This window comes from Pseudomonas sp. AK106 (assembly GCF_053903055.1).
The window spans coordinates 3,870,001-3,926,719 of the sequence record NZ_CP096426.1 but is presented as its reverse complement, the minus strand read 5'-3'; the positions used below and the strand labels follow the sequence as shown (position 1 = coordinate 3,926,719).

The following is a 56,719-nucleotide window of genomic DNA, read 5'->3' as shown; positions in this document are numbered from 1 at the left end:
CCAGGGCTTTGGTCGCGGCACCACCGGCGTGGTGGCGAAAGTGTCGCGGGGAATCAAAAAACTCGCCGACGAACTTCAGATGTTTGAAAGCGATAATCCGGGTTGTGTCATCGGTGCGGTGGAACTGGACGTGTTTGGCTTCAGTCGGGGTGCGGCCTCGGCCCGGCATCTGGCCAACGAAGTGCTGAAAAAATCCCGGGGCGCGCTGGACCCGGTTCTGGACCCGCGCAAACTGCCGCTGTCGGACAGCTTCTCATGGGCCAGCGGCAGCGTACGGTTGAAGGTTATCGGGCTGTTCGACACCGTGGCCGCCGTCGGTGGGATCGCCGATCTGGGCAGCGTTCGGGATGCGGTCAATAAACGGGTCAATCTGTTTCTGCCGCCCGGGTGCGCGCAGCAGGTGCTGCATCTGGTGGCCGGCGATGAGCATCGGCGCAACTTCGTCCTAAACAGCGTCAAGCCCGACTGGCCCCGGGAAATCGTGCTGCCCGGCAGCCATTCGGACATCGGCGGCGGTTACCAGCCTCAGGAGGTGGAGAAGGTGTCGCTGTTCCGGCCACGCCGCAGCCTGGTTTGCGTCAACACGCCCTACGACGAAACGGACGCCTGGCTGCAGGCCCATGCCGAGCTTTCCACCCTCGACGCCAGGCGTCTGCTAGACCCCACCGATGAGAGCGCTTCGCTGGGTGTTGAATGTTTCGAGCGGTTTGCCAGCAGCTCACGCGGGGTCAAAACGGTGGTCGCGACGGTGACGCTGGAACGCCGCGTCTACAACCACCTTGCCCACGTTTACCTGCGGCTCATGCACACCCTGGCGAGTGACGAAGGTGTGCCGTTTTTGCCGATCCGTGATTCCGCAGAAATCACCCTGCCACCAGAATTGCGTCCCATCGCCGCCAAGCTGATCAGCCATGCAAAAGGAGAGGGCGGGGTGCTGAACGACGCCGAGCTGACGCTGTTGCATCAGCGCTACATCCATCGCTCGGCGCACTGGAACAACGCCCGACGCGATGCGCTGGTGGATGGTCTTTTTGTGCACGCGCCCGCGCGGAATGGGCGGCAGATGTTTTCCAATGTCGGCCAGCCCGGTTACCCACAGTGACCGGGCTGCCTTGAGGGGGTTGGGGCACGATAATGGCGGATCAGGCAAAAAAATGGCGGCCTCGAAGGGCCGCCTTTTTCACACGTGCGCCGGGTCAGGTCGGCGTGTGCAGCAACACATTCAGCTCGTCAACGATGGGCGCCCAATCGTCATCCAGCTGAATCTTCTCCTTGAGCAGTCCGGCTTGATTCTCCGTCCAGAAATCGGCTTCGGAGACCTTCTGACCTTCCGGCAGTTGGTGCGCGGCGACAAATGCATCGATGCTGGCCTGATCGGACTCCAAACCCAGTTGTTCGAACAACATTTCAAGCGACGGCGTCATGATTTCCATTTTTTCTCCCGAACGGGTCAAGGACCCGGGTTGGCGTGTCAGTGAGTAACCTTCTGCTGCATGGGAGTACGCGCGGCAGGCAAGAGTTCTAATTGATTGCCTGAAGAGCCGCCGACACACCACGCGCTTTTAGTAGGACTGGCTTTAGCCGGGAAAGCGTCAGGTGTCACACCGCGAAAATGAGGTTGCCCGATCAGGCCTTTTCCCGGCTGAAGCCGGTCCCACGCAGACTGTGTGAAAACCTAGCCAACCTGCCTCAGATCTAAGAAAATGCCCCGCATCGAAAGATGCGGGGCATTTTCTTATGGCGTACATCCAGGGCGAATCGCGCAACCAGACCAGCCTGTTTCCGGTTTCCATCGACGAAGTCATTCCCGAAGACCATCTTGTCCGAGTCATTGACGCCTATGTTTCGCGCCTGGATCTCAGGGTTCTGGGGTTCGATAAAGCTATTCCCAAGGGCAACGGACGTCCGCCCTACAACCCCGCCGACCTGCTCAAACTCTACATCTACGGCTACTTCCAGCGCATACGGTCTTCGCGCCGGCTTGAGGCTGAGTGCCAACGCAACATCGAAGTCATGTGGCTGCTCAACCGCCTCGCGCCGGACTTCAAAACCATCGCCGACTTCCGCAAAGATAACGCCACTGCGTTCTCCGCAACGTGCCGCGCGTTTGTTCAGTTCTGCCGTTCGGCAGGCCTGGTAAAAGGTGATCTGGTTGCTATTGATGGCAGCAAATTCAAGGCCGTAGCCTCGGCCCGTCGTCACATCAGCACCAAGCACCTCAAGCGCGATCAGGAAAAACTTGATCGCCGGATAGCGAAATATCTGGAGGATTTGGATAGCGCGGATCGCGACGAAAATGAAGAGGTTGTGGATCGAAGCGCTGTTAAAACGGTGCTGGCAAAACTGACCGCCAAGCGGGACGACAACCTGACCTGCCAGGCACTGATGGACGAGCTGCAAATCACGCAATTCATCAGCACCGAAAGCGATGCGCGGATGATGCGAGCCCCGCAGGGCATGGCCGTTGCCTACAACGTGCAGACCGCAGTCGACGCTGAAAACAGCCTGATCGTGCACCACGAAGTCACTCAGGATAGCGACGATCGCAAGCAACTGGAGCCGATGGCAAAAGCGACTCAGGAAGTGCTGGAACAGCCGAATCTGACCGTCACGGCTGATGCTGGATACTCCAGCGGCAAGCACTTCCAAGCCTGCGACGACGCGGGCATCACAGCGTATGTACCGATCAATCGAACCATCAACAGCAAGGTCGAAGAGCCCTCGTTTTTCCGTCGGGAAGACTTCACCTATGATCGGGAAAATGATCGTTATCAATGCCCGACAGGCCATTTGCTGACGCTGGTTCAGTTGAACAAGGGAAAGCGTTTCTACCGCGCCAGCGCTGGCGCTTGTGGATCCTGCGCCCTTAAAAACCAATGCACCAAGACCAAATACCGCTCGATCACACGTCATGCCTATGAAGATGCATTTGAGCGAATGGCGCTGCGAATGCAGGCCCACCCGGAAATGGTTGAGGCTCGACGAAGCATCGTTGAGCACCCGTTTGGCAATCTCAAACAATGGATTTACGGCAATGGCCGGTTCCTGCTTCGCCAGCTCAAGGGTGCGCGAACGGAAATGGCGCTGGCGGTGAACGCCTACAACCTGAAAAGGGCTATCAACGTGCTGGGCGTGCGCCGAATGATGGAGTTACTGGCCTGAGGGAGGCCTTTTTCTTCTCTGTATAAATGGAAAATGCCCCGGGTTGATCGGGGCATTTTTTTTGGTTAGCTGCTGAGTAGCTGGTTTTCACACGGTCTGCACTAAAACAAAATCGCAACTGACACACCACGCGCTATTAGTAGGACCGGCTTTAGCCGGGAAGGCGTCAGGTGTCACACCGCGAGATTGAGGGTGTCCAATCAGGCCACTTCCCTGCTGAAGCCGGTCCCACTAAAACAAAATCGCAACTGACACACCACGCGCTATTAGTAGGACTGGCTTTAGCCGGGAAGGCGTCAGGTGTCACACCGCGAAAATGAGGTTGCCCGATCAGGCCTCTTCCCGGCTGAAGCCGGTCCCGCTAAAAAAAATCGCATGGCTCTTTACTGGGGTGGATCCACCCCACTCAAACATCCGATGGCGTCTTGCCGTGTCGGGCCAGTCCCACCGAAACATCGTATGGCGGCAAAAACGTCATCGCAGCGGACGAAAGGGATATAGCCCGTATAGACTGACTGCCGGTAGAATCCGTACCCACGCCAGCGTCCGGCTTCAGGACGCACCATTTCTCGTTTTTTTCTCGCCCGGTCCGCTGTCCGGGCGAGTTCCTATCTGGTTGGGAGTTTGTACATTGGCAGTAGGTAATCTGGATACCCACGCGTTATTCGTGCTCGGCGACGTGCGCGCGAAGTTGGTGAAGCTATTCCAGGCGCGATTCGTTTACGTCATCGAACAATCCCCTGAAGGCATTTACATGTCGGAGATCGACACCGACACCGCACTGGTGGTCGATGACAAACCCGGTCTGGAGCTGAAAGTGGGTGACCACTTCCGTGCCGCGGTATTGCCCAGCCGCGAAGGCGGCAAATTCGAAATCCGCTTTCGCGACATCAGGATGACCATCTATGGTCTGGGCGAATACGCGTTTGTCGAAGTGCCTGAAGGCCAGGGCATCGTGTTCAAAGAGTCCCACAGCATCTTCATGGTGTTCGCCGCCCACGAGCAGATTGAGTCCGGCCTGAGCAAAGTCCTCAAAGCCGCCACCGCCAAAGCCGCGAAATGGCGCAAGGGCGAGCTGACGTTCAAAGCCAGCGAGTAAGCACCGCGCTTCAACACACCTGCACACGGAACGCGCCCACATCCCCCCACGCCACAAGCGATGGGTGGCGGGCATGCGTGCGCCCGGCTATCGCCAACGGCACAGCATCAATGCCCTTGCTGTCTGCCGTCGCTGACTTCAGGTGGCACGTCGTCACCGGCCATGCGCTTGCGAAACAGTCCGGTGCGCGCCAGCAGCAAGGTGGTGACCGGCACGGTGATGGCGAGCAGGATCGGGATCAGCCACGCGTGCAGCACGGGACCTTCCTTCAGCGCCGAGAAGTAGACGATGGACGCCAGCGCCACGCACCACGCGCCGAGGGTCGACGCCAAGGCGGGCGGGTGCATGCGCTGAAAAAAGTCTTTCATGCGCAACAGACCCAGCGCGCCGATCAGCCCGAACAGGCTGCTCAGCACCAGCAGGACGGCGGTCAGCACTTCGACCCAGAACGGCAGAACCTGCAACGAATTCATTCGATCACCTCGCCGCGCAACAGAAATTTGGCCAGCGCAAATGAGCCGACGAAGCCGAACAGTGCGATCAGCAGCGCCGCCTCGAAGTAGGTGTCACTGGCGTAGCGAATCCCCAGCACCAGCATCATCAGCATCGCCAGGATGTACAGGTAGTCCAGCGCCAGCACCCGGTCCTGGGCCGACGGGCCTTTGAACAGGCGGATCAAGGTCAGGACCATGGCGAGGGTGAACACCGACAACGTAAACAGAATCGCGTTTGTGAGCAGGGCGCTCATTGGAAAATCTCCATCAGTGGCCGTTCGTACGTGCTCTTGAAGTGCTCGATGAAGGCCGCTTCGTCGTCCAGATCGAACACATGCATCAGCAGCACGCTGCGATCCAGCGCCAGTTCAGACCAGACCGTGCCCGGCACCACCGTGCAGATCATCGCCAGCGCCGCGAGGCCGTGGGCGTCGTGCAGGTCCAGCGGCACCTTGACGAAGGCCGAGCGCGGCGGACGGCGGCCCGCGCGCAGTACGCCCCAGGCGACGGCCAGATTGGACACCACCACATCGCGGCCCACCAGCAGGAACAAACGCAGGGCGACGCCGGGTTTGCGGATTCGCGCGGGCGAAGGGCGCAACGGCGCGAAGATGTAGGGCGCGAAAAAGCCGAGCAGGGCGCCCAGCAGCAGATTGCCCGGGCTCAGCGACAGGTTGAGCAACAGCCACAACCCCCACAGCGACAGCGACAACAGTGGCGCGGGAAACAGGCGCTTCATGGCTGCACCTCCGCCGCTGCCGAAGCGGGCCCCGGTATCGGCCTGGCTGCCTTGACTGAGAGCACGTATTGCTGCGGGTCATGCAGCGCCTGTGCGGTGTCCTGGGTGTAATGCAACAGCGCCTGGGCCTTGAACGTCAGCACGATGGCGCAGCCCACCAGCAAGGCGATCGGCAGGCATTCGTTGAGCCGCAGCAGTGGCGCCGCGTGTTCCTGGGGCGTCCAGAAGCGTTTGATGCCGACACGCACGAAGGCAAACAGCGACGTCAGTCCGGAAATAATCAGCAGTGCCACCAGCGTCCAACTGTCGCCGCGAATGGCTTCGGCCTTCGCCACATCAAGGCCCAGCGGATTGAGCAGGGCGCTGATCAGCGTCAGCTTGCCGAGAAAACCCGACAGCGGCGGCATGCCGATGATCAACAGCGCGCAGGCAATGAAACTCAAGCCCAGAAACGCCATGGTCCAGGGGATGACGTGGCCGACCACGGCTTTCTGCTCGTCATCCAGATTGGTCCCCGGCACCGGGTGCAACGACTCCAGCGCCTTGGGCAACTGGTCGGCGTCCTCGTCGAGGGCGATGTCATTGGCCGAGCGTGAGCGTTCGATCAACTCCGCCAGCAGGAACATCGCGCTGAGCGCCAGGGTCGAGCTGACCAGATAAAACAGTGCGCCTGCGGTCAGGCTCGGCTGCGCGAAACCGACCGCCGAGAGCAGGATCCCCGCCGACACCAAAATGCTCAGACTGGCCATGCGCTCCAGGCGCTGGGCGGCCACCACTGAAATCGCCGCCACGGTCACGGTGGCCATGCCCCCCCAGATCAGCCAGTCCCCGCCGAAGAACGCCGACGCGCCGGCCTGACCGGAAAACAGCAGCGTCCACAGCCGCAGCAGCGTGTAGAAACCGACCTTGGTCATGATCGCGAACAGCGCCGCCACCGGTGCGCTGGCGGCGGAATACGCCGGCACCAGCCAGAAATTCAGCGGCCACATGCCGGCCTTGGCCAGAAACGCCACTGCCAGAATGGCCGCGCCCGCGTGCAGCAAGCCCAGATCGCCCTCCGGCACCTGAGGAATTTTCACCGCCAGGTCGGCCAGGTTCAGCGTACCGGTGACGCCGTAAATCAGCGCCGCGCCAATCAGAAACAACGACGAAGCCAGCAGGTTGATGGTGATGTAATGCAGGCCCGCCGACACCCGCGCGCGGCCCGAGCCGTGCAGCATCAGGCCATAAGATGCCGCCAGCAAAACCTCGAAGAACACGAACAGGTTGAACAGGTCGGCAGTAAGAAAGGCGCCATACAACCCCATCAGTTGAATCTGAAACAGCGCGTGGAAACTGGCGCCCGCGCGGTCCCAACGGGCCAGGGCGAAGAGCAGGGCGCAGAAGGCGACGATGCCGGTCAGCACCAGCATCAGCGCCGACAGGTGATCGACCACCAGCACGATGCCGAACGGCGCCTCCCAGTTGCCCGGTAGGTACACGCCAATGGAGCCGGTGGTGCCGGTCTTCTGCACCCAGATCATCAGCGTGATGGCGATCGCCAGGCCGAGTCCGGTGGAGAACAGGTTGATCCGCGCTTTCAGCGGGCGGTGTTTCTCGCCGAGCCACAGCACCAGCGCAGCGGTGAGCACCGGCAGCAGGATCGGTGCGACGATCAGTTGATTCATCAAACTCATTCACCCAGCTCCCGGCCGTCGACGTGGTCGTTGCCGGTCAGACCGCGCGACGCCAGCAGCACCACCAGGAACAGCGCAGTCATGGCGAAGCTGATGACGATGGCCGTCAGCACCAGCGCCTGGGGCAGGGGATCGGTGTAATTGAGCAGGTCCTGGGGCACGCCGTCCTTGATGATCGGCTCCTTGCCGATGAACAGGCTGCCCATGCTGAAGATAAACAGATTGACGCCGTAGGACAGCAGGCACAGGCCCATCACGACCTGAAAGGTCCGCGGACGCAGGATCAGCCACACGCCGGACGCGGCAAGCACGCCGATGGCAATGGCGATGACTTCTTCCATCAGATGGCTCCTTGTGAAATCGGACTGTCGGCCGGGACCGGTTCAATGGGCTGCGGCAGCGAGGTCGGGCGATGGCTGCGCACCGACTGGTGAGCCAGCGCCGTGAGGATCAACAGGGTCGAGCCGACCACCACCGCGTACACGCCGATGTCGAAAAACAGCGCGCTGGCGATGTGCAGGTCACCCAGTATCGGCAGGACCACATGCGCGGTGTGGGTGGTCATGAACGGATAACCGAGGGCCATCGAGCCCAGACCCGTGGCCAGCGCGAAGAACAGCCCGGTGCCCATCCAGCGCAACGGCCGCAGGCTCATGTTGGCCTCGACCCACTGGGTGCCGGCGACCATGTATTGCAGGATGAACGCCACCGACATGACCAGCCCGGCCACGAAACCGCCGCCCGGCTGGTTATGCCCGCGCATGAACAGGTACATCGAGACCACAAAAGCCACCGGCAACAGCAGGCGCACCAGCACCGCCGGCACCATCATGAAGCCCAGTGCGGTATCGGCGGCGTGACGCGGATTGACCAGGTCGGTGACCACGTCACGGGCCAGCAAGCGCTGTTGTGCTGGCAGGGCAATGCTCTCTTTCGGCGGGCGGAAGCGCCGCAGCAGGGCAAAGACCGTCAGCGCCACCACGGCCAGCACGGTGATTTCGCCAAAGGTGTCGAAGCCACGGAAGTCCACGAGCATGACGTTGACCGCGTTGGTGCCGCCGCCCTGGGCCAGGGCACGGCTCAGGTAAAACTCGGAAATGGCGTTCGGTGTCGGCCGCGTCAGCATCGCGTAGGACAACACCGCCATGCCCCCACCCACCGCCACGGCGAGGACGAAGTCGCGGATCCGCCGCACCTTGGCCCGGCGTCGCGCCTGGGACGGTGGTGGCACGTTTTCGTTACGTCGCGGCAGCCAGCGCAGGCCGAGCAGGATCAACACCGTGGTGACGACCTCCACCGCCAGTTGGGTCAGTGCCAGGTCCGGCGCGGAAAACCAGACGAAGGTCACGCAGGTCATCAACCCGCAGACGCTGACCATGGTCACGGCCGCCAGACGGTGGTACTTGGCTTGCCAGGCGGCGCCGATGGCGCAGGCAATGGCGATCAACCAGAGCATCACAAACACGCCGGAACCCGGGATCTTCGGTCGATCGCCCCAGCTCAGTCCGCTTTCGTACATCGGCACGAAACCGGCGACCAGCGCGGCCAGCACCATCAGAAACAGCTGCGCCTGCAAACGACGCGTGGTCAGCAGCCTCATCAGTCGGCGGGCGCCGCGCATCTTCCACACCAGCACGCGCTCGAACATGCGCTTGCCGTTCAGGCGCCACATCAGCGGGGGGCCATTGACCTGTTTGCGCTTGATCGGGCCGCGCAGCAGCAGGTATAGAACGATGCCAGCCGCCATGGCGATCAGGCTCATGATCATCGGCGCGTTCAGCCCGTGCCAGATCGCCAGGCTGTATTCGGGGAGTTCACCCCCCACCACCGGCTGTGCCGCAGCGGCCAGCAACGGGCCGACGGAGTGCGTGGGAAAAATGCCGACGATCAGGCACGCCAGCACCAGCAATTCCACCGGCAGGCGCATCCAGCGCGGCGGCTCGTGGGGCGTGTGAGGCAGGCGCGTGGCTTTCGGGCCGAAGAACACGTCGACGGTAAAGCGCAGCGAATACGCCACGCTGAAGATCCCGGCGATCGTGGCGATCACCGGCAGGGCGATCTCGACCCAGTCGGTCGAGGTGATGAACACCGTTTCTGCGAAGAACATTTCCTTGGACAGGAAGCCATTGAGCAGCGGCACCCCCGCCATTGATGCGCTGGCGACCATGGCCAGCGTCGCGGTGTAGGGCATCAGCTTGATCAGCCCGCTGAGTTTGCGGATGTCGCGGGTGCCGCTTTCGTGGTCGATGATCCCCGCCGCCATGAACAGCGAGGCCTTGAACGTGGCGTGGTTGAGGATGTGAAACACCGCCGCGACGGCGGCGAGTGGACTGTTCAGGCCCAGCAGCAGGGTGATCAGCCCCAGGTGACTGATGGTGGAATAGGCCAGCAGGCCCTTGAGGTCGTTTTGAAACATGGCCGAATAGGCGCCGATCACCAGCGTGCACGCCCCCGCGCCGCTGACGATCCAGAACCACTGCTCACTGCCCGACAGCGATGGCCACAGGCGCGCGAGCAGGAACACCCCGGCCTTGACCATGGTCGCCGAGTGCAGATACGCCGACACCGGTGTCGGGGCCGCCATGGCGTGGGGCAGCCAGAAGTGGAAGGGGAATTGCGCGCTCTTGCTCAGCGCGCCGATCAGGATCAGCGTCAACAGCACGGGGTACAGCGCGTGGGCGCGAATCGCATCGCCTGAAGCCAGCACGCGATCCAGGTCATAACTGCCGACGACGTGCCCGAGCAGCAGCATCCCCACCAGCAGCGCAAGGCCGCCCGCGCCGGTGACCATCAGCGCCATGTAAGCGCCGCGTCGGGCGTCGGCGCGGTGGTGCCAATAGCCGATCAGCAGGAACGAGAAGACGCTGGTCAGCTCCCAGAAAAACACGATCTGAATAAGGTTGCCGGACATGACCAGTCCGAGCATGGCGCCCATGAACGCCAGAAAAAACGAGAAGAAGCGCGGCACCGGGTCGTCCGGCGACATGTAATAACGCGCATACAGCGACACCAGCGCGCCGATTCCCAGCACCAGCATCGAGAACAGCCAGGCAAAACCGTCCAGGCGCAGGACGAAGTTCAGGCCCAGGCTGGGCAGCCAGAAAAACTCTTCTCGGATGACCCCGCCGTGGGCGATCTGCGGATACCACAGTGCGACCTGCACCGCGCCGATCAAGGCGATCAGGCCGGCGAGGAGGGATTCACTGTTGCGTGCGTTGTGCGGCAAAAGCGCCGCCAGACAGCTGCCGATGAAAGGCAGAAGCAGTAGAACTATCAGGGACATAGGCTTCTAATCTGCGGAGAAATGTCAAGGATCATACGTGCCGGGTCCGGGATGACCAAACGCCAAGATGTCGCAGAATCCTACAAAGTTTGTAGGCAGCAGCGTAGTTGACAGTCTGTGTCGCGTAAGGTTGGCGGCTATCTGCCCTATTGTGGGAGCGAGCTTGCTCGCGAAGGGGCCGAGGCAAAGTGCCGATTGGCGGCATGTACCGATTAGGCGACAATGCCGGCCTGTTTCCGGAGCCCCCTCATGTCTGATTCGATCGCCCCCCTGTCTGATTCCATTGAAAGGCCCGCCGTCGATGCCGTGCTCGACGCCACCGGCCTCAATTGCCCCGAGCCGGTCATGATGCTGCACCAGAAGGTGCGCGACCTGCCGCCCGGCGGCCTGCTCAAGGTGATCGCCACCGATCCGTCCACCCAGCGGGATATCCCGAAATTCTGTGTCTTCCTCGGCCACGAACTGGTGGATAAACAGGCGGGCGACGGCGAGTTTCTGTACTGGATCCGCAAGAAACTCGACTGATTTGCGACCTGCTCGCTGACGCGTTGCGCATCACGCTGGCTCGACAGGGCGCTGGCGCCTACACTGCGGCCACTCCAGGAGCCCTGACATGCGCATAGTTGCCGACGAAAACATTCCCCTGCTCGACGCCTTTTTCGCCGGACTCGGTGATATCCAGCGTTACCCGGGCCGCACCCTTGACCGTGCCGCCGTCGCCGATGCCGATATCCTGCTGGTGCGCTCGGTGACCCGGGTCGACCGCGCCTTGCTCGAAGGCACGCCCGTACGATTCGTCGGGACCTGCACCATTGGCACCGATCACCTCGACCTCGATTACTTCAAAGAAGCCGGCATTCAATGGTCCAGCGCCCCGGGCTGCAATGCCCGCGGCGTGGTGGACTACGTGCTGGGCAGCCTGCTGACCCTCGAGGAAATCGAAGGCGTCGGCCTCGCTAGTCGCACCTACGGCGTGGTCGGCGCGGGGCAGGTCGGCGGTCGCTTGATCAGGGTGTTGCGCGGCCTGGGCTGGAACGTCCTGGTCTGCGACCCGCCGCGTCAGGCCAGCGAGGGCGGCGATTACGTCAGCCTCGACGAGATCATTGCCCGCTGCGATGTGATCAGCCTGCACACACCGCTGGATAAAACCGGCGACACGCCCACCTGGCACCTGTTCGACCGCACCCGCTTGCAACAGCTCAAGCCCGGCGCCTGGCTGATCAACGCGGCGCGTGGCCCGGTGGTCGACAACACCGCCTTGCGCCAAGTGTTGCTGGAGCGCGAAGACCTGCAAGCGGTGCTGGATGTCTGGGAGCAGGAACCGGCGGTCGACGTCGAGCTGGCCGAGCTGTGCGTCATCGGCACGCCCCACATCGCCGGTTACAGCCTCGACGGCAGGCAGCGCGGCACGGCGCAAATCTATCAGGCCCTGTGCGCGCACCTTGAGCAACCGGCGAGCATCCGTCTTGAAGATCTGCTGCCCAAGCCGTGGCTGGCCGAGGTCACGCTGGATGCCGCCACGGACCCGGTCTGGGCGCTGAACACGTTGTGTCGCGGCGTGTACGATCCGCGCCGCGATGACGCGGATTTCCGCCGCAGTCTGGTGGGGGATGCCCAGAGCCAGCGCCTGGCCTTCGATGCCCTGCGCAAGCATTATCCGCCCCGCCGGGAAATCGACAGCCTGCGGGTTCGCCTCAACGGTGAGTCGACGACGTTGAGTCAGATCGTCGAGGCCTTGGGCGCCACCGTTGTCACCGCGTGAGTCACTCGCTGTATTTTTTGATGTAAGACCAGAGTGTCTCGGGCAGGCGGGGCGGAACGTGCTGCCAGAATTGGCGCATTCTCGGGAGTGCGTTGTAGGCCTCTTGCCAGGCTTCCAGGCGATCTTCAGCGCCTGAGACAGGGGCTTGGATCAGCGCGATGAAGCTGGCAAAGCTGCAGGGGGTGGGTAACGCTTCGCTGCGTTCGATCCGGTGCACCTGTTCCTGCAACGTGATTTCTGTGCCTTGTTCATTGGTGAACACGTACGGGGTCAGCGAGTCGACTCGATCACAGCGGCTGCTGCAGATTTTTTTGCGGTCTTTGAGCTCACCGAAGCCGCGCTCGTACAGGGTGATGGTGGAGCCGCTCACCCTCATGCAAGCCTCCTCGAACGCATTGAGAATGACCTCGGCGTTCTCGATGCTCGTCTCGATGGTGGCGATATCGACAAAACGCTCGAGGGTCCCGGCTTCCAGCGCGTTGAAGGCGCGCCTGATGGTTGAAAGGTGCACGAAATCCTTCTTGCAGCCAATCAGGTGAACGTCGAACTGGTAGGCGGCCAGTGCCTGGCCCGAGATCACCGTGGCGAAGGCTTTGGTGTCCAGCGCGGTTTCCATCACGATGTTGAACGTGTTGCTGTGGGCATAAGCAAAGATGCGGCTGCACAGCTCCCAGATGAAGGTTTCAGTGTGCTTGTAGCGGCGGGTCACGTCCTGATCGGCGAACTCGGCATAGCGCGGGTGCAGCTCGCGAAAATACTCCTGATAAAGATGCACGTAGTTGCCGTATCCGGGAATCTTGAGCAGCGTGTTGTTCAGCATGTAGGTCTTGCCGGACCCTTGTACGCCGGCGACCACCAGAATTTTCGGGGCGGGCTGCCCATCGTCTGCAATGTCCTTCGGTACATCGAAGATGGTGTTCACAACTGCCTCAAATACGGCATCCAGTTCTTTTGGTGTGTAGGCGTAGTGAGTGTCGGTCATGGCAGGTCTTCCTTGAGTTGAGTCGGATTGACTGTTGAAAGTCCCAAGGACGTAATCGGAGTGCCCGCCGATGGGCAACGGAATAAACGCGCTGTGTATTGCAGAATGTTTATCGCGCCCATAAAAAACCCGGCGCCATGGCCGGGTTTCAAGCAGATCTGTGCATCAATCTTGTTTTTCGGGCTGCACCCAGTACTTCTCGCATTCCTGACAGGCAGCCTGAACCATTTCTTCAGTGATCAGGATTTCCTGCCCGTTTCTGTCGAGAATCGCGCCGCCCAGTTGCAGCTCAGGTTGCGGGCGGAACACGGGTTCTTGATTGCTGCTGCTTTGCAAGCTCATGGGCTGTCTCCTCATCAGGGGGTTGCGCGTTCATAGTAGCCACGCCCGCGTGACTGCGCCGTGACACCTGCTGCGGCCGATCTGCGTCGCGGTCGCGAGTCGTCGGGGAAGGCGGTGTGCAAGGCCCATGCACGCAGGGCGTGAGAACAATCCATGACTGACGGCGGCGCGCAGAGTTCAGCGAAAGCTGACGAGCGTGCGCGGGGAGGGAGGTGTAGGCTCTGCGACTGATTCGTCTTGCGAGTGTTCTCCATGGCTTCAGTTTTTTCCGGCCGTCAGCGGCATGCCATTCGTCTTGCCTTGCGCATGATCGCCCCGTACCGCAAGCAAGCCCTCGGCGCGTTGCTCGCGCTGGTGGTCACCGCCGGCATCACGCTGTCGATGGGGCAAGGCATCCGGCTGATGGTCGATCAGGGGTTCATGACCCGTTCGCCGACGCTGCTCAATGAAACCATCGGCCTGTTCATGGGGCTGGTGGTCGCCCTCGCCATCGGCACCTTCGCGCGGTTTTATCTGGTCTCCTGGATCGGCGAACGGGTCGTCGCCGATCTGCGCAAGCAAGTGTTCGACCATCTGGTGAGCCTCCACCCGGGCTTCTATGAGAACAACCGCAGCTCGGAAATCCAGTCGCGCCTGACCGCCGACACCACGCTGCTGCAATCGGTGATCGGCTCGTCGCTGTCGATGTTCCTGCGCAACGCGCTGATGGTCATTGGCGGAATCATCCTGCTGTTCTTCACCAACCCCAAGCTCACCAGCATCGTCGTCGTGGCACTGCCGCTGGTGATCGCGCCGATTCTGATTTTCGGGCGGCGTGTGCGCAGCCTGTCGCGGGAGAGCCAGGACCGCGTGGCGGATGTCGGCAGCTACGTGTCCGAGGCCCTGGGACAGATCAAAACCGTCCAGGCCTACAACCATCAGGAGCAGGATCGACAGCGTTTCGCGCAGACCGCCGAAGGCGCCTTCGAGACGGCACGCAAGCGGATTCTGCAGCGCTCGTGGCTGATTACCCTGGTGATCGTGCTGGTGCTGGGCGCGGTGGGTGTGATGCTCTGGGTCGGCGGGATGGACGTGATTGCCGGCCGCATCTCCGGGGGCGAGCTGGCAGCGTTCGTGTTCTACAGCCTGATCGTCGGCAGCGCGTTTGGCACCCTCAGCGAGGTGATCGGGGAAATGCAACGGGCGGCGGGCGCGGCAGAGCGGATCAGCGAGTTGCTGCAGGCGCGCAGTGAAATCACCGCGCCCGCCAGTGATCTGCTCACGCTGCCCGAGCGCATCAGCGGTCGCCTGGCGCTGGAAAACCTCAGTTTCGCCTACCCCTCGCGCCCGGAACGCAATGCCGTAGACGGCTTGAGCCTGAGCGTCGAAGCGGGGGAAACCCTGGCGCTGGTCGGGCCTTCGGGCGCGGGCAAGTCGACCTTGTTCGACCTGCTGTTGCGCTTCTATGACCCGCAACAGGGCCGCGTGCTGATTGAAGGCATCCCCGCCGAGCGCCTTGATCCTCTGGACCTGCGCCGGTGCTTCGCCTGGGTGTCACAGACCCCTGCGCTGTTTTTCGGCTCGGTGGAGGACAACATTCGCTACGGCAACCCGGCGGCGAGTGTCGAGCAGGTGGAGGCCGCGGCGCGGATTGCCCATGCCCATGAGTTCATTCAACTGCTGCCCCAGGGTTATCAGACGCACCTGGGTGACGGCGGCATGGGCTTGTCGGGCGGGCAGCGTCAGCGGTTGGCGATCGCCCGGGCTTTGCTGGCCGATGCGCCGATTCTGTTGCTCGACGAGGCCACCAGCGCACTGGATGCCCAGAGCGAGTACCTGATTCAGCAGGCGTTGCCAACGTTGATGAAGGGCCGCACGACCCTGGTGATCGCCCACCGACTGGCGACGGTGCAGAACGCAGACCGAATTGCTGTCATGGATCAGGGGAAATTGGTCGCGGTGGGAACCCATCGCGAGCTGATTGCCAGCAACCCGCTGTACGCGCGGCTGGCAGCCTTGCAGTTCAATGCCGGGGTGGAGCAGGCCGGCTGAGCGCCGGCCTGAATCTGCGTATCAGTCTTTGCGGTATTCGCAGAGGTAGGCGGTTTCTTCGGTGGCTTCGACGTCGAATTTGACGTTCGCCGGGATCTTGAAATCCGTGCCGGCTTTGAAGGTTTCCCAATCATTGGCGCCCGGCAGCAGCACTTTCAGCTCGCCTGAGATCACGTGCATGATTTCCCGGTCGCCGGTGCCGAAGTTGTATTTTCCGGGAGCCATGACGCCGATGGTCGCGTCGCCTGCTGCTTGCTTGAAGGCGATGGATTTGACGGTACCGTCGAAATACTCGTTGACCTTGAACATGGCTGAATTCCTTGGGAAGGGCTGGAAAGGGCCGGACAGTATGCCGAACGTATAAAAGGCCGTCATCCGCTTTGATAAATGCGTCACGCCCTAGCCGGGAATCACCAGCGGTAACAACCGTGCGGTATTGCGCGCGTCTGACAACGCCCGGTGCTGCTGGCCGTTGAAATGCATTCCCGCCAGTTGCAGCGCGGTGTTCAGGCCGCAGGGCTTTTGCAGGTGACGGGCTTTGGCGAAGCGTTGTTTCAGGTTGATGTGGGGCAGGGTGGCGAGTTCGCTGGCGAGCCGGTGCTGATGCCAATCCTGTTGCAGTTGCTGGCGGTCGTAATCGCCCCAACTGGTCCAGGCCACCAGTCGCTCGCGGTGTTGGGCGATCCAGCGTTCGAACTGTGGCCATACGGCGGGCAGCGTCAAGGCGCTGTCGATGACGCTCTGCCGAATGTGCGTCAGCTCGCGGCAGAAGGGCGTGAGCAACGGCCGGCGCATGGGCCGCACGTAACGTTCGAAATGGTCGATTTCGCGCCCGTCCTGATTGACCAGCGACGCACCGATTTCGATGATTTCCATTTCCGCCACCGGCCACCCGCCCTCTTCGGTGGTGGCCTCCAGGTCTATCACCAGCCAGTAGGGCATTTCGAACTCCTGTCTCATAACCTGCGGCAGCGCCCTGGAGCGTAGCCACATCACGGCCCTTACGTCCAACTGCCGGCGCAGATGATCCATGATTGGGACTCGCGGCGGGCAGGAAGGTTTGCCGGGCCAGCGTCTTTTGTAGTGCCTGACTTGCATATGGCCGGGACAGCGCTTGCCTGGCCCCCATCCCTCGGCATAAATTGCAGGCGCATTGGTCCTCACATAAAGCGCTGCGCGGTCGATAATGCACAGGACAAGGACAGCTTCAGCCCGGATGTGGGCTAAAAGGGAAAGGGGGCAGCAAGGCGCAAGGAGGGCGAGAGTTGGAACGACAGAGGCGATTTAGCTTCCGTTTGACCGTTGTCTAATTGATCGCGAACGCATAGCTTACGTACTCCGTTTCGCCTGAGGTGCCTTTTCTTGATATCCACGCCGATGCGGATGGTTTTTAAAACCCTGCTGTTCACGACCACAACGCTGTGGGCCTGGCAGGTCGGTGCGACCCAGATCGTGCGCATTGGTGCAGCGCATTTCCCGCCGTATACGATTCGTCCCGAGCGCGGCGAAGACACCGGGCTGCTGCCGCAGATGATCAGCGCACTGAACGCGATGCAGACCGAATACCGCTTCGAAGCGGTGCCCACGTCCATCCCGCGCCGGTTTCGCGATTTCCAGCAGGCACGCTTCGATATGGCCATTTTCGAAAACCCCGACTGGGGCTGGAAAGGCATTCCCCACGAAGCGGTCGATATGGGGCTCGAAGACGCCGAAGTGTTTGTGGCCCATCGCTTGAAGGGCAGGACCCAGACCTATTTCGATGAGCTGCATGGCAAGCGCCTTGCGCTGTTCAGCGGCTATCACTATGCGTTCGCGGGGTTCGACCCCGACCCTAAATTTCTTGCCGACAACTACAACGCCACGCTGACCTATTCCCACGACAGCAACTTGCTGATGGTGCTGCGTGACCGTGCGGACATCGCCCTGGTGACGCGCTCCTACCTGAGCACGTTCATGTCGAACAACCCGCAGGACGCCGATCAGTTTCTGATCTCGGACCGGGTGGATCAGGTCTATCGCCACTACGCGTTGTTGCGTCCGGATGCGCCCATCAGCGGCGAACGCTTCAGCGAACTGCTGCGGCAGCTCCGGGAGAACGGGGAGATGTTCAAAATCTTTCAGCCGTTTCGAATCGCGGTGACACCGCAGTCCACCCGTCGCGCGGTGGCGTTGGGCGACAGGAAGGAGGGGGACTGACGAGGGCACCTATTACCGGCGGAGGAAGCGCGGCGCCAGAGGGGGGGCGCGATGCGGGAGCGCTGGCAGCGTGCTCCCGCAATGGGCTTTAACCGTATCGTTTGGCGGGCTGACTCAGCGGTCCCGCGCTTCTTTTGCGTCCATCTCGGCATTGCGCTCGTGGACACGCTTGAGCTGTTCATCAGTCAGGGGCAGTTTCTTCGCTGAGTCCTTGAGCATCAGCAGACCGCCGACGATCGAGCCGATTGCAACGACCAGAATTAACCAGGCATACCAGGGCATAACGCTCTCCTTCTTGTGATAGAGGTTGGAGCAGCGACGCTGCCCAGTGGTTCAATTGTAGAAGATGCCCGACGCCTGGTGCGTGTCGGGCAGGCATTTACCGATTGCCGGGTCCCGTCCTGCGGGATGTTCGGCTACAATGCGCGCCGATTTCGACTTGCCAGAGAACCCGCTCATGTCCGCCTGCCAGACCCCCATCATCGTCGCCCTGGATTTCCCGACCCGCGAAGCCGCGTTGAATCTGGCTGATCAGCTGGACCCCAAGCTGTGCCGGGTCAAAGTGGGCAAGGAGCTGTTCACCAGCTGTGCATCGGACATCGTCGAAACCCTTAACGGCAAGGGCTTCGACGTGTTCCTGGACCTCAAATTCCATGACATTCCCAATACCACGGCGATGGCGGTCAAGGCCGCTGCTGAGATGGGCGTCTGGATGGTCAACGTGCACTGCTCAGGCGGCCTGCGCATGATGGCGGCCTGCCGTGACGTGCTGGATCAGCGCACCGGCCCCAAGCCGCTGTTGATCGGCGTCACCGTGCTGACCAGCATGGAACGCGAGGATCTGGCCGGGATCGGTCTGGACATCGAGCCCCAGGAGCAAGTGCTTCGGTTGGCGGCGCTGGCTGAAAAAGCCGGGATGGACGGTCTGGTGTGTTCCGCACTGGAGGCCCAGGCGTTGAAAACTGCGCATCCGTCACTGCAACTGGTGACCCCGGGCATTCGTCCGGCTGGCAGTGCGCTGGATGATCAGCGCCGCATCCTGACGCCGCGTCAGGCACTGGATGCGGGGTCTGATTATCTGGTTATCGGCCGCCCGATCAGCCAGGCGGCCGATCCGGCGAAAGCATTGGCTGCGGTGGTGGCAGAGCTGGCTTAAAACCGTCGGGCATTTGTGGGAGTGACCGGGGTGGCGCTCCCACATCCTGATCACTGGTTTCGACGTTAGAAACCGCTGCGTTTCAGGATCGAGTCCATGCTCTCCTTCGATGGCCGGCCGTAGAACTTCAGCAATTCCGCAGCCCGGTTGGTGAAGAACCCGTCCACCCCTTGTTCGCTGATCGCTTTGAAGTCCACCGCGTCATCCACGGTGTACGGGTGAACGATCATTCCGCGATCGTGGGCCATCTTGTTCATCCAAGGCTGCACCAGGTCACTGTAGCTCTGGTCCCCGCCGTTCTTCAGCGCTGCCGACGGCCCGGTCCCTACGGCGCCGTGGGCTTTGGCCCAGTCCATCCAGGCGGCGAACTCCTCTTTCGATTTCACCTGCTGGCTGGCGTAGAAGCTGGCCTTGTCCTTTGCGCCCGAATCCTTGAATGTCTTGCCCGAAGCCGTTTCGATCGAGCCGTCACCCAGCCACAGCAGCAGGACTTTCGGCGTGTCGGGCATACTCTTTTGCAGCAATTCCAGGCTTGGTTTTTCGAAGGTCTGCAGGACCACGCGGCCCGGCATGTGGGCGACGTTGACGTAGCCTTTCTCGGCGGCAGGGCGCTGGCTCAGCCAACCGCGCTGATCGAGTTTCTTCTTCAAATCTTCTTCGATGCCCGGAAACTGTGCCGGCACCTTGGTTTCGATGTACAGACCGGGCTTGTTCTTGCCGCCTTCGGCGATGTCGATGACTTCGTCCAGCGTCAGAATCTTCAGCCCGGCGTAGGTGGCGCGGGCGCGATCGGGGTAGGCCTTGTTGAACCAGGAGCCGGCGTCAAGGCGCTTGATTTCTTCCAGCGTGAAGGTGTTCAGCGGGTCCTTGGCCCGTTGCGGATAGACGTCGGCGATGTTGGTCGTCCGCTCCAGCGTGTTGTCATGCAGCGCGATGAGCACGCCATCCTTGGTGCGCTGAATGTCCATCTCCAGGTAGTCCGCGCCCAGTTCGCGGGCCAGCGTGTACGAAGGCACTGTTTCTTCGGGCGCATTGAACGAAGCACCGCGATGGGCGATCACCGCCGGCCACGGCACACCGATCTTCGCCGCCAGCGCCCGACCCGGTGCGTTGCCGGTGTCAGCGGCGGCCATGGCCACGGCAGATGACAACAACACGCCGGCAATCGCGGCGCCGCTCAACGTTCTGGATAATCCTTTCAACATGGTTCTGATGTTCCTTTTGTGCATGTCCGTTCATGGCGCAGCCGTTGCCGCACCGCGTGGCACATCGTTTTGTCGTGACGAAATCGGGTGTCGCAGGGCTCAGACCTTAAACAGCAAAGCGCGTCGCGGGCAACCGGGGTTGTCGCTGTGAGGGGAATTGCTGTCGGTTTGAGTGTTAATGCGGCGCTGCCAGTTTCCGGGATTTTTATGACATTGAGGCCGATGGTCCTAACCGGGGGTTACGACTCAGCGACGGGGATTAGCGCAGTGGGCCTCGTTTTAGCTGGGAAAAACTCAGTCGGGCTGGCACTCCGGCACCGTGTCTATTATGAAATCCATCTCTATCTGGCTTCCAACCCTGCCAAACCGCTCTTACTCGCGCTACTGTCAGCTCCACGAATTTCGCGCAGCGGAGGGATGATGAAAACGGTGTTGGTGCTGGTTGAGAGCGTGAACATGTATTTGCCGATTCTGGAAAGCAGCGGCTTTCGCCTGATTCTGGCGCCGACGCCGGCGATGCGCGCCGAGGCGGTGGTGAACGGGGGTGGGGAGATTGATGCGGTGCTGACCCGTGGCCCGTTGGGGTTCACCGCCGAGGAGATGGCCGCGCTGCCAAACCTTGGCATCATCTGTGTGATCGGGGCGGGCTACGAGCGCGTCGACCTCGAAGCCGCCGAAGCGCGAGGCATCGTGGTGACCAACGGGGCAGGGGTAAATGCCCCGACGGTGGCGGACCACGCGATGGCCTTGCTGCTGGCGGCGGTCCGCGACATTCCCCAGGCCGACGCGTCGGTACGCCGCAACGAATGGCGCAAGGTCACACGGCCCTCGTTCGCCGGCAAACGCCTGGGCATTCTCGGCCTTGGCTCGGTCGGGATGGCCATCGCCAAACGCGCGCAGGGGTTTGACATGGTCATCAACTATCACAGCCGTTCGCCCCGGGCGGGCGTGGATTTCAAGTATTGCGCGACGCCGCTGGCGCTGGCGGAAGCGTCTGACTTTCTGGTGGTGGCAACGCCGGGCGGCGGGTCGACGCGGCACCTGATCGACAAGGCCGCCATCGAAGCGTTGGGCGCCGAGGGCTTCATCGTCAACATCGCCCGGGCCAGTGTTGTCGACACCGATGCGCTGATCGACGCGCTCAAGCAGGGCCGCCTGGCTGGGGCGGCGCTGGACGTGTTCGACGATGAACCGCAGGTCCCCGATGCCTTGAAGGCGCTGAACAACGTGGTTCTCACGCCGCACCTTGCGGGGCTGTCGCCGGAAGCATCGCGCGACACCGTGCAAAGGGTTGCCGACAACCTGCTGGCGTTTTACGCGGGCAAGCCGGTGCTGACGCCTGTTCACAGCTGACGATCGGCCCCATAACCCTCTCTAACAACACCTCTCCAATAACAAGAGTAATCGCGCATGTCTTCATCTTCGGGTTTGAAAGTCGCTTTGGTGACGGGCGCCGGCAGCGGCATTGGCCGTGCTGTGGCGCTGCAATTACTGGCCGACGGTTTTGCTGTCGTGCTGGCCGGTCGTCGGTCTGAACCGTTGCAGGCGCTGGTTGAACAGGCCGAGGCTGCCGGTCAGCAGGCGCTGGCGGTGCCGACGGACGTGCGCGACCCGGCCAGTGTTGAGGCACTGTTCGCCACCATTGAACGCACTTTCGGCCGGCTGGACGTTTCGTTCAATAACGCCGGCATCGGCGCACCCGCTGTACCGATGGATGAGCTGTCGGTCGAGCAGTGGAAGAACGTCATCGACACCAACGTCACCGGGATGTTTTTGTGCGTGCGTGCAGCGTTCGGGCTGATGCGGCGCCAAGTGCCCCAAGGCGGCCGGATCATCAACAATGGCTCGATTTCCGCGCACACGCCACGTCTCTTCAGCTCGCCTTATACGTCCAGCAAACACGCCGTGCTGGGCCTGACCAAAAGCACCGCGCTGGACGGCCGGCAATTCAATATCGCCTGCGGTCAGATCGACATTGGCAACGCCCTCACCGAAATGACCGATCGCATGACCAAAGGCGTCTTGCAGCCTGACGGTGAGCTGCAAGTCGAGCCGACCATGAATGTGCAGCACGTGGCTGAAGCGGTGAGTTACATGGCCGGGCTGCCACTGTCGGCCAACGTGCTGAACATGACTGTCATGGCCAGCAGCATGCCGTTTGTGGGACGTGGCTGATTGACCGGGGCGGCTCGTTCCGTTGAGTTGCGTTGTTTTGTCCAAAAGCTGGCGGGATCCGTCCAACCCGGCTGAAGGATCAATCGCCACACTCAACCCATGCCGCGCCACCTTCAATCGAGGACACTGCCATGACCGAGTTCGTTATCGCCCCCGTTGCCACACCGTCCCTGGCCGTCGCCGGGACGTCCGGCCGCTTTCCGATTCGTCGGGTTTTCTGCGTCGGCCGCAATTATTCCGACCACGCCCGGGAAATGGGCCACGACCCCGACCGCGAGCCGCCGTTCTTCTTCATGAAGCCCGCCGATGCCGTGGTGCCCGCCGAAGGCCGGATTGCTTACCCGCCGCTCACCGAGGACCTGCATCACGAGATCGAGCTGGTCGTGGCGATCGGCAAGGACGGCGTGAACATCGACCCGCAGGATGCCTTGGGCCACGTCTGGGGCTACGGCGTCGGTCTGGACCTGACGCGCCGCGACTTGCAGGCGCAGGCCAAGAAAATGGGCCGGCCGTGGGAGTGGGCCAAAGCCTTCGACGCCTCTGCGCCTGCCACACCGTTGCGTCCGGTCAGCGAGATCGGCCACCCGGAAGCCGGGGCGATCTGGCTCGACATCAATGGCGAGCGCCGTCAGCGCGGCGATCTGTCTGACCAGATCTGGGCTGTGCGGGACGTGATTGCGCACCTGTCGCAGTCGGTCGGGATCAAGGCGGGCGACCTGATCTACACCGGCACGCCGGCCGGTGTAGGTGCGTTGCAGCGTGGCGATGTGCTCACCGCCGGGATCGAAGGCATTGCCGAACTCAGTGTGACAATTGGCTGATCCGATGTGGATGCCCGCCTGATAATCGATTGGTCCGGCTGCTGCCGTTGCCCTACCATGGGGCAGTCCGAACCAGCGATTTCAGGTGTTTCAGCGATGGCCCATCCGTCCCGCATCCAGACCTATGGCATGCAGCAGCGCAGCGACCGCATGGATTTCTACATCCGTGACAAGTCCGCCCGACCCGCGCTGACAGCGCCCCATCGCCATGAATATTTCCAGATCCAGATCAACCTCGGCGGCGACACCGTGCAGCACATCGGTGGCGCGGTCAGGCCATTTCCGCGCAACACCCTGGCGTTCATCCTGCCCCATCGACTGCACGTGATTCCGCACCCCGAAGACGGCAATTTTGTGCTGATCAATTTCTCTCAGGAATTTCTCCTGCAGCATCTGCAGTGCGATCCGATGGACCTTGAAGATGTGCCTGTGGCCGAGGCACCCGAGCTGGCGCCGTTCCGGTTTCAGGAGCATGTGGATTTCACACTCGACGACGCTGACTTCGCTGAGGTAACCGCGCTGTTGATGCGGATGCGCGACATGGATCGCGCCAGGCCATTGGGTTCAGGCGCGATCCTGCGGGGGTGTCTGCTGCAGTTGATCGGCACGGTGTGCAATCGCTACGAAGCGCAGTTGCTGGCGCTGTCCGCGAACAAGGCCGAGCGGCGGGGACGGCGCGATGCGATGGGCCGGATGATCGACTACATTCGCGCGCACATCGCCGATCCGGCCATGACCCTCACCGATGCCGCGGCGGCGGCCTTTTTGTCGCCCAATTACCTGACCCACCTGCTGCGCAAGGAAACCGGCAGCAGCTTTTCCGAACTGGTCCTGGAGCGGCGCATGCGGCTGGCGCGCACGCATTTGATGAACAGCAGCAAACCCTTGAGCCACATCGCCGAGATCTGCGGGTTCACCGACGAAGCCTATTTCTCGCGGCGTTTTCGCAAAGCCCACGGCATGCCGCCGGGGCAGTTTCGCCGGGAGCGGCGGGGTGGTTGAAGAGGGTTTGGAACGGTTTTAAAGGGGACTGATTTATTTACGGGTTTTAAAGGGGACTGATTTATTTACAGCGCTTCACCGTAAATTAATCTGTCCCCGTTCGAGCGAGAAAGTGATAAGTGATGGCGCCGGGACTGGCCTCTTCCCGGCTAAAGCCGGTCCCACTCAGACCGTGTGAAAACCAGCTACTCAGCAGCTAACCAAAAAAAATGCCCCGATCAACTCGGGGCATTTTCCATTTATACAGAGAAGAAAAAGACCTTCCTCAGGCCAGTAACTCCATCATTCGGCGCACACCCAGCACGTTGATCGCTCTTTTCAGGTTGTAGGCGTTCACCGCCAGCGCCATTTCCGTTCGCGCACCTTTGAGCTGGCGAAGCAGGAACCGGCCATTGCCGTAAATCCATTGTTTGAGGTTGCCAAACGGGTGCTCAACGATGCTTCGTCGAGCCTCGACGATTTCCGGGTGGGCCTGCATTCGCAGCGCCATTCGCTCAAATGCATCTTCATAGGCATGACGTGTGATCGAGCGGTATTTGGTCTTGGTGCATTGGTTTTTAAGGGCGCAGGATCCACAAGCGCCAGCGCTGGCGCGGTAGAAACGCTTTCCCTTGTTCAACTGAACCAGCGTCAGCAAATGGCCGGTCGGGCATTGATAACGATCATTTTCACGATCATAGGTGAAGTCTTCCCGACGGAAAAACGAGGGCTCTTCGACCTTGCTGTTGATGGTTCGATTGATCGGTACATACGCTGTGATGCCCGCGTCGTCGCAGGCTTGGAAGTGCTTGCCGCTGGAGTATCCAGCATCAGCCGTGACGGTCAGATTCGGCTGTTCCAGCACTTCCTGAGTCGCTTTTGCCATCGGCTCCAGTTGCTTTCGATCGTCGCTATCCTGAGTGACTTCGTGGTGCACGATCAGGCTGTTTTCAGCGTCGACTGCGGTCTGCACGTTGTAGGCAACGGCCATGCCCTGCGGGGCTCGCATCATCCGCGCATCGCTTTCGGTGCTGATGAATTGCGTAATTTGCAGCTCGTCCATCAGTGCCTGGCAGGTCAGGTTGTCGTCCCGCTTGGCGGTCAGTTTTGCCAGTACCGTTTTAACAGCGCTTCGATCCACCACCTCTTCATTTTCGTCGCGATCCGCGCTGTCCAGATCCTCCAGATATTTCGCTATCCGGCGATCAAGTTTTTCCTGATCGCGCTTGAGGTGCTTGGTGCTGATGTGACGACGGGCCGAGGCTACGGCCTTGAATTTGCTGCCATCAATAGCAACCAGATCACCTTTTACCAGGCCTGCCGAACGGCAGAACTGAACAAACGCGCGGCACGTTGCGGAGAACGCAGTGGCGTTATCTTTGCGGAAGTCGGCGATGGTTTTGAAGTCCGGCGCGAGGCGGTTGAGCAGCCACATGACTTCGATGTTGCGTTGGCACTCAGCCTCAAGCCGGCGCGAAGACCGTATGCGCTGGAAGTAGCCGTAGATGTAGAGTTTGAGCAGGTCGGCGGGGTTGTAGGGCGGACGTCCGTTGCCCTTGGGAATAGCTTTATCGAACCCCAGAACCCTGAGATCCAGGCGCGAAACATAGGCATCAATGACTCGGACAAGATGGTCTTCGGGAATGACCTCATCTATTGAAACCGGAAACAGGCTGGTCTGGTTGCGCGATTCGCCCTGGATGTACGCCATAAGAAAATGCCCCGCATCTTTCGATGCGGGGCATTTTCTTAGATCTGAGGCAGGTTGGCTAGGTTTTCACACAGTCTGCACTGAAAGCATCTTGCCCGCTCAATCTCAATGTGCTGACTTCTTTCCTGCCTGAACCCAGGCCACCTGAACACCGCCTACTTAGTGGGACCGGCTTTAGCCGGGAAGGCGTCGACACAGCTGGCATCAATCTGGCGCCGTCTAACCTACAGCTCAATCGCCTTGGTCAGCTCGCTGAACAGCGCCGACACCGAGCGCAGCGCCCGGCAATCCGGCCGGGTCAGCAGCCACAGCCCGGTGTCATGCCCTGCGAGCGCTTCAGTAATGGGCTGAACCTCGCTGTCCCGAACCATGAAATCCGGCAGCGCTGCCACACCCATGCCTGCGCGCACCAGTTGCGCCACTGCCAGCATGGAGCTGCAGCGATAAGCGAGGTTCACGCCGGGCAGATGCTGCCGCCGCCACATCACGGTCGGGTGATCGGGGAGGAAATCGTCGGGGGCGATCCAGGCCATGTCGTCGAGGGCCCGATCACCGCAGCGTTGCGCGTAGGCCTCGCTCGAACAGACCCGATACACAACCGTGCCCAGGCGAGTCCCGACCAAGTGCTCAGGCGGTGTGTTGGTCAGACGCAGCGCGATGTCGGCGTCGCGGCGGCTCAGGTTGGCAAAGGTGCTGGAGGTGTTCAGTTCCAGGCGCAGGCCCGGGTAGTCCGGCATGAAGCGGCTCAGGGCGGGGAGCAACAGGCTTTGCAGAACAGCTTCGGTACAGGTCAGGCGCACGGTGCCGCTGACGACTTGCCGGCCCTGCTCAAGGCTCAATTGCGCGAGGGCCAGCGCGTTCTCGGCACTTTCGGCCTGCTGGGCAAGCGCCAGTGCTGCGCTGGTCGGCACATAGCCGGCGCGGCTCTTGTCGAAGAGCGCCGTGCCCACCGCCTTTTCCATCCGACGCACCGCGCGAAACACCGTCGAGACATCGACCCTCAGCAGTTCAGCGGCCTTGGCCAGCGTCCGCCCACGCACCAGCGCGAGGATGAGGGTGAGGTCGGCATGATTGATTCGATAGTGCGCAGCTGCATTGATCACTTGCCTGGACGCCAATTCTGATTGCAGAACGACAAGCTTATAGTCGCCCCCGGACCTCATGCAAAGCGTTTTGATATCAGGGAGCACACATGACTCAGCGGCAGAAAATCCGAATCGCGTTGGTGGGAGACTACGACCCGAGCGTGCCGGCGCATCAAGCGATACCCGTGGCGCTGGACAGGGTGGCGAACGAAACGGGGCTCGACGTCCAGGCAACGTGGGTCCCGACGACGGACATCGGGGATGGCGCGAGCCTGCAGGGGTTCGCGGGCATCTGGTGCGTGCCGGCCAGCCCCTACCTCGACATGGACGGCGCGCTGACGGCGATTCGCTTCGCCCGGGAGCGGCAGGTGCCCTTCCTCGGGACGTGCGGCGGCTTTCAGCATGCGTTGCTGGAGTACGCGCGCAATTATCTGGGCTGGGCCGATGCCGAGCACGCCGAAACGGCGCCGGAATCGGAGAACGCCATCATCACACCCTTGACTTGCTCGCTGGTCGAGGCCTTCGCGCCGATTCGTCTACGGGCCGGGTCGCGGATTGCCGCTGCGTACAACTCGCTCGAAACCCGGGAGCGCTACCGTTGCCGTTATGGTTTGCGCAAGGAACTGGAGGCCGACGTGTTTGCCGGCCCGCTGAGAGTGTCGGGTTACGACGAAGACGACGAGGTCCGGGCTGTGGAACTCGATGGTCATCCGTTTTTCGTCGCCACGTTGTTTCAACCGGAACGCGCCGCGCTGGAGGGCAGCACCCCGCCGCTGGTGAAGGCTTTTGTGCGCGCCTGCGCGGCGGAGTTGATTTGACATGATGATGGCCAACACGTTTGGTGTGCCGTATTACGCGGTGATCTTCACTTCGATCCGCACTGAGCTCGAAGCACCGGAATATGACGACGCGGCCCGACGGATGCTCGAACTTGTTCGTCAGCAGCGGGGTTTCCTTGGCGTGGAGTCGGCACGCGGCGACGATGGGCTGGGGATCACCGTGTCTTACTGGGCGGATGAAGCCGCGATCCTGGCCTGGAAAGAACATCCGGAACATCGAGCAATCCGTGAGCGCGGCCGGTCGACCTGGTATCGGCAATGTACGACGCGGGTTTCCAGGGTGGAGCGGGAGTACAGCTTTGGCAGTTGCAGTACCGTAGCCGGGGACAGATTAATTTACGGTGAAGCGCTGTAAATAAATCAGTCCCCTTTGTGGTGGTAAATAAATCAGTCCCCTTTGTGCAGTCCTACATCCGCGTTCACCCCAATTTCACTGACTGCCCACACTGCTTTTGTAGGACCGGCTTCAGCCGGGAAGGGGCCTTCACATGCACCCTCGATTGTGCGGTGTGGCGAATGACGTCTTCCCGGCCAGAGCCGGTCCTAATTATCCCATCAAGGCATGACCGGCGGGATGTACGCCAGCGTCGTACCCAGCACCCACAACAGAAACAGCACCAGCGGCGTATGCACCAGCAACTGCACGAACGAGAAGCCGATCAAATCCCGCGCCTTCAGGCCGAGCACGCCCAGCAGCGGCAGCATGTAGAACGGGTTGATCAGGTTCGGCAGGGCTTCGGCAGCGTTGTAGATCTGCACCGCCCAGCCGAGGTGGTATTTGAGGTCGTTGGCGACCTGCATCACGTACGGCGCTTCGATGATCCACTTGCCGCCGCCGGACGGGATGAAGAACCCTAGAATCGCCGAGTACACACCCATCAGCAGCGCATAGGTGTCGTGGGAGGCGATGCTGGTGAAGAACGTCGAGATGTGGTGCGCGACCGTTTGCGCGTCACCGCCCTTGACGGTTGTCAGCAGCGCGGCGATCGAGCCGTACAACGGAAACTGAATCAGCACGCCGGTGGTGGTCGGCACGGCGCGGGCGACGGCATCGAGGAAACTGCGCGGACGCCAGTGCAGCAGCGCGCCGACCATGATGAACAGGAAGTTGTAGGTGTTCAGGCCGGAAATCGCGGTGATGGCGGGTTTGGTGCTGAACTCGTTGTACAACCAGCCGGACGCCAGTGCGACCATCAGAATGATCAGCAGCGGGCTGTATTCCAGCCATTCGCCCGGGCGGGTGCGCGGCGGCAGCGGTGGCAGGCTGAAGCTCGGGTCGATGCCGCATTCCTTTGCATCGCGGGCGTTGGCCGGGCCGGGCGCCGTGGCGTAGGCGACGATGATCGAGACCACCACCAGGGCCAGCAGCATTACCCCGGACTGCCAGAGAAAGATCGTCTGGGTGAACGGAATTACCCCGGTGATCGCCAGAATCGACGGCGGCAGGCTGGCCGGGTTGGCTTGCAGCTGCGCGGCGGACGACGACAAGCCCAGGGCCCACACCGCGCCCAGACCCAGATAAGCCGCAGCACCGGCGGCGCGGTAGTCCATTTTCAGATCGGTACGACGGGCGAGGGCCCGCACCAGCAAGCCGCCGAACACCAGCGACAGTCCCCAGTTGAGCAGTGAGGCCACCATGCTGATCAGCGCGACCCAGGCCACGGCCGAGCGGCCGTTTTTCGGGAGGCGCGCCAGGCGGTCGATCAGTTTGACCGCCGGCGGCGAACTGGCGACGACGTAACCGCCGATGACCACGAAGGCCATTTGCATGGTGAACGGGATCAGGCTCCAGAAACCGTCACCGAAGGCTTTGGCGGTGTCGGCGGGTTTGGCGCCGATGACCAGCGTGGCGAGGGTGACGATGACCACGGCCAGGGCGGCGAACACCCACGAGTCCGGGAACCAGCGTTCCGCCCATTTGGCGCAACGCAGGGCAAAGCGGGCGGAGCGGCTTTCTTCGATGTCGGCGGCCACGTGTGTTACCTCTTTTTAGTTATTGTTCAGGTTTTTTGGACGGCAGTTTCAAGTGCTGGCGGTGACGCGAAAAAAGCACCGGTTCAGATACAGCAAAGCCCCTTCATCGCTGAAGGGGCAGGGCGGTCTGACGAAAGGTGCGGGTGTGGCAAACGCTTACGCTGTGGCGAAAACGTGGGGCATGACGCGGATCCTGCAGAACCGCGCCATTGCCGAGGCGATCAAAACGTCATTTCAATCACGTCATCCGGCACGATCAGTTTGCCGGCGGTCTTGGCGATGATTTCATCCACGGTCACGCCCGGGGCGGTTTCGCGCAGCACGAAGGCGCCGTTTTCGATCTCAAGGTACGCAAGGTCGGTCAGCACTTTCTTGATGCAGCCGGCGCCGGTCAACGGCAGGCTGCAGCGTGACAGCAGCTTGGATTCGCCGTCCTTGGACGCGTGGGTCATTGTGACGATGATGTTTTCGGCGCCAGCCACCAGGTCCATCGCGCCGCCCATGCCCTTGACCAGCTTGCCGGGGATCATCCACGACGCAATGTTGCCCTCGACGTCCACCTCGAACGCGCCGAGCACGGTCAGGTCGACGTGGCCACCACGGATCATCGCGAAGGACTCGGCCGACGAAAAGATCGATGCGCCCTTGCGTGCGGTCACGGTCTGTTTGCCGGCGTTGATCATGTCCGCGTCGATGGTCTCTTCAGTCGGAAAAGCGCCCATGCCGAGCAGACCGTTTTCCGATTGCAGCATCACGTCGATGCCGTCCGGGACGTAGTTGGCGACCAGGGTCGGAATGCCGATGCCCAGGTTCACGTAGAAGCCGTCTTGCAGTTCGCGCGCAACGCGCTGTGCCATTTGTTCGCGGGAGAGTGCCATGGTCTTGGGTCTCTTTTATTCTGTCCGGACTGTAAAAAACCGGAGATACAAAGGGGGAAATCGGTGCGAGTACGGCGCTTGGGTCAGGCTTTTCTGACGGTTCGCTGCTCGATGCGCTTCTCGAACGTGCCCAGAATCACGCGATCGACATAGATGCCGGGCGTGTGTATCTCGGTGGGTAGCAGCACGCCGGGTTCGACGATCTCTTCGACTTCTACCACGGTGATCTTGCCGGCGGTGGCCACGACCGGATTGAAGTTCTGCGCGGTGTGACGGTAGACCACGTTGCCGAAGTGGTCGGCCTTCCAGCCTTTGACGATGGCGAAGTCGCCGGTGATGGCTTCTTCCAGAATCACGTTGCGGCCGTTGAACTGACGGGTTTCCTTGCCTTCCGCGACGGGGGTGCCGTAGCCGGTGGCGGTGTAGAACGCGGGAATGCCGGCGCCGCCTGCGCGCATTTTTTCGGCCAGGGTGCCTTGGGGGGTGAGCTCGACTTCCAGCTCGCCGCTGAGCAACTGGCGTTCGAACAGGGCGTTTTCACCGACGTAGGACGCGACCATTTTGCGGATCTGCCGGTCTTCCAGGAGGATGCCCAGGCCAAAGCCATCGACGCCGCAGTTGTTGGAAACCACCGTCAGGCCTTTCACGCCCATGCGTTTGATTTCTGCGATGAGGTTTTCCGGGATGCCGCACAATCCGAAGCCGCCGGACAGCACGGTCATGTTGTCGGTCAGCCCGGCGAGGGCTTCAGCGTAGGTTGCCACGCGTTTGTCGAGTCCAGCCATGGTGAGATCCCGCCTTATTTGTAGTTGTGTCCGACAATCTAAGCATCGGAGAGCGTTGGCCGCATCTTCTCTCGCACGCAGTGATTTGTTAATTTTGATTTTTTGATCGATTGATAAGTAAACCTAATATATGAACGTTAAGCAGCTTCGGGCCTTTCTGGCAGTGGCGCAGTGCTTGAGTTTCGCTCAGGCCGGCGAGCGGCTGCATGTGTCGCAACCGGCCTTAAGCCTGACCATCAAGGCGCTGGAGGAAGACCTGGGCGGGCAGTTGCTGACCCGCACCACGCGCCATGTCAGCCTGACCCCGGAGGGCGAGGCCTTGCTGCCACTGGCCCGCCAGTTGCTGGCTGATTGGGACAACACCGAGGAACTCCTGCGTCAGCGTTTCACCCTGCAAATGGGCAAGGTGTCGGTGGCCGCCATGCCGTCCTACGCGGGCAATGTGCTGCCCATCGCGCTGAAGGTGTTTCGCGAGCGCTACCCACGGGTGAACGTGGCGGTGCACGACGTGATCAACGAGCAGGTGGTGGAAATGGTCGGGCATCGTCGCGTGGAACTGGGGATTGGCTTTGAGCCCGAGGCGGGCACTAACCTGATCTTCACGCCGTTCTACATGGATCGGTTTGTCGCCGTGGTGCCGAAAGATTCTCCACTGGCCGCGCGCCGCGAAGTGAGTTGGGATGAGCTGCTGCGTCACGACTTCATCACCCTGCAACGCCCGTCCGCCGTGCGCCTGCTGCTGGAGCAGGACCTGCAGAGCCAGCACGGCAAACTGTCGGTGGCGTTCGAAAGCCATCAGCTGTCGACGGTGGGGCGTATGGTCGCCAATGGCCTGGGGGTCAGCGCGGTGCCATCGCTGTGCATCGCGCAGATGGAAGAACTCGGCGCCCGCTGCATTGCCCTTGAAGGTCCGCGCATCGAGCGTCGTATTGGTTTGATGACCCAGGCGGATCATCAACTGTCGGCAGCGGCCCAAGGGTTGCGCGAGGTGCTGATCGAATGCGCGCGAGATTCAAATGCCGCCCTCGCGACCAAGCTCCCTCCCGCTGGGTGATATCGCATTCCACGTTGGAGACCGGCGGCGAAACGGCCAGATCCTGTAAAAATTTAACTGCGACGCAATGCCGCATCCGGTATGGTTCGGCCGGTTGAAACATATTGTTTCAAAACATCCCGAGATAAAAACCGAACGGTAAGGGGCTCCGCGTTGGATCTGTCGTCTGCTGCCTGGGTGTTTCATGACACTCGCCTGATCATCTGCTGCCTGATCGCCATTGCCACCATCATCGTGCTGATCAGCGCCACCAAGCTCCCGCCGTTTCTGTCGATTCTGGTGGGCACATTCATCGCAGGGATAGGCGCGGGGTTGCCAGCGGAGGCAGTGGCGAAGGCGTTCAGCAAGGGCGCGGGCGGGATTCTCGGTGAGGCCGGGATCATCATCGCCCTCGGTGCCATGCTCGGGGCGCTGATGGCCGAATCGGGTGCGGCGGACCGCATCGCGTCGACGCTGCTGGGGCTGGGCAAGGGCAAGGCGCTGCCGTGGGTCATGGCCCTAGTCGCCATGGTCATCGGCCTGCCGTTGTTCTTCGAAGTGGGCCTGGTGATGATGGTGCCGATCATCTTCGTCATGGCGCGCCAGTCGAATCAGCCGCTGCTGAAAATTGCCATTCCGGCGCTGGCCGGCATGACCACGCTGCATGCATTGATGCCGCCGCACCCGGGGCCGTTGATTGCTGTCAGCGCCTTGCACGCCGATCTGGGCCTGACCATGTTGCTGGGGTTTTGCGTGGCGGTGCCGGCGGTGATTCTCGCCGGTCCGCTGTACGGCAACTGGCTGTCAAAGCGCATGCACATCGAGGAGCCGGCAGAGCTGGGCGAGCTGTTCTCGGCCAAACCCACTGCCTCCCGCCAACCGGGCTTCGGCATCTCGTTGCTGATCATCCTGTTGCCAGTGATCCTGATGCTCGGGAGCACCCTGGCGAAAATCGCCATGGAACCGGAAAGCAACATCGCGCTGACCCTGAAATTCCTCGGTGAGCCGCTGGTGGCGTTGGGCATTGCGGTGCTGGCGGCGACGGTGTGTCTGGGCTGGGCCAACGGTATCTCCCGCGAGCAAGTGGGCGGCACGCTGCGTAAGAGTCTCGCGCCGATTGCCGTGCTGCTGTTGACCATCGGCGCGGGCGGCGGCTTGAAGCAAACCTTGCTGGACGCCGGCGTCAGCCAGACCATCAGCAAAGTGGCCGAAGGCGCGCACATGCCGTACCTGCTGCTGGCGTGGTTGATTGCGGTTGCGCTGCGTCAGGCGACCGGTTCGGCCACTGTGGCAACGACCACCACGGCGGGCATTCTCGCGCCGATGATGGCCGGGCTGGCGCCGGTGGAAGCGTCACTGGTGGCGCTGGTGATAGGGGCGGGCTCGGTGTTCTTCTGCCACGTCAACGACGCAGGGTTCTGGATGGTCCGCGAATACTTCGGCCTGCAACTGAAGCAGACAATTTGGGTCTGGTCGGTGCTGCAGACCATTGTGTCGGTGGTGGGGCTGATCGGCACGTCGCTGCTGTGGCACTTTTTGGTCTGACCATGTCCAGAGCAAACGCTGAAGCCTTTTCGGAGTGAGCAGCCCTATGGAATGGTATTTGCCAAAAAATTGAAGGCGGTCATGCGGGCCTCTTCTCGGCTGAAGCCGGTCCTACAGTGGGTATGCGGTGTCTGTAGGACCGGCTTCAGCCGGGAAGCTTTTGATCTCGATCTTCGAACGCAAAAAGTCCAGTCACCGCCCAACCCGATAGCCACTATCAAGACGACTGATTTCTGCTGGAAAGGCCCGGGGCGTAGCCTTGGCTTCATTCCGGAAACGAGCCGAATGGAGGCTCCCAATGAACCGTCTTCTTGTCCTCTCCCTGTTACTCTGCGCCTCCCTCCTCGCCGGTTGCGCCGCTGGCAATCATCCCGAGCTGCGTGCCTACAGCGCTGAAGAAACCCACCAGCTGGCCCTCGAAGACCTCAATCGTCGTGGCTTGTCCTACGACGAATTCCAGGCCCGCAAAGCCCGACTGATCGAACAGCCACAGCTGCAACGGGCCCACGCGTTCGATAACCGTGGTGAAGTGAATGCCGAAGTCAGCGTCGCGTCGAAAGCCCGTCAGGGTTAAGCCGGAACACTTACAACGCCAGCTTCAAGTGCCCGCCCGCTTCCTTGTGACGCGCCTGAGTCCGGTGTTGCAGGCCCAGTAAAAAGTGATCCAGACCGTCATGCAGGCGCTGGGTCAGCAGTTCATCCAGCTCACCGCCCAACGCGTTCTCGCCATAGCTGATCTGGCTGTCGATGGCGAATACACCGTGCAGCACTTCCTGGCATTTCAGTGCCGACAGCACGGGTTTCAGCGCGTAATCCACCGCCAGCATGTGGGCAATGCTCCCCCCCGTTGCGATCGGCAAGACCACTTTGCCGTGCAATGAACGCTCCGGCAGCAGGTCGAGCAGCGTCTTCAACGCCCCCGAAAACGACGCCTTGTACACCGGCGTGCCGATCAGCAAACCGTCCGCCTTCGCCACCGCGTCGATGAAAGCCACCACCTGGGGGCTGTCGAATCGGGCGTACAGCAAATCCTCGGCAGCAAAATCCTGAATGCGCACACCGCTGACTTCGACGCCACGGTCCTTGAGCCAGTGCGCCGCATGCTGCAACACCACGCCCGAGCGCGATCGGGTGGAAGGGCTACCTGAAATCGAAACTACCAACATGTGTTGTTTCCTTGGGGTCAGTCACCCGAGGTGCGAGGCACCGAGCAGGCCGCGTTCAACGCGAAGTAATGGGCGTGAAGACCCTTCGCCGGTACTCAAGCAGCATGCGTGCCAGCGCTCTCCATCGCCCGCCGCCCCCGTCAATCCAGCGATCACACACAGCTGCAATCCTGCCAACCACCCCAAACTGTTGATCCAGGCGCACGCGACTGTTGATCCACTGTTTCCCCAGCGACACTTGCCCTCATCAAATCAAACCCAAAAAAAATCCCCGCAGTCGGACCACTGCGGGGATTTCTCTGTTGCTCTGCTGTCAGCTTGAAGCTTCAGACTTGCGGCTTGAAGCTGGCACTCAATTCCTGAACATCGCACCGGTCTGGATGATGTTGTTCGAGCCCAGCAACTGGCTCACGTAACGGCTCCAGCGGGTGATGTTGGCCGGGCCGACAAACACCACGTCCTGGGCGGCCAGCTCGAAGCCTTTCGCCAGCGCGTAACTGGTCGGCTTCTTCGCGGCCAGGTGATAGACCGTCGCGCCGTGGGTGGCGTCTTGTGCACGAATCACATACACCGCATCGCCATCGGCTGCGTCAGGGCTCAGGCCGCCAGAGGTGCCAAGCGCTTCCAGCAAGGTCACGCTGGTGGTGCTGAAGGAGATCACCTGCGGGCGCTGAACTTCGCCCAGCACGTAGATCTTGTTCTTCGAATTGCTGTTGAGGTGCAGGTAGTCGCCGTCTTTCAGGAAGATCTTGCTGATCTGCGAATCCTTGCGGTTGAGCGAGTCCACGTCGATCACGTAATCCTTGCCATCGCGACGCAGGGTCAGGCCGGCAAGGTTGGCGTCGGTCGAATCAAGACCGGCCTGGCTGATGGCCTGAACCAGGCTCAGCGGAATGTTGGTAATCGGTTGCGGGCCAGCCGATTTGAAGGCACCCGAGAGCAGGACGCGCTGACTGTTGTAACGCAGCACTTTGACGTCGACTTTCACTTCGGTGTACTGCGGCGCCAGCCCCATGCGCAGTTGATCGCGGATCTGCGAAACGGTCTTGCCGGCGGCCTGGATACGGCCCACGTACGGGAAGAACACGGTGCCGTCGTTCAGCACTTCGCGGCTGTTGGCGTCCAGTTGTTCCTGGGAGCCGGGCGCGGTCAGTTCAGGGTGTTCGAACACCGTCACCAGCAAGGCGTCGCCCGGGCCGACGACGTATTCAGGCGTCTTGTAGTTCAGCAGTTCCGGGGGCAGTGGTTTGGCCGCTGCGTCCGCCGTTTTCTGCTGCTGCGCAAGGGTGGCAGGGGTGATGTTGATCAGCGTGACCTGGGGACCGTCGGGGTCTTTCTCGGTGACATCGCTGTAAGACATGTACTGACCGGGGGCGAATGCGCAGCCTTGCAACACCAGACTGGAAAGCAGCACGACCGCTAACGTTACTTTCATATGAATGTTCCTTCTCATCCTACTAATAGGTGCGTACTGGCACCGCAGTGATTTCTTTGCATCCCTTACTTACACCGAACATCGGATCACATTCGCTCATGCACCCGTGCACCTCCCGCCAAGCTTACTAGCCCTTGGCCATGTTTGTGGTTATTGGCAGATTTTCTTTTAGAAGGCGTTCTTGTTGACGAAGCCTTTGAAGAGCGTCAGCAGGATGATTTTCAGGTCCAGCCAGACCGACCAGTGCTCGATGTACTGCAGGTCGAATTCAACGCGTTTCTGCATCTTGTCCAGCGTGTCGGTTTCGCCGCGCCAGCCGTTGATCTGTGCCCAGCCGGTGATGCCCGGCTTGACCTTGTGCCGCAGCATGTAACCCGACACCTGTTTGCGGTACTGCTCGTTGTGCGCCACGGCGTGGGGGCGCGGGCCGACGATGGACATCTCGCCGCGCAGCACATTGAAGAACTGCGGCAGCTCGTCCAGCGAAGTGCGCCGCAGGAACGCGCCCAGCGGCGTGATGCGACTGTCGTTGCGCGTGGCCTGGGTCACCACCGAGCCGTTTTCCTGCACGCTCATGCTGCGGAATTTCCAGACCATGATCGGCCGACCGTCCAGCCCGTAACGGCGTTGACGGAACAGCACCGGGCCGGGGGAGGTGAGCTTGATCGCCAGGGCAATCAGCATCAGCGGCAGGGCGATCATGGTCAGGATGATGCTCGACAGCACGATGTCTTCCAGCCGCTTGACCACGCTCCAGGCGCCGTCCATGGGCGAGTCGAAAATGCTGATGCTGGGCAGGCCGTTGATGCTCTCGCTGCGGGCGTGCAGCAACTCGAACATGAAAACGTCCGGGATCACGTAGACCGACGCGGTGGTGTCGCTCAAGCCTTTGATCAGTGCCTGCAAACGTTCCTGTGCACCGAGTTCGAGGGTGATGTAGACCTTGTCGATTTTGCCGTCGCGGGCGTCCTGGATCAGTTGATCCAGATCGCCCAGCACCGGAATGCGCCGGCCAATGCGCGCCAGGTCGATCTGCTGCGGCGCCTGGTCATAAAAGCCCAGCAAGTTCAGGCCCATCCAGGGCGCGCGCTCGATGGACATCGCCAGGCGCTCGCCGCAATGGCCGGTGCCGACGATCGCCACACGCCGGGTATTGAAACCCTGGGCGCGCAAACTGTGCAGCACGCTGCGGATCGCTAGACGGTAGCCACACAGCGTTACCAGCACGGCGGCAAACCAGGCCATCTGGCTGTTGTCGGCCAGATGGTCGGGCTGTAACAGCAGGTAGTCGACGAACAGCAGCAACACGAAGGCCAGGCCCCAGTAATTGGCGACCTTCAGCAGCTCGCGCACGATGCGCTCGCCCCGCCACGAGCCGTACAGCTGGTGATATTCAGCCAGCCAGTGGAAAGCCACCGCCGCCAGCAGAATCTGCATCCAGGCTTCGGCGCTCATCGGCGTGCCGGCGAGCAGGTTGATGCCATAACCGCCGACCGCGATGACCGCCAGATCGAGCAGCCGGTGAGCGACGGACAGCGACGATGAATGGGCATGCAGGATGCCCCGTAATGGAGTGCGCATATTCTGTGCTCGCTCAGACGGATTTGATCGGAACAACGCGGGCGGAGAGGTCGCTGCTGACCAGCGTCGGCGCGCTCAGGATCGGCCGGGTGTGTGCTGGCTGGCGGCTCTGACGGGCAGCGCTCAGGCGGGCCTCGACGAACTGGCGCATTTCCTGCTCGAAGCGGGCTTCGCTGAAGCGCTCGGCGTTGCTCCGGCAGGCTTGCGCGGTGATGCGTGAACCGTTGATCTCGAACGTCTCGATGGCGGCCATCAGCGACGCCACGCTCTGCTCCGGGTAGAGCACGCCGGTGGGCTGCGGGTGATCCAGGCCGCAGACCGTTTCCACCACGCCCCCCTTGGCGAACGCGATGACCGGCGTGCCGCAGGCCTGGGCTTCCACCGGGCTGATGCCGAAATCCTCTTCGGCGGCAAACACGAACGCCTTGGCGTTGCTCATGTGTTCCTGCAACACCGCGAACGGCTGATAACCCAGCAGCGTAACGTTCGGCGCGTTGGCCGCAGCGGCCTTGGCCTTGTCCATTTCCGGACCGTCGCCGATCACCACCAGCCGCTTGTTCGGCATGGCCGCGAAGGCTTCGATGATCATCGGCATGCGCTTGTACGGGACCATGCGCGAGGCGGTGAAGTAGTAATCCTGCTTCTGTTCCTGCAGCGCGAATCCGCGGGTGTCCACGGGCGGGTAGATCACCGTGGATTCGCGACGGTAGGCCTTGGTGATGCGCGCGCCAATGAAGTGCGAGTTGGCGATGAAGTCATCGACGCCGGCGGCGGTGCGCTGATCCCACATGCGCATGTAATGCAGGATCATCCGCGCCACTTTGCCTTTCAGGCCGGTGCTCAGGTTCGCCTCTTTGAGGTACTGATGCTGCAGGTCCCAGGCGTAGCGGATCGGCGAGTGCACGTAGCTGACGTGCAACTGGTCCGGGCCGCACAACACGCCTTTGGCCACGGCGTGGCTGCTGCTGATGATCAGGTCGTAACCGGACAGGTCCAGTTGCTCGATGGCCATCGGCATCAGCGGCAGGTAGCGCTGGTATTTGGTCTTGGCCTTGGGCAGGCGCTGGATGAACGTGGTTGTCGCGACCTTGCCGCCCAATTGGGCGCGGTCCTGGTCGCTGAGGAAATCGATGACGGAGAACAGGTCCGCCTCGGGCCAGATGTTGATCAGCGATGCCAAAACCCTTTCGGCACCGGCGTACGTCACCAACCAGTCGTGGACGATTGCAATTTTCATTGGAATTCTCTGCATTAACGGCCAAAGGACGCCCGGCACGTCGAGCGAAGCTCGCGAGGGCGGTCCCACAACCTTTCCATGTTCGCAGGCGCTAAATCAGACGCTCACAGGCTGCGTCTTGGCGTTGCGGTTATTGAGGCGTTTTCCGAGCTGGATGAAAGGGTGTTCGATGTAGCGAAAGCACAGATGGGCGGCGCCCAGGGTCAGCACCGTCGCGACCAGCGCCACCAGCAGGCCCGGTGCGTCGGTCCCGCGCAGCAGAAACTCGCTGAGCATGCCCATCGACGGGTGCAGCAGGTACAGCGAATAACTCACTGCGCCCAGCCAGACCAGCGCCGGGTGGTTCAGACGCACACTGCGGGTCAGCAGCACGAAGCTGACGATGGCCACGGCGTAGGTGAAGCAGTAACGGCCCCAGGTTTCGCCGGTGCCCATGTCCTTGCTGTAAGCCATGATCAGCGTCGGCGGCAGCAGCACGGCGAAGGCCACGAACAGCATGTTCAGGTTTCGCGTCAGCGCCGCGCTGTGTTCGGCCAGCAACCACTGGCGCCACACCGAGCCGAAGAACATCAGCGACAACGCCAGGGGCAGCGCCACCGGCAGTTTGTGTTCGGTCAGTGCGCGGGCAATGCCCATTGCCAGCGCGGCGAGCAGAAACACCAGCGAACAGCGCGCCCGGAATGCCAGGTCGTACAGCTTGCCGGCGATGAACAGCGCCAAACACAGGCCGTAGAAAACCAGTTCGATGAACAGCGTCCAGTACAGGCCGACCACGTCGTCAAAACCCAGTGCCGCTTGCACCATGGTCAGGTTGGCGACGATCTGCGGCCAGGGCGGCAGCGGCGCGCCGGTCAACTGAAGCATCAGCACAAACAACACCAGCGACAGCCAGTAGGCCGGGTACAAACGCATGAAGCGTGAGATCAGAAAGCGTCGGGCGCCGTCGGGCACCGGCTTGAGGCTGTAGGGAATCACTACGCCGCTGATCATGAAAAACCACAGCACCCCCAATTTGCCGGGGTCGATCAGGTAATCCAGCGCCCAGACGTGACCGATCACCGGTGCGTACAAATGGGTGAAGACCACCATCAAGGCAGCGATGCCGCGCAACGCGTCGAGGTAGGCAAGGCGTTTCATGGCAGTGCCTCAGAGCTTGCTGGAAGATTCACGACCCAGGGCATCGCTGCCCTGGCTGCTGCGCCGGTCTCTGGCCGGACTCAGCAGCGCGTCGATGCGTTGGGAAACCTGGCGCGCCGATTCTTCCCAGGAGAACCGCGCCACGTTGTTCAGTCCGCGTCGGCGCAGCGACAGCCGCAACGGCATGTCAGTCAGAATGCGCTCCATGGCGGCGGCCATGTGCTCAATGTCCAGCGGGTCGAAATACAGCGCGCTGGCCTGCAGCACTTCAGGAATCGACGCCGCGTTCGCCGCCAGCACCGGGCAACCGCACGCCTGGGCTTCCAGGGGCGGAATGCCGAAGCCTTCATACAGCGACGGAAACACAAAGGCCGTTGCGCCCTGGTACTGGCTGATCAGTTCGTCGTCGCTCAGGCGGCCCAGAAAGCGGATGCGTGGGTCACGGCTGGCCAGGCGTTGCAGGTTGTCGTCGCTGAAGATTCCGCTGGCGCCCCCGACGATGCGCAATTGCAGATCATCGTGACCGCGCAGCAGGAGGAACGCCTGAATCATCCGGCTGAAATTCTTGTGCGCGCTGGGCGAAGACACCGCCAGCAGGTAGTCCTGTTGCTCTTTAAGGGGCGGGCCCGGTTGAAACGCACCGCTGACGGCGTTGGGCACCACGAAGATTTTCTTCTCCGGAAATCTGTAGAACTGCGAGATTTCGCCCTTGGAGAAGGCGCTCACCGTCAGCAGCGATTTGATCCGGGACAGCATGATCGGCGTCATGGTCCGGTAGAGCAGGCGAAAGGTGCGCGTGTAGCTTTCCGGGTGACGCACATAGGTGACGTCGTGGTGGGTCGCGATCTGATTGCCGTACAGCAGCGGCGCGGTGCTGCACAGCGAAATCAGCAGCGGGTTGCCCTGACGGCGCAGGTACAGCGGCAGGTCCAGTTGCTCCCACAGGTGGCCGCTGTGACTGCCGATGCATTGCACGTCGAGGGCCTTGGCGCTCTCGTGCATCTGAATGCCGTGGGGCGCAACGAACACCACGTCGTCGCGCAGCTGCTTGAGGGCCAGGCAGATCTGTTCGGCGAAGCGTTGAACGCCACGCAATTCCTGGGTCAGGAAACGTGCATTGATCACAATCATTGTGGTCGACCTGTAGAAGAGATAAAGGGGTCGTGCGCAGAGCCGTCAGCGCCCTGGATGAAGGGGCGCCCAAAAGAAGGGCCGAAATAAAAAAGGCAGAAATCAGGGCAAGGCAAACAGTGCCGGGCGTGTGCCCAGGCTTATTATTTTCGGGAAGTCATCAATCGGCACTTGCGCCGAGCAACGCCCGTCGTTGCAGTTCCACGGGATACCGCTGTCGACCAGCCCGCGTTGCGGCTGGCGGGTGTCGATGTATTGCACGTTGCCGCGCAACACGCTGCTGGCGTCCACCTTGATCGATCGCGGCAGCCCGGCGGTCCAGGCGACCATGATCTGTTCCGAACCCCGGGCGAACCGCAGCAGGTATTGCGAGTCGATTTCCCGACTCTTTTCAGCGTCGTAGCGGAATTGATGCAGCGTCGGGCTGATGGCCTTCAGCGTCAGGTACGCCTGCTTGACGCTCAGGTCCTGATTGAGCAGGCCGAAGTTCTGCTCCGGGTCAGTGCCGTCGGGGCCGTCGTTGAGCAGGCCGTTCCACCACATGCCCTTGATGTTGGGCATCGTCTGCGCCAGGAAGAAACTGCGCGCCAGAAACGCCGCCTGAATCTTCTCGTCACCGCCGCAGCGGCCGTCGTTACTGGGCCAGCCTATTTCAGTGAGGTACAGCGGCACCGGCTCTTTATTGCGGTTCTTTTCCGTCAGGTCCTCGCTGATCCTGCGCAGCCAGGCAATCCAGTTTTCCGGGGTGTTGCGCTCATCCGAACGGCAATACACATAGGGATGAAGCGACAGCCCGTCGACATGGTTGAGCACCCCCGATTCCACCAGCCGATCGGCAAACCCCAGGTCCATGCCCTGGCTCGTCACCGCGCCGGCCAGGATCACCATCGGCCGCTGATTGGCGCGAATGCGCTTGGCGGTCTGTTCGATGAGCAGGCTGTAGTCTTCGGCGAACCCAGGATCGACCGGGTTTTCCTTGTCCCACTCATTCCAGATCTCGTAGAAGTCCACGCTGTCGGTGAGCTGGCGGGTGACGAAGCTGGCGTAGTTGCCGTACGCATCGCGCATCGAGGGTTTACGCGGTTTGGCGTAGTTCTCGTAAAACGGGTTGCCGTAGCCCAGCACCAACAGCGGTCGCAGGCGGTTTTCCTGGGCGGTGCTCAGGAATGACTGCCACGAAGGCTCAATCTTCAATAACCCTCGTCGGGGCTCGGCGCTGGACCAATAGGCATCGTCGCGCACCGAGTCGACACCCGCCGCTTTGAGCAGCTGCAGCGCGCGGCCGGAGGTGCCGGGTTTGTTCATCAAGTGCGTGTCGACGCCGATGATGAACGCTTCGTCAGCCCGCGTGGCGCAACTGATCAACAAGCCCAGCAACAGGACGGCCGAGGGTCGTCGTAACCGGGTCAGGTATGGGATGAGCATGGCTTGTCTCAGTGAAGAGGCACGGTCCGGAGCACTTGCTCAGGTAGGTCTCGGGCCGTCGGCGTTAGTGTCGGCATCACGTGCAGGCATGCCGCCGTGTTCAGACCGGGTGGGGCAGCGTGTCCCGGTTGGGCTGGGCAATGTCGTCCAGCAGCGTCTGGGCAAAAATGCTTTGGTAACTGTCGAGCATCAACTCAAGGTTCAGTAATGACGCCACGCTGACCCGCGCTTGACCGCTCAGGCGCGCCAGCAATTCCGGGTTCTGGTGCAAACGCAACATCGCCTGGCCCAGTGAGTCGGGGTCCTGCGGGTCGCACAGCAAACCGTTGAGCGGGTCCTGAATGATCTCCGGCAAACCGCCCATGCGGCTGGCAATCACCGGCACCGAGTGGGCGCAGGCCTCGACGGCGACCATGCCGAACGGCTCGTTCCACAGCGACGGCACCACGGCGACGTCGATCTGGCGGTAGAACGCTTCAGGCGTCTGGTAACCGACGAAGCTGATCTTCGAGGAATTCGCCAGCGCCTTGAAGGTGGCTTCGTCATCCGTCTGGCCACGCCCGGCGATCTGCAGCGTGGCGTCGAAGGGCAATCGCTGAAACTGCTCAATCAGCCAGGCCACGCCTTTCTGATGGGACAGCGTGCCCATGTAGCCGAAGCGCAACGGCGCTTTTTTCGTCGCCAGGTCCGCTTGCCGCCGCTGATGGGGCGAGGCGGTCGGCGGCGTGAACGGGCTGGCGTTGTGCACCACGTACGGGCTGGCGGCGCTGAAATAACCGCGCTGCTGCAGCTTTTCCAGAATGAAGCGGCTGACACCGACCACCGCCGCGACCTGGGCCGAGCGCGCGTCGTGGCCCTTGCGGAAAGTCTGGCAGCTGCCACATTGCTCCTGGCAGCACTGGCCGCGTTTGAACATGTTGCTGCTCGGGCACATCAGGTACATGTCATGCAGCACCTGCACGATCGGCAGTTTTGCTGCAGTGATCTCGTCCCAGACCGACACCGACCAGCCGGCCAGGTTGTGGCAGACCACCAGTTGCGGCTGCTCGTTGCCGATGACGTGTTTCACGTAGCGGCGCATTGCGCCGTTGTAGCGATCCCGCAAATGCCAGCCCAGGCGCGCCAGACGGCCAGGCCGTTGTGCGCCGAAATGCCAGTAGAAATTACGCAGGCCGGCCCGGTAGACCTTGACGCCGTTCACCGCTTCAACGCTCAAGCCCGCGTCGGGGCCGGTCACCAGCACGCTGACTTCACAGCCGCGCTGCTGCAGGCCTTCGACGGTACGCTGAAGAATGATTTCCGCGCCGCCTCCAATGTGAGGGGCATACAGGCTGCTGATGAACAGTATTTTCATAATGGATACGACTGATTCAGACCCAGTACCCCGGACTCACCGTCGCGGATGGCTTGTTCGATCAGGCCGAGGCGCTCCTCGGCACCGCGCCGCTTGGCGATCAGCCGCAGCAGGCGGAAGAACACCCAGCGGTTGAGGCCGTACAGCAGCGACGAATTGGCCCAGATGTTTTTGTCGAACCAGGCCTGGTTGCGTGCGCCGTAGTAGGCGCGCAAGTCCGAGCCCCCCAGCAGGAAGCTCTCGTAGATGTTGTTGGTGCGCGCCTTGATGTTCCACGAGCTTTCCAGGTCGTCGAGCAAGGCGTCCGGCACCAGAAAGATCCGGCCGCCACCGGCGGTGATGCGAAAGGTGTATTCGCTGTCGTCGGCGTACAGCATCAACGCGTCCAGCGGCAGGCCGATGCGGCGATACAGATTGCGGTGGGCAAGCAGGCCGCCGTACGTGGCGAACGGCAACTGCACCATGGGCAGTTTGCGGTGCGGGCTTTGCGGCGCGCCCCACGGCAGTCGGCGCCAGATCTTGTAAGGCAGCTGCGCGATGTGAAAACCGAAGAAGCTCGAGCGACGCTGAATGGCGAAGCGGTTCGGCACGCCGGCGGCGATGTCCGCCTGATGGGTTGGACGAAAGCCCAGCACGGCGGCCTTGTCTTCACCGTCGATGCGTTTACGCTCTTCAAGCACCTTGTGCAGCGTGGCGATGGCGTTGATGGTCGGCGCGTTGTCATCGTCCATCAGCCAGATGTGCTCGGCACCGGCGTCCAGCGCGGCCTGGATTCCCACCGAATAGCCCCGCGCCGAACCGGTGTTCTCGTGCATGTAGATCACGCTGACCTGATTCGGCCAGGTGCGCCGCAGGGTGTCCAGCGGCGCGGTGGACGCGTTGCTGACGATGATCACGCGATCGATCAGCGGACTTTCCAGGGAGCGGCTGACCAGCGTGTGCAGGTAGTTGAAACGATCACCATAGGTGAGCGTCACCAGTGTGGTTTTCTGGGTCATGGCGAGTTCCGGGCGAAGGGGGGTCAAGAGGCTGAAAGCATCAGCCCCGTGGGAATCAGGATGTGTGGATCAGAGGTGCAAGAAGTTGAAGGGCAGTAAGGCTCGGTTCAAGCCTGGACTTGCATCCGCGACAGGCTGCTGACCGGCAGGCTGACCTTTTGCTCGCGTTGCAGCAGGTTAAGGAGAATCACCGCGCGTTCATCACCGTCGGCGGCGAGGAAGATCGCCTCGACGTCGTTGAAGCCCTCGGCGGTGATCCGCACCGTTTCACCTTCTTGAAAGGCGACCCTGGCCGGCGGCGCCAACGGCGCCAACAGACGCTGGCGGATTTGCTCGATCAACGCATCCTGCACCGGAACCGGCATGCCGCCGAAGGTGACGATGCGCGCCACGCCGCGGGTCGAGCGGATCGGGTACCAGTTGTCGCTGGCTTGATCCATGTGAATGAACAGGTAGCCGGGGAAGAGCTCTTCTTCGGCCGGTGCCCGTGAGCCGCGTTTTTTCTCGCCGTGCTTGACCGGGCGGTAGCACTCGAACTGCTGACGTTGCAGGTGCTCTGCCGCGCGTGCTTCCTGGCGGGGTTTGGTCTGGATGAGGTACCACCGCGCGGAGCCACAGGCGCTGTTGACGACTTCAGACATACATTTCACTCCACTGCGATCCGGTGCGACCCGGTCAGGACAACGTCAGGTTTTGGTGCCAGCCCGCGCATTATGCCCGGCCCGGCGCAGGATGGATGCTTGTCCAGCCCGTATTCGGTCAACATCTGCTGCACCTGCTCGACGCAGTTGAACATCAGCACATCAATGATCGACAGGTTGGCGACAAAAGGTTGCCGAAACTGCCGATACACCACCGGGTTCATCCGGAAGAACCGCACCAGCAAACCGTTGCGGGCGAAGTGATCACGGTCGTAGAGCACCGATCCGCCTTCCGGGGTGATGAACGTGGTGGCTTCAAACGTGTGAGCGATGCGGATGATGCGCTCCTGCTTGTCCGCAGCGCTACCCAGTATAAGGTCCGAGCTGCGCAGGATCGGCGTCACGATGTGTAGATAAGCACAGATTTCACGGATGGCGTGTTCGGCATACAGCGCGATGTTCTGCTGCGGAAAACGGATCAACCGCTCCAGCAGCGGCATGACCTGCGCGAAGTAGGGCGCCTCTCGGTAACTCTCGGCGAGCAGATCGATCAGCCGTGGCGCTTCATCGCTGAAGTGCTCACACAGTTGGCGCTGATTGATCTGCAGCTGAAAGCGGTCTTTCTTCAACGGGAAGCTAATCAGCCTGGCCGCGCCGTTGTGCAGGATGCGATTGCGATTGACCCAGCCGGACCGCACATACTGCAGATCATCTCCCAGGACGAAGACGTCTGCAGCAGCGATGAGCTGAAAGTAGCCCAGGTACGGGAACAGATAGGGCTGCATCACTGCAAGGGTCCTGGCCATGTGTTTCTCCTTGGTGTGCGTGTCGATTTACTTGCGGACCGTGGTGTAGTCGTAACCGTACGCGGCGCAGTCGTAGTCGGCGGTCGACGCCTTGCGCAGGACGCCGTTGAAGATCGCACCCTTGATCAGAATGCCGTTGTGCATCAGGCGGCGTTTGCACGCTTCGATTTCCTTGGCCGTGCTCAGGCCGAAGCGGGTCACCAGCAGGCAGGTGCCGGACTGACGGCCGACCAGCGTGGCATCAGTCACGGCCAGAATCGGCGGGGTGTCGATGATCACCAGGTCATACAGCGGCGACAGCTCGCTGATCATTTTGTTGAAGTTGTCGTGCATCAACAGCTCGGACGGGTTCGGCGCCGCGTAACCGCAGGAGATGAAATCCAGGTTCCGCACTTCGGTGTGGTTGATGACTTCCTTGCTGCCCAGACGCGCAGCGAGGGTGTCCGACAAACCATGCTTGGGCGTCAGGTTGAACATCTTGTGCAGGTAGCCTTTGCGCATGTCGGCGTCGATCAGCAACACGCGTTTGCCGGTCTGCGCAATGATCACCGCCAGGTTGCTGGAGACGAACGACTTGCCCACGCCCGGCGTCGGGCTGGAAATCATCAGCACGTTGTTGCGGGCTTCAAGCATGGCGAAGTGCAGGCTGGTGCGCAGGCTGCGCAGTGCTTCGATCGCCAGTTCCGTCGGCGCGCTGACGCTCAGCAGGCGCGGCTCCTTGCTCGCCGAACGGCTCTGGGCGGCCTTCTCCATGCGTTCCTGCAGTCGCGAATACGGCAGCGACGCGTACACCGGCATGCCGAGGTTTTCGATGACTTCCGGGTTGTCCACGCCGCGATAGAACGCCTGGCGCACAAACACGGTGGCAACGGCCAGCAGCAGACCGATCAGGGCGGCGACCAGCACGATGATTTTGCGCATCGGCTTGACCGGCTCTTCGACGTTGGCGTCGGCGTTGTCGATGATGCGGACGTTGCCGATGCTGCCCGCGCGCAGAATGTCCTGCTCCTGGCTCTTGTCCAGCAACAGGGTGTAGGTCTGCGAGGTCACCTGCATGTCCCGGTTCAGCCGCAGCAACTCTTGTTGCGTGGCCGGCAGGGCTTCGATCTTCTTCAGCAGCGCGGCTTTCTGCGATTCAACCTGGCCGATCTGCGTCATCAGGGCGCGGTAGGTCGGATGCTCCGGCGTGTACAGACGCTCGACGTCGACGCGCTTCATTTTCAGGTCTGACAGGGTGCCTTCCAGCTTGACCACCTGATCCAGAACGGACTTGGTTTCAACGCTCAGGTCAACCGACTTGGCGCCCATCTGGAAGTTGTTCAGCGCGATTTCCGACTGCTCCAGCTGCTTGCGCACGGCAGGCAGTTGCGAACGCAGGAACTCCAGACGCTGGGCGGCTTCGGCCGAACTGCGCTCGACGTTCTGACGCACATACAGGCGGCTGACTTCGTTGAGGATGCGTTTGGCCAGTGCCGGGTCGGGGTCTTGGATCGACAGATAGACGATCCCGGAGTCCTTGCCCGCTTCCATGATTTTCAGACGGTCCTGATAATCCAGCGCGGTGGTCAGGGTGCGTTGACGCGCCACGGTGAACTCGGTGCCCGGACGGGCATTGAGCGCCGCCACCTGAATTTTGATGCCGCTGCCTTCCACAGTCTGGCCGACCGGGCCACTGAGCAGCTTGTTGCGGTCTTCGTCATAGAGGGTAAAGGTGCCAGGCTTGCCCGCCACCATGGTCATCTTTTCACCCAGCAGCGCGTCCGGCACGTCCAGCTGGAACACGTCGATTTTCTCGCCACCCCAGGCGTAGCTATTTAAGCCGAACATTGGATCGGCCACTGCGCCTTCACGCTCCGGCTTGAACCGACGCGCCATGTAGCTGCCCAGCCCCGGGATGTACTTGGGCTTCTGCACGATGTACAGCTTGAGGTCATCGACGACCTTGCCCAGCACTGCGCGGGATTTGATCAGCTCGATTTCGGTGGTCGCCTGGGACACCGACAGCGGCTTGCTGGAAATTTCGGTGCGGCCTTCGATGCCGACTTTGCGCGGCTCGATCTGAATCATCGCGTTGGCCTGGAAGATCGGCGTGGCCAGAATGGCGTAGGTGGCGCCGAGCAGGACGCAGATGCCGACAATCGACGCAATCAATCCTTTGTGATCGAAAAGTGTGCGCAAGATAGTCGCCAAATCGATCCGGGAGTCCTGGACCTCGTCCAGAGAAGTACGGTTCATAGCGGTCATTTATCTTGGATCTCCTGACTGAATATAAGGAAGCCAGTCGTCGACACAACGCGAAAGCTGCTCGTAGGTCTGTTCAAAGGCTAGTTTCGGGCGCCGGTAGGGGTCGGCGATTTCCAGCGCTTGTTGCCATTTGCCAATCAGAAACGTCTTGCCGCGTACCTCGGGGGCCAGCTTGAGGACGCTCTGGGTCTGACGATGCTCCATGACCAGGATCAGCTCAGCTTCGTGAAGCATCTGCCGATCGATCTGACGGCTTCGATGTTTGTGGGCGGGGACACCGTTGACGTGCAGCACGGCCTGAGCCAGCGGGTCGATGGTGGAACTGAGCATGGCGTGGGTGCCGGCCGACGAGATCTGGACGCGCGCATTCGGCACCCGTTGTCGGAACATGGCTTCGGCCATGGGGCTGCGACAGATATTGCCGACGCAGACCACCAGGACGTTACTGAACATGACCTTTGCTGAGGGTCGTCATCAGTCTCTTGCTGATGTTTGCGGTGAAGTTCTGCCCAACGGCCAGGAGTGTCTGCATCTTGCGTTTGGGGGTAATCGCCGACAGCGAGTACTCGACCAGCTCCATCAGGAAATGCTCATACAGCTCTTGATGACCGAGCCGGTTGTAGTAGTTGGCCAGGGCGCCCGAGGTCTGCAGCGCCATGTGCAGCTTGCGTTTGTTGGAGCGCATGGAAAACACGCCGCCCGGGTGCAATCGGTACATGGCCGGCTTGACCTCGCCCATGAATTTGCCCTTGCCGTAGGCGCCGAGCAGCGACCACCAGACCAGATCATTGAGCGGCGCGGCGCGCAGCTCGGGGGGCAACGACTCGAACACGTTGCGGAACACCGTGGTCAGCGTCGACACCGGCCGCGCCTTCTGCAGCTCCAGCGCCGTGGCGTCCCCGCGCAGCTTGCCTTGCAGCTGGATCGGGTACTGGCCGCTGATGTCGAAGGGGATCGCGTCGTGGTAGGTCAGCACGTAATCCGGATTGTTCTCGAGAAAATCCACCTGGATCTGCAGCTTGCGCGGGTCCGTCCAGTAGTCGTCGCCTTCGCAGTAGGCGATGTAGCGGCCCCGTGCTTCGCCGAACAGACGCGGCACCGGCGGGTTGTTCTGCGAGTACTGATTTGTCTCGTGGTAGAAGGGGCGTATCAGCGTCGGGAAGCGTTTGACGTAATCGGCAATGATGCGGGCGGTGCCGTCCGTGGAGGCATCGTCGTTCACCAGGATTTCGAATGCGAACGTGGTTTGCTGCATCAGGAAGCCTTCCAGCGTCTGCGCGACATAGGCCTCCTGGTTGTAGGCTGGGCAGACGATGCTGACCAGGGGCGCGGCGCACGGCGAGGCGCTCGTCTTATTGCTAGTAGCATCCATGGCTTGAGTACTCGGAGTTAAACACTGGGTTTGCTGAACAAAACGGAAATCTTCATCACCAGCGGCTTGTAGCTGGCGGCCACCATCAGCAGCGTGAGCAGGCCGCAGACGGCCAGACCCAGGAAGATGCTGATGCGGTTCTCATTGGCGATCAGGCGCAGCAGCGGCTCGGTGATCGCAAGGCCCACGCCGGTCATCACGCTGATGCGGATGATGTCGCGCAGCCATTGGCTGTGAATCCCCGGGGCCAGACGCTGGTGCACGATCACAGGCCAGATGGCGAAGGACACGACGCGCAATACGAACCAGGCGATCGCCGCGCCGTAAGCGCCGTAGCCGCGAATCGCCAGAAACATCACCGGCACCGTGATCAGCGCTGAAACAACGCTGTACCAGACGTGCAGGTGCATGCGCCCATAGGCGTATTGCAGGTAAAACTGGAACGCGCTGACCGCCATGATGGCGCTGCCCAGCGAGTACCACGGCAGAATCGTCCGGCTCCAGTCGGCGGCAGGCCGGTCGCCCGACCAGGCAAACACCATCTCGTCGGCGTGCAGCGCGATCAGTGCCGCGAGGGGAAACAGGAACGTGCACACAAACCGGTTGGCCGCGAGATACAGCTGGTGCATGTCGTCCCGGCGCCCTTCAGCCATCAACACGGTGAGGCGCGGCAGCAGCGTCTGCGCCAGCGGGTTGGAGAGCATCATGATCCCGGTGGTGATCAACGCCACCAGCGAGAAGTAACCGTATTCATTGAGCGGCAGCAGCTCGGAGAGCAACACTTTGTCGATCTGGGTGAGCACGATCCACAGCACCGCAGTGCCGGACATGCTGGCCGCGAACGGGATGATCGGCTTGACCAGATCCCAGTCGAAACCGGTCAGCGGCGACGGCGTCGGCATCTGCTGATAGGCACGGCCCGCGAAGATCAACGCTTCGATCAAGCCCACCAGCGCCTGGAATTCGAAAAAGTGCACCGGGTCGTTGGAAATCGTGCTCACCAGCAGCAGGCCGCCGAAGTAGCGCAGCGTGGCGATCATCACGTTAGCGATGTTCAGCCATGCATGCTGTTCAAGGCCTTGAATCCCGCTTTTGTACAGCGTTGAAAACAAGCGCAGGGCGATGACGATGCCCATCAGCCCGATGCACTGCACCAGCGTCTCAGTCGTCAGTTCCTGGGCATTGAGCCAGTGCACCGCGATCCATCCGCTGCCGGCATACATCGCCACGCAGCAGAGGCCCGCCAGTGGCAGGAAGATGATTTCGAACGAACGCAGCAGGCGCCCGGTGTAGCGATCCAGTCCATCGCTGCCCTGACGATGGGCCACCGCCCTGACCAGACTCGGCGACATCCCTGCGTCCAGCAATTGCAGCCAGGCCTGCAGCACCGAGAAGAATCCGATCAGCCCGTATGCCTCGGCGCCCATGTGGCCGAGGTAGAACGGCATGATCAGGATCCCCACGAGCAGCGTGTAGGCCTGGCCTGCATAGCTCAACGCAGTGTTGCGTATGACTGAGCGCTTGGTTGACATCGAAAGTCCTTCCGGCGTAAAGGGATGAATGGCGCGGCGGGGTTACATGACCTTCGCGAGGGACGGCACACGGTACGGCGAGTGGGCGGCGCTGGTTTCGGCGATCACCGTGTTGATCACGCGATCCTGATCGTCGTGCAGCAGGCCCGGGTAAATCGGCAGGCACAGCACGCGCTCGCTCAAGGAACGCGAAGCGGTTTGTGCCGCTTGCGGCTGCAGGTACTCGAGGGTGTCCAGGGACGGGTAGAAGTAACGGCGCGGGTTGATCCCGTTGGTGTTCAGCGCCGAACGCAAACGCAGCAGTTGTTGTTCGTCGCGCAGGGCGATCGGGTAATAGCTGTGGTTGAGTTCGCTGTTGTTTTCCGGCCGCTGCAGGTCGACATAATCCCCCAGGCGGGTGGTGTAGCGGTCAGCGATTTCAGCGCGTTCCTGAAGAATGTTCTCGATGTCGTCGAGAATGCACAGGCCCATCGCGGCGGAGAATTCGTTGAGCTTGGCGTTGATGCCGATCCCGTCGATCTTGTCGACGTCGGCGATGCCGAAGTTGCACAGCAGGTGAGCACGGCGCGCGGTTTCGTCATCGTTGGTGATGATCGCGCCGCCTTCGATGGTGTGAAACAACTTGGTGGCGTGAAAGCTCAGCGTGCTGATGTCACCCCAATTGAGCACCGACTGGCCGGCGTGGCGTACGGCGAAGGCATGGGCGCCGTCGTACACGACTTTCAGATTGCGCCGACGGGCGATCTCTTCGATGCGCTCAACCGCGCACGGGTTGCCGAACACATGGGTGCCGACAATGGCGGTGGTGTCGGAGACGATGCGGCTTTCGATGTGCTCGGGCGAAATGTTCCAGGTCTGGGCGTCGATGTCGGCGAAGATCGGGCGAATGCCTTCCCACTGCAACGAACTGCTGGTGGCCACGAAGCTGAACGGCGTGGTCACGGCGCTGCCGCTCAGGCCCAGCGCGCGGTAGGCGACTTGCAGGGCGAGGGTGCCGTTGTTGGTGAGGATGACGTGTTTGACGCCCAGGTAATCTTTCAGGCGTTGTTCGAGCTCGCACACCAGCGGCCCGTGGTTGGTCAGCCAGCCGCGTGCATAAATGCCCTCGACGTATCCTTTGAACTTGTCGATATCGCCCAGGTAGGTCTTGGTGACGTTGATCATCGAATTCTCCATTTCAGATGCACAGCTTTTAAAAGGCTTTCCGGGCCGTGATGCGGTGGCGCCGGTGTGACGCCGGGCCATCAACGCCAGGTTCGAGCGAAATCAGCTGGGGGTGGAGGCCGGCGGCGGGTTGCCTGCCTTGCTGCTCATCCGCCGCGCGCGGCCCTGATTGATTTTCAGGATCAATCGAGTGGCCAGGCTGCCTGCATGGGGATCGCCGAAGTGGAAGAGCGCGGTGGCGCGCTTCACGTCTGGCCGGCAGGCCTGGTTGGCGTGCAGGCTCCGATAACCCCAGAAGAAATAAACGCTGCCCGGCTCCAGGCGCAGGACGTACGGCTTGAGCCAGTTGCGCTGCATGCCTTTGATGATCCAGCTGCGGGTGATCTTGTTCTGCAGCAGGGCTTTCTCGATCACGTTGAACACCACCCATGAGCGCACCCGGCGGATGTTCGGAAACAGCATCAGATCGCCGCGTCCTTCTCCCTCACTAGGAATGAACACCGGGATCAGTGCAGTCACCAGGCTGGCGTCGTAATGAAAGCTATTGGACTCGCGCTTGCCCTGGTTGCCCTGCACGCAGCGCAGCACCGGAAAGATGCGGTCACTGGCGGCGTCGCGGCGGGCCGCATGGTGATAGAGGCGACCCAGCAGTGTCTTGAAGCGCGGGTCGGACCAGTAGCTCGCCAGCAGGCTTTCGCTAAGTGCCGCCTCACCGTGGTAGGCAAAGTATTCGCCCTGGTGTTTCTGCGCCTGTTCGTCAGTCCAGGCCCGCAACTGCTGCAGGTCCGTGTCAGGCACGGCCGCGTTCAGTTTTGCAAAGCCGTTGGTATCGATTTCGTCAGCCAGTCGCTGAACCAACTGCTCATCCATGTCGAAAGATAAAGGCATTGCATCAGGCCCTCGTAGGGAGTGAGGAGTGCAGGGGAGGGGAGAGAATTACGCTTTAGGCAAGCTACCGCCCGAATCTGCAGATCCTGCCGTTGTATTCATTAATATGTGCATTCAAACGGTTGCTTCATACATCACTGGCTGACTAAACCGTTGGGCAAAGCTACCGCCCCACCGAGCATATTCAGTAATTCGGAAAAGCTTTCTTTAAACCAAAAACTGCCCACCGGCGCTGATTTCACACCGTTGGAATCGTTAATTTCATGGGCAGCCGCAGGGTAATTAAGTCGGAATGCTCTCGGCGCACGGCTCTAAGGTCGCGCTGCAAAAACGGGAAAACATTGGACATGCGTATATATCGACGGAGGCGGACTTTCTGTCAAATTATTTCGCCATCATTCTGTTAATTTTTTGATCAGCGGGCGATCAGGCTCTCTAAGTGATTGATTTTAATGACAGTCAATAAAACATCACTGCCCTGTCCTGGTGCGCGACGCTTTTTAGACGCTCGCCAAGACCGGCGCTTTGACAACCAGAAATGACAGGGAAGACGTATTTCCAACGTCAGAACTTGGGCGTGGACCGGGGGCAACGGTTTTATGGCGCTCGATTTTTGAATGGCGCATTCAGTGGTCATTATGCGTCGAGTTAACTAACCACCTGAGTTTGAATTGCCCCATCAACTGATCACGGCGGTGTTGCAGTTTTATACAAAGAACAGTGTTGGGTTATATATAAATCAATGTGGCTGAGTGGGTGACAGGCCCGAAGATTACGCAGGTGCTCGATGCCGTTGTCCGAGCGCTCAATTCCCATGCGTTGGGTGGATGCGGCGCTGCGGTTGCTCAGCCTTGATCGCTGCTCCATTATCCGGGTCTGCGATGCAAACAATTCGGGTCACCAGGAGATTCAATGAATACGCAGTCGAAAACCACTGGAGTGGCGATGCAACGCCTTGCGCAAGCGCGCGCCCTGATGAGCCGTGAAGGCATCGACGCCTGGCTGGTGCCGTCGGCCGACCCTCATCTCTCTGAATATCTGCCGGGTTACTGGCAAGGGCGGCAGTGGCTGTCCGGCTTCCACGGCTCCGTCGGCACTTTGATCATCACCCAGGACTTCGCCGGTGTCTGGGCTGACAGTCGTTATTGGGAGCAGGCGAGCAAGGAGCTGGCAGGCAGCGGCATCGAGCTGGTCAAACTGCAGCCGGGTCAGACCGGCCCACTTGACTGGCTCGCCGAGCAAGCCAGGACGGATTCCGTCGTCGCAGTGGATGGCGCGGTATTGGCCGTGGCGTCGTCGCGTACGCTGGCTGCGAATCTGTACGAGAAAGGCGCACGGCTGCGCACGGACCTCGACCCCTTGACTGAACTGTGGGACGACCGGCCTGCGTTGCCGGCTCAGGCTGTTTATGAGCACTCAACGCCCCACGCTGGCGAAACCCGTGCCGACAAACTCACTCGACTGCGCGCAGTGATGGCCGAGCGTGGCACGGACTGGCATTTCATCGCCACGCTGGACGACATCGCCTGGCTGTTTAACCTGCGCGGGGCCGATGTCTCCTACAACCCGGTGTTCATTTCTTTCGCCCTGATCGGCCCGAACAGTGTCAACCTGTTTGTCGCGTCAGAGAAAGTCGACGCCGCGCTACGCAGTACCCTCGAACAGGAGGGCATCACCCTGCATGAATACACGCGCATCGGCAGCGCGCTGCGCAACGTGCCTAAAGATGCGAAGCTGCTGGTCGATCCGGCACGCGTCACCTGTGGCCTGCTTGATTATCTCGACAGCGAAGTGACGCTGGTCGAAGGCCTCAACCCGACCACGCTGTTCAAATCGCAGAAAAGCGCCGCCGACACCCGGCATATCCGCCAGGCGATGGAGCAGGATGGCGCAGCGCTGTGCGAATTCTTCGCCTGGCTGGATTCAGCGCTGGGCAAAGAGCCCGTCAGCGAACTGACGATTGACGAGAAACTCAGCGCGGCGCGGGCCCGTCGGCCGGGCTATGTGTCCCAGAGCTTCGCCACCATCGCCGGCTTTAACGGCAACGGGGCCATGCCTCATTACCGCGCCACCGAAGAAGAGCACGCGCAAATCGAAGGTGACGGCTTGCTGCTGATCGATTCCGGCGGCCAATACCTGGGCGGCACGACCGACATCACCCGCATGGTGCCCGTGGGCACGCCGACGGCTGAGCAGAAGCGTGACTGCACGCGTGTCCTGAAGGGCGTCATCGCGCTGTCCCGCGCGCACTTCCCCCGGGGCATTCTTTCGCCATTGCTTGACTCAATTGCTCGCGCGCCGATCTGGGCCGACGGCGTCAACTATGGCCACGGCACCGGTCACGGCGTCGGCTATTTCCTTAACGTGCACGAAGGCCCGCAGGTCATTGCCTATCAGGCTGCTGCCACGCCGCAGACCGCAATGCAGCCGGGGATGATTACGTCGATCGAGCCGGGTACGTATCGGCCGGGACAGTGGGGGGTCCGTATTGAAAATCTGGTGATTAACCAAGAGGCGGGCAAGACCGAGTTCGGCGAGTTTCTCAAGTTCGAGACCCTCACGCTGTGCCCGATAGACACGCGCTGCCTTGAAATCGGTTTGCTCACGCATGAGGAGCGTGAATGGCTTAATGAATACCACGCTCAGGTCAGACA

General features: G+C 61.4%; 53 protein-coding genes (2 of these 53 running past the window's edge). 18 read left to right on the top strand and 35 right to left on the bottom strand.

What is annotated here, in order from left to right; genetic code table 11:
• Positions 1-1,102: the 3' portion of a T6SS phospholipase effector Tle1-like catalytic domain-containing protein gene (locus tag M1E04_RS17345; protein ID WP_192134771.1), read on the top strand. 362 nt of this gene lie to the left of the window's left edge; the window shows 1,102 of its 1,464 coding nt (coding positions 363-1,464); the start codon falls outside the window, past its left edge; the stop codon is at positions 1,100-1,102.
• Positions 1,103-1,196: 94 nt separating this feature from the next.
• Here M1E04_RS17345 and M1E04_RS17340 read toward each other — a convergent pair whose 3' ends face one another.
• On the bottom strand, positions 1,197-1,433 hold the full coding sequence (locus M1E04_RS17340; protein WP_192134773.1) for a DUF2789 family protein: 237 nt from the start codon (positions 1,431-1,433) through the stop codon (positions 1,197-1,199).
• A 304-nt stretch (positions 1,434-1,737) separates the two neighbouring features.
• Here M1E04_RS17340 and M1E04_RS17335 point away from each other — a divergent pair, with 304 nt between their 5' ends.
• Entirely contained in the window at positions 1,738-3,162 is a 1,425-nt protein-coding gene (locus tag M1E04_RS17335; RefSeq protein ID WP_456291775.1) for an IS1182 family transposase, read from the top strand.
• A gap of 631 nt (positions 3,163-3,793) precedes the next feature.
• A complete protein-coding gene (locus tag M1E04_RS17330; RefSeq protein WP_192134775.1) occupies positions 3,794-4,261 on the top strand; it encodes a hypothetical protein in 468 nt (155 codons plus the stop codon).
• A 107-nt stretch (positions 4,262-4,368) separates the two neighbouring features.
• Here the strand turns inward: M1E04_RS17330 and M1E04_RS17325 are convergent, their stop codons facing one another.
• Genes M1E04_RS17325 through M1E04_RS17300 form a run of 6 tightly spaced genes read right to left on the bottom strand, consistent with a single transcriptional unit; the run spans position 4,369 to position 10,453 of the window.
• Positions 4,369-4,734, bottom strand: coding sequence for a Na+/H+ antiporter subunit G (locus tag M1E04_RS17325; RefSeq protein ID WP_065986222.1), 366 nt, complete (start codon positions 4,732-4,734; stop codon positions 4,369-4,371).
• Positions 4,731-5,009, bottom strand: a complete 279-nt coding sequence (locus M1E04_RS17320; RefSeq protein WP_065986223.1) for a K+/H+ antiporter subunit F — start codon at positions 5,007-5,009, stop codon at positions 4,731-4,733. Before M1E04_RS17320 ends, M1E04_RS17325 begins: the two co-directional genes overlap by 4 nt.
• On the bottom strand, positions 5,006-5,494 hold the full coding sequence (locus M1E04_RS17315; RefSeq protein ID WP_369318722.1) for a Na+/H+ antiporter subunit E: 489 nt from the start codon (positions 5,492-5,494) through the stop codon (positions 5,006-5,008). Before M1E04_RS17315 ends, M1E04_RS17320 begins: the two co-directional genes overlap by 4 nt.
• Complete coding sequence (locus M1E04_RS17310) at positions 5,491-7,170, bottom strand: monovalent cation/H+ antiporter subunit D (RefSeq protein ID WP_410934656.1); 1,680 nt, start codon at positions 7,168-7,170, stop codon at positions 5,491-5,493. The genes M1E04_RS17315 and M1E04_RS17310 overlap by 4 nt, the downstream gene beginning before the upstream one ends.
• A complete protein-coding gene (locus M1E04_RS17305; protein WP_065986226.1) occupies positions 7,167-7,511 on the bottom strand; it encodes a Na+/H+ antiporter subunit C in 345 nt (114 codons plus the stop codon). The genes M1E04_RS17310 and M1E04_RS17305 overlap by 4 nt, the downstream gene beginning before the upstream one ends.
• On the bottom strand, positions 7,511-10,453 hold the full coding sequence (locus M1E04_RS17300) for a monovalent cation/H+ antiporter subunit A (protein WP_296307425.1): 2,943 nt from the start codon (positions 10,451-10,453) through the stop codon (positions 7,511-7,513). The genes M1E04_RS17305 and M1E04_RS17300 overlap by 1 nt, the downstream gene beginning before the upstream one ends.
• A gap of 249 nt (positions 10,454-10,702) precedes the next feature.
• Here M1E04_RS17300 and tusA point away from each other — a divergent pair, with 249 nt between their 5' ends.
• Both tusA and pdxB read left to right on the top strand, forming a co-directional pair.
• Positions 10,703-10,978, top strand: coding sequence for a sulfurtransferase TusA (gene tusA / locus M1E04_RS17295; RefSeq protein WP_192134779.1), 276 nt, complete (start codon positions 10,703-10,705; stop codon positions 10,976-10,978).
• An 88-nt stretch (positions 10,979-11,066) separates the two neighbouring features.
• Positions 11,067-12,215 (top strand): 4-phosphoerythronate dehydrogenase PdxB, encoded by a 1,149-nt coding sequence (gene pdxB, locus M1E04_RS17290; RefSeq protein ID WP_192134781.1) that lies wholly within the window; start codon positions 11,067-11,069, stop codon positions 12,213-12,215.
• A 1-nt stretch (position 12,216) separates the two neighbouring features.
• Here pdxB and M1E04_RS17285 read toward each other — a convergent pair whose 3' ends face one another.
• Together M1E04_RS17285 and M1E04_RS17280 are read right to left on the bottom strand one after the other, a co-directional pair.
• Positions 12,217-13,197, bottom strand: a complete 981-nt coding sequence (locus M1E04_RS17285) for a zeta toxin family protein (protein WP_456291774.1) — start codon at positions 13,195-13,197, stop codon at positions 12,217-12,219.
• Positions 13,198-13,362: 165 nt separating this feature from the next.
• Positions 13,363-13,539, bottom strand: coding sequence for a PA1571 family protein (locus M1E04_RS17280; RefSeq protein WP_166650608.1), 177 nt, complete (start codon positions 13,537-13,539; stop codon positions 13,363-13,365).
• A gap of 252 nt (positions 13,540-13,791) precedes the next feature.
• Here M1E04_RS17280 and M1E04_RS17275 point away from each other — a divergent pair, with 252 nt between their 5' ends.
• On the top strand, positions 13,792-15,570 hold the full coding sequence (locus tag M1E04_RS17275) for an ABC transporter transmembrane domain-containing protein (RefSeq protein ID WP_296307433.1): 1,779 nt from the start codon (positions 13,792-13,794) through the stop codon (positions 15,568-15,570).
• Positions 15,571-15,591: 21 nt separating this feature from the next.
• Here the strand turns inward: M1E04_RS17275 and ppnP are convergent, their stop codons facing one another.
• A complete protein-coding gene (ppnP, locus tag M1E04_RS17270; protein ID WP_065986230.1) occupies positions 15,592-15,879 on the bottom strand; it encodes a pyrimidine/purine nucleoside phosphorylase in 288 nt (95 codons plus the stop codon).
• Positions 15,880-15,969: 90 nt separating this feature from the next.
• Entirely contained in the window at positions 15,970-16,512 is a 543-nt protein-coding gene (locus M1E04_RS17265; RefSeq protein ID WP_065986231.1) for an exonuclease domain-containing protein, read from the bottom strand.
• 441 nt (positions 16,513-16,953) lie between these two features.
• Between M1E04_RS17265 and M1E04_RS17260 the strand changes: the two genes are divergently transcribed.
• Positions 16,954-17,766 (top strand): substrate-binding periplasmic protein, encoded by an 813-nt coding sequence (locus M1E04_RS17260; RefSeq protein ID WP_244657039.1) that lies wholly within the window; start codon positions 16,954-16,956, stop codon positions 17,764-17,766.
• A 114-nt stretch (positions 17,767-17,880) separates the two neighbouring features.
• Here the strand turns inward: M1E04_RS17260 and M1E04_RS17255 are convergent, their stop codons facing one another.
• Positions 17,881-18,048 carry a DUF2897 family protein gene (locus M1E04_RS17255; protein ID WP_065986232.1) on the bottom strand — a complete coding sequence of 56 codons (168 nt, stop codon included), beginning with the start codon at positions 18,046-18,048 and terminating at the stop codon, positions 17,881-17,883.
• Between the two features lie 175 nt (positions 18,049-18,223).
• Between M1E04_RS17255 and pyrF the strand changes: the two genes are divergently transcribed.
• Positions 18,224-18,922 carry an orotidine-5'-phosphate decarboxylase gene (gene pyrF, locus M1E04_RS17250; protein WP_167355761.1) on the top strand — a complete coding sequence of 233 codons (699 nt, stop codon included), beginning with the start codon at positions 18,224-18,226 and terminating at the stop codon, positions 18,920-18,922.
• Between the two features lie 65 nt (positions 18,923-18,987).
• On the opposite strand, the gene M1E04_RS17245 is transcribed toward pyrF, so the two are convergent.
• On the bottom strand, positions 18,988-20,127 hold the full coding sequence (locus M1E04_RS17245; protein WP_244160287.1) for a glycerophosphodiester phosphodiesterase: 1,140 nt from the start codon (positions 20,125-20,127) through the stop codon (positions 18,988-18,990).
• Positions 20,128-20,547: 420 nt separating this feature from the next.
• Between M1E04_RS17245 and M1E04_RS17240 the strand changes: the two genes are divergently transcribed.
• The 4 genes from M1E04_RS17240 to M1E04_RS17225 all read left to right on the top strand — a co-directional run bounded on the left by M1E04_RS17240 (position 20,548) and on the right by M1E04_RS17225 (position 24,125).
• The gene (locus tag M1E04_RS17240) at positions 20,548-21,480 is read left to right on the top strand and encodes a 2-hydroxyacid dehydrogenase (RefSeq protein ID WP_456291773.1); all 933 of its coding nucleotides are present in this window, start codon (positions 20,548-20,550) and stop codon (positions 21,478-21,480) included.
• A gap of 57 nt (positions 21,481-21,537) precedes the next feature.
• Entirely contained in the window at positions 21,538-22,302 is a 765-nt protein-coding gene (locus tag M1E04_RS17235; RefSeq protein WP_192134801.1) for an SDR family oxidoreductase, read from the top strand.
• Between the two features lie 131 nt (positions 22,303-22,433).
• A complete protein-coding gene (locus tag M1E04_RS17230; RefSeq protein WP_192134803.1) occupies positions 22,434-23,123 on the top strand; it encodes a fumarylacetoacetate hydrolase family protein in 690 nt (229 codons plus the stop codon).
• A gap of 96 nt (positions 23,124-23,219) precedes the next feature.
• Positions 23,220-24,125 (top strand): AraC family transcriptional regulator, encoded by a 906-nt coding sequence (locus M1E04_RS17225; RefSeq protein WP_456291772.1) that lies wholly within the window; start codon positions 23,220-23,222, stop codon positions 24,123-24,125.
• Positions 24,126-24,390: 265 nt separating this feature from the next.
• Here M1E04_RS17225 and M1E04_RS17220 read toward each other — a convergent pair whose 3' ends face one another.
• The gene (locus M1E04_RS17220; RefSeq protein ID WP_456291445.1) at positions 24,391-25,815 is read right to left on the bottom strand and encodes an IS1182 family transposase; all 1,425 of its coding nucleotides are present in this window, start codon (positions 25,813-25,815) and stop codon (positions 24,391-24,393) included.
• 224 nt (positions 25,816-26,039) lie between these two features.
• Positions 26,040-26,978, bottom strand: a complete 939-nt coding sequence (locus M1E04_RS17215; protein WP_456291771.1) for a LysR family transcriptional regulator — start codon at positions 26,976-26,978, stop codon at positions 26,040-26,042.
• A gap of 29 nt (positions 26,979-27,007) precedes the next feature.
• On the opposite strand from M1E04_RS17215, the gene M1E04_RS17210 reads away from it, so the two are divergent.
• Together M1E04_RS17210 and M1E04_RS17205 are read left to right on the top strand one after the other, a co-directional pair.
• Complete coding sequence (locus tag M1E04_RS17210; RefSeq protein WP_456291770.1) at positions 27,008-27,718, top strand: CTP synthase C-terminal region-related (seleno)protein; 711 nt, start codon at positions 27,008-27,010, stop codon at positions 27,716-27,718.
• A gap of 4 nt (positions 27,719-27,722) precedes the next feature.
• Positions 27,723-28,094, top strand: coding sequence for an antibiotic biosynthesis monooxygenase family protein (locus tag M1E04_RS17205; RefSeq protein WP_456293209.1), 372 nt, complete (start codon positions 27,723-27,725; stop codon positions 28,092-28,094).
• A 200-nt stretch (positions 28,095-28,294) separates the two neighbouring features.
• Here the strand turns inward: M1E04_RS17205 and M1E04_RS17200 are convergent, their stop codons facing one another.
• From M1E04_RS17200 to M1E04_RS17190, 3 genes are all read right to left on the bottom strand, one after another.
• On the bottom strand, positions 28,295-29,713 hold the full coding sequence (locus M1E04_RS17200) for a short-chain fatty acid transporter (RefSeq protein WP_065986241.1): 1,419 nt from the start codon (positions 29,711-29,713) through the stop codon (positions 28,295-28,297).
• A 221-nt stretch (positions 29,714-29,934) separates the two neighbouring features.
• On the bottom strand, positions 29,935-30,591 hold the full coding sequence (locus tag M1E04_RS17195) for a CoA transferase subunit B (RefSeq protein WP_065986242.1): 657 nt from the start codon (positions 30,589-30,591) through the stop codon (positions 29,935-29,937).
• Between the two features lie 83 nt (positions 30,592-30,674).
• A complete protein-coding gene (locus tag M1E04_RS17190) occupies positions 30,675-31,376 on the bottom strand; it encodes a CoA transferase subunit A (protein ID WP_037013408.1) in 702 nt (233 codons plus the stop codon).
• Between the two features lie 130 nt (positions 31,377-31,506).
• Between M1E04_RS17190 and M1E04_RS17185 the strand changes: the two genes are divergently transcribed.
• From M1E04_RS17185 to M1E04_RS17175, 3 genes are all read left to right on the top strand, one after another.
• Positions 31,507-32,430, top strand: coding sequence for a LysR family transcriptional regulator (locus M1E04_RS17185; protein ID WP_410934668.1), 924 nt, complete (start codon positions 31,507-31,509; stop codon positions 32,428-32,430).
• A 153-nt stretch (positions 32,431-32,583) separates the two neighbouring features.
• Complete coding sequence (locus M1E04_RS17180; protein WP_456291769.1) at positions 32,584-33,954, top strand: GntT/GntP/DsdX family permease; 1,371 nt, start codon at positions 32,584-32,586, stop codon at positions 33,952-33,954.
• Between the two features lie 298 nt (positions 33,955-34,252).
• Positions 34,253-34,528 (top strand): hypothetical protein, encoded by a 276-nt coding sequence (locus M1E04_RS17175; RefSeq protein ID WP_065986245.1) that lies wholly within the window; start codon positions 34,253-34,255, stop codon positions 34,526-34,528.
• A gap of 10 nt (positions 34,529-34,538) precedes the next feature.
• Here M1E04_RS17175 and ssuE read toward each other — a convergent pair whose 3' ends face one another.
• From ssuE to M1E04_RS17090, 17 genes are all read right to left on the bottom strand, one after another.
• Positions 34,539-35,120, bottom strand: coding sequence for an NADPH-dependent FMN reductase (gene ssuE / locus M1E04_RS17170; protein WP_065986246.1), 582 nt, complete (start codon positions 35,118-35,120; stop codon positions 34,539-34,541).
• Positions 35,121-35,472: 352 nt separating this feature from the next.
• The gene (locus M1E04_RS17165) at positions 35,473-36,555 is read right to left on the bottom strand and encodes a polysaccharide biosynthesis/export family protein (protein WP_065986247.1); all 1,083 of its coding nucleotides are present in this window, start codon (positions 36,553-36,555) and stop codon (positions 35,473-35,475) included.
• 168 nt (positions 36,556-36,723) lie between these two features.
• Positions 36,724-38,136 carry an undecaprenyl-phosphate glucose phosphotransferase gene (locus M1E04_RS17160; RefSeq protein WP_369318711.1) on the bottom strand — a complete coding sequence of 471 codons (1,413 nt, stop codon included), beginning with the start codon at positions 38,134-38,136 and terminating at the stop codon, positions 36,724-36,726.
• A gap of 13 nt (positions 38,137-38,149) precedes the next feature.
• Positions 38,150-39,373, bottom strand: coding sequence for a glycosyltransferase family 4 protein (locus M1E04_RS17155; protein WP_410929365.1), 1,224 nt, complete (start codon positions 39,371-39,373; stop codon positions 38,150-38,152).
• Positions 39,374-39,469: 96 nt separating this feature from the next.
• Entirely contained in the window at positions 39,470-40,510 is a 1,041-nt protein-coding gene (locus tag M1E04_RS17150) for an acyltransferase family protein (RefSeq protein WP_456291768.1), read from the bottom strand.
• 9 nt (positions 40,511-40,519) lie between these two features.
• Complete coding sequence (locus M1E04_RS17145) at positions 40,520-41,641, bottom strand: glycosyltransferase family 4 protein (protein ID WP_456291767.1); 1,122 nt, start codon at positions 41,639-41,641, stop codon at positions 40,520-40,522.
• 102 nt (positions 41,642-41,743) lie between these two features.
• A complete protein-coding gene (locus M1E04_RS17140; protein ID WP_065986252.1) occupies positions 41,744-43,066 on the bottom strand; it encodes a hypothetical protein in 1,323 nt (440 codons plus the stop codon).
• Between the two features lie 100 nt (positions 43,067-43,166).
• Positions 43,167-44,420, bottom strand: a complete 1,254-nt coding sequence (locus tag M1E04_RS17135; RefSeq protein ID WP_192134818.1) for a glycosyltransferase family 4 protein — start codon at positions 44,418-44,420, stop codon at positions 43,167-43,169.
• Positions 44,417-45,418 (bottom strand): glycosyltransferase, encoded by a 1,002-nt coding sequence (locus tag M1E04_RS17130; protein WP_410929369.1) that lies wholly within the window; start codon positions 45,416-45,418, stop codon positions 44,417-44,419. The genes M1E04_RS17135 and M1E04_RS17130 overlap by 4 nt, the downstream gene beginning before the upstream one ends.
• A 107-nt stretch (positions 45,419-45,525) precedes the next feature.
• Positions 45,526-46,059 (bottom strand): transcription/translation regulatory transformer protein RfaH, encoded by a 534-nt coding sequence (gene rfaH / locus M1E04_RS17125; protein ID WP_192134822.1) that lies wholly within the window; start codon positions 46,057-46,059, stop codon positions 45,526-45,528.
• A 5-nt stretch (positions 46,060-46,064) separates the two neighbouring features.
• Positions 46,065-46,865, bottom strand: coding sequence for a WbqC family protein (locus tag M1E04_RS17120; RefSeq protein ID WP_456291766.1), 801 nt, complete (start codon positions 46,863-46,865; stop codon positions 46,065-46,067).
• A 27-nt stretch (positions 46,866-46,892) separates the two neighbouring features.
• Entirely contained in the window at positions 46,893-49,109 is a 2,217-nt protein-coding gene (locus M1E04_RS17115; protein WP_065986256.1) for a polysaccharide biosynthesis tyrosine autokinase, read from the bottom strand.
• The gene (locus M1E04_RS17110) at positions 49,110-49,562 is read right to left on the bottom strand and encodes a low molecular weight protein-tyrosine-phosphatase (RefSeq protein WP_456291765.1); all 453 of its coding nucleotides are present in this window, start codon (positions 49,560-49,562) and stop codon (positions 49,110-49,112) included. It lies immediately after the preceding gene.
• On the bottom strand, positions 49,552-50,481 hold the full coding sequence (locus M1E04_RS17105; protein ID WP_192134826.1) for a glycosyltransferase family 2 protein: 930 nt from the start codon (positions 50,479-50,481) through the stop codon (positions 49,552-49,554). Before M1E04_RS17105 ends, M1E04_RS17110 begins: the two co-directional genes overlap by 11 nt.
• A 17-nt stretch (positions 50,482-50,498) precedes the next feature.
• Positions 50,499-52,013, bottom strand: a complete 1,515-nt coding sequence (locus M1E04_RS17100; RefSeq protein WP_456291764.1) for a lipopolysaccharide biosynthesis protein — start codon at positions 52,011-52,013, stop codon at positions 50,499-50,501.
• A gap of 42 nt (positions 52,014-52,055) precedes the next feature.
• Complete coding sequence (locus M1E04_RS17095) at positions 52,056-53,177, bottom strand: DegT/DnrJ/EryC1/StrS family aminotransferase (protein WP_192134830.1); 1,122 nt, start codon at positions 53,175-53,177, stop codon at positions 52,056-52,058.
• Between the two features lie 102 nt (positions 53,178-53,279).
• The gene (locus tag M1E04_RS17090; RefSeq protein WP_410929375.1) at positions 53,280-54,065 is read right to left on the bottom strand and encodes a hypothetical protein; all 786 of its coding nucleotides are present in this window, start codon (positions 54,063-54,065) and stop codon (positions 53,280-53,282) included.
• 912 nt (positions 54,066-54,977) lie between these two features.
• Between M1E04_RS17090 and M1E04_RS17085 the strand changes: the two genes are divergently transcribed.
• Positions 54,978-56,719: the 5' portion of an aminopeptidase P family protein gene (locus M1E04_RS17085; RefSeq protein WP_192134834.1), read on the top strand. The gene runs 67 nt beyond the window's last position; the window shows 1,742 of its 1,809 coding nt (coding positions 1-1,742); the start codon lies at positions 54,978-54,980; its stop codon lies off the right edge, out of view.

Excerpts from the sequence above, each read along its gene's own strand:
- M1E04_RS17340 (WP_192134773.1), bottom strand. The coding sequence starts at position 1,433 with ATGGAAATCATGACGCCGTCGCTTGAAATGTTGTTCGAACAACTGGGT.
- M1E04_RS17335 (WP_456291775.1), top strand. The coding sequence starts at position 1,738 with ATGGCGTACATCCAGGGCGAATCGCGCAACCAGACCAGCCTGTTTCCG.
- M1E04_RS17325 (WP_065986222.1), bottom strand. The coding sequence starts at position 4,734 with ATGAATTCGTTGCAGGTTCTGCCGTTCTGGGTCGAAGTGCTGACCGCC.
- M1E04_RS17320 (WP_065986223.1), bottom strand. The coding sequence starts at position 5,009 with ATGAGCGCCCTGCTCACAAACGCGATTCTGTTTACGTTGTCGGTGTTC.
- M1E04_RS17315 (WP_369318722.1), bottom strand. The coding sequence starts at position 5,494 with ATGAAGCGCCTGTTTCCCGCGCCACTGTTGTCGCTGTCGCTGTGGGGG.
- M1E04_RS17310 (WP_410934656.1), bottom strand. The coding sequence starts at position 7,170 with ATGAGTTTGATGAATCAACTGATCGTCGCACCGATCCTGCTGCCGGTG.
- M1E04_RS17305 (WP_065986226.1), bottom strand. The coding sequence starts at position 7,511 with ATGGAAGAAGTCATCGCCATTGCCATCGGCGTGCTTGCCGCGTCCGGC.
- M1E04_RS17300 (WP_296307425.1), bottom strand. The coding sequence starts at position 10,453 with ATGTCCCTGATAGTTCTACTGCTTCTGCCTTTCATCGGCAGCTGTCTG.
- tusA (WP_192134779.1), top strand. The coding sequence starts at position 10,703 with ATGTCTGATTCGATCGCCCCCCTGTCTGATTCCATTGAAAGGCCCGCC.
- pdxB (WP_192134781.1), top strand. The coding sequence starts at position 11,067 with ATGCGCATAGTTGCCGACGAAAACATTCCCCTGCTCGACGCCTTTTTC.
- M1E04_RS17285 (WP_456291774.1), bottom strand. The coding sequence starts at position 13,197 with ATGACCGACACTCACTACGCCTACACACCAAAAGAACTGGATGCCGTA.
- M1E04_RS17280 (WP_166650608.1), bottom strand. The coding sequence starts at position 13,539 with ATGAGCTTGCAAAGCAGCAGCAATCAAGAACCCGTGTTCCGCCCGCAA.
- M1E04_RS17275 (WP_296307433.1), top strand. The coding sequence starts at position 13,792 with ATGGCTTCAGTTTTTTCCGGCCGTCAGCGGCATGCCATTCGTCTTGCC.
- ppnP (WP_065986230.1), bottom strand. The coding sequence starts at position 15,879 with ATGTTCAAGGTCAACGAGTATTTCGACGGTACCGTCAAATCCATCGCC.
- M1E04_RS17265 (WP_065986231.1), bottom strand. The coding sequence starts at position 16,512 with ATGCCCTACTGGCTGGTGATAGACCTGGAGGCCACCACCGAAGAGGGC.
- M1E04_RS17260 (WP_244657039.1), top strand. The coding sequence starts at position 16,954 with ATGGTTTTTAAAACCCTGCTGTTCACGACCACAACGCTGTGGGCCTGG.
- M1E04_RS17255 (WP_065986232.1), bottom strand. The coding sequence starts at position 18,048 with ATGCCCTGGTATGCCTGGTTAATTCTGGTCGTTGCAATCGGCTCGATC.
- pyrF (WP_167355761.1), top strand. The coding sequence starts at position 18,224 with ATGTCCGCCTGCCAGACCCCCATCATCGTCGCCCTGGATTTCCCGACC.
- M1E04_RS17245 (WP_244160287.1), bottom strand. The coding sequence starts at position 20,127 with ATGTTGAAAGGATTATCCAGAACGTTGAGCGGCGCCGCGATTGCCGGC.
- M1E04_RS17240 (WP_456291773.1), top strand. The coding sequence starts at position 20,548 with ATGAAAACGGTGTTGGTGCTGGTTGAGAGCGTGAACATGTATTTGCCG.
- M1E04_RS17235 (WP_192134801.1), top strand. The coding sequence starts at position 21,538 with ATGTCTTCATCTTCGGGTTTGAAAGTCGCTTTGGTGACGGGCGCCGGC.
- M1E04_RS17230 (WP_192134803.1), top strand. The coding sequence starts at position 22,434 with ATGACCGAGTTCGTTATCGCCCCCGTTGCCACACCGTCCCTGGCCGTC.
- M1E04_RS17225 (WP_456291772.1), top strand. The coding sequence starts at position 23,220 with ATGGCCCATCCGTCCCGCATCCAGACCTATGGCATGCAGCAGCGCAGC.
- M1E04_RS17220 (WP_456291445.1), bottom strand. The coding sequence starts at position 25,815 with ATGGCGTACATCCAGGGCGAATCGCGCAACCAGACCAGCCTGTTTCCG.
- M1E04_RS17215 (WP_456291771.1), bottom strand. The coding sequence starts at position 26,978 with ATGAGGTCCGGGGGCGACTATAAGCTTGTCGTTCTGCAATCAGAATTG.
- M1E04_RS17210 (WP_456291770.1), top strand. The coding sequence starts at position 27,008 with ATGACTCAGCGGCAGAAAATCCGAATCGCGTTGGTGGGAGACTACGAC.
- M1E04_RS17205 (WP_456293209.1), top strand. The coding sequence starts at position 27,723 with ATGATGGCCAACACGTTTGGTGTGCCGTATTACGCGGTGATCTTCACT.
- M1E04_RS17195 (WP_065986242.1), bottom strand. The coding sequence starts at position 30,591 with ATGGCACTCTCCCGCGAACAAATGGCACAGCGCGTTGCGCGCGAACTG.
- M1E04_RS17190 (WP_037013408.1), bottom strand. The coding sequence starts at position 31,376 with ATGGCTGGACTCGACAAACGCGTGGCAACCTACGCTGAAGCCCTCGCC.
- M1E04_RS17185 (WP_410934668.1), top strand. The coding sequence starts at position 31,507 with ATGAACGTTAAGCAGCTTCGGGCCTTTCTGGCAGTGGCGCAGTGCTTG.
- M1E04_RS17175 (WP_065986245.1), top strand. The coding sequence starts at position 34,253 with ATGAACCGTCTTCTTGTCCTCTCCCTGTTACTCTGCGCCTCCCTCCTC.
- ssuE (WP_065986246.1), bottom strand. The coding sequence starts at position 35,120 with ATGTTGGTAGTTTCGATTTCAGGTAGCCCTTCCACCCGATCGCGCTCG.
- M1E04_RS17165 (WP_065986247.1), bottom strand. The coding sequence starts at position 36,555 with ATGAAAGTAACGTTAGCGGTCGTGCTGCTTTCCAGTCTGGTGTTGCAA.
- M1E04_RS17160 (WP_369318711.1), bottom strand. The coding sequence starts at position 38,136 with ATGCGCACTCCATTACGGGGCATCCTGCATGCCCATTCATCGTCGCTG.
- M1E04_RS17155 (WP_410929365.1), bottom strand. The coding sequence starts at position 39,373 with ATGAAAATTGCAATCGTCCACGACTGGTTGGTGACGTACGCCGGTGCC.
- M1E04_RS17150 (WP_456291768.1), bottom strand. The coding sequence starts at position 40,510 with ATGAAACGCCTTGCCTACCTCGACGCGTTGCGCGGCATCGCTGCCTTG.
- M1E04_RS17145 (WP_456291767.1), bottom strand. The coding sequence starts at position 41,641 with ATGATTGTGATCAATGCACGTTTCCTGACCCAGGAATTGCGTGGCGTT.
- M1E04_RS17140 (WP_065986252.1), bottom strand. The coding sequence starts at position 43,066 with ATGCTCATCCCATACCTGACCCGGTTACGACGACCCTCGGCCGTCCTG.
- M1E04_RS17135 (WP_192134818.1), bottom strand. The coding sequence starts at position 44,420 with ATGAAAATACTGTTCATCAGCAGCCTGTATGCCCCTCACATTGGAGGC.
- M1E04_RS17130 (WP_410929369.1), bottom strand. The coding sequence starts at position 45,418 with ATGACCCAGAAAACCACACTGGTGACGCTCACCTATGGTGATCGTTTC.
- rfaH (WP_192134822.1), bottom strand. The coding sequence starts at position 46,059 with ATGTCTGAAGTCGTCAACAGCGCCTGTGGCTCCGCGCGGTGGTACCTC.
- M1E04_RS17120 (WP_456291766.1), bottom strand. The coding sequence starts at position 46,865 with ATGGCCAGGACCCTTGCAGTGATGCAGCCCTATCTGTTCCCGTACCTG.
- M1E04_RS17115 (WP_065986256.1), bottom strand. The coding sequence starts at position 49,109 with ATGACCGCTATGAACCGTACTTCTCTGGACGAGGTCCAGGACTCCCGG.
- M1E04_RS17110 (WP_456291765.1), bottom strand. The coding sequence starts at position 49,562 with ATGTTCAGTAACGTCCTGGTGGTCTGCGTCGGCAATATCTGTCGCAGC.
- M1E04_RS17105 (WP_192134826.1), bottom strand. The coding sequence starts at position 50,481 with ATGGATGCTACTAGCAATAAGACGAGCGCCTCGCCGTGCGCCGCGCCC.
- M1E04_RS17100 (WP_456291764.1), bottom strand. The coding sequence starts at position 52,013 with ATGTCAACCAAGCGCTCAGTCATACGCAACACTGCGTTGAGCTATGCA.
- M1E04_RS17095 (WP_192134830.1), bottom strand. The coding sequence starts at position 53,177 with ATGATCAACGTCACCAAGACCTACCTGGGCGATATCGACAAGTTCAAA.
- M1E04_RS17090 (WP_410929375.1), bottom strand. The coding sequence starts at position 54,065 with ATGCCTTTATCTTTCGACATGGATGAGCAGTTGGTTCAGCGACTGGCT.